The sequence below is a fragment of the Vibrio diabolicus genome, from assembly GCF_011801455.1.
GTDB classification, from domain to species: domain Bacteria; phylum Pseudomonadota; class Gammaproteobacteria; order Enterobacterales; family Vibrionaceae; genus Vibrio; species Vibrio diabolicus.
The window spans coordinates 1,268,766-1,326,436 of the sequence record NZ_CP042451.1 but is presented as its reverse complement, the minus strand read 5'-3'; the positions used below and the strand labels follow the sequence as shown (position 1 = coordinate 1,326,436).

The window sequence follows — 57,671 nt, the reverse complement described above, 5'->3', positions numbered from 1 at the left end:
CCCTTTTACTATGCAAAACAACCATCAGAATGGCATCGACCATCAACACAAGATCAATCAGTACACAACAAACAGCCTTGGCAAAGCCCTTCGTATTTGTCTGCGTAATAAAAAGATCTATTCAGATACGCTGTGGGTCGTCTTGATCACAGCGATCATTTTCTTTGCCATCTGTTATTACGCGATAAACAGCATTGTGAAACATAATTATCTTGATAACGCCTTCGAAATTGCAGAAAACCTTTCCCAAAAGAGCTGCTTTGCTGATGAAAGAGAATTGAAGTCGCTCTTTGATAATGTAAAGCTGGTCGAATCGAGCATGATGCTAGACCGTTTCAATATCCGGTGTTTAGTCACCCCAGAAACCGTTGTCCCTGTCAGCAAAAAAGCATTTGAAGAGTGGAGTAATAATAGCAATTATACGACCCAATCATTTGACTTGAATAACGCGACCGTTTTGGTTCGTGTCAAAAACATTAACTTATCCGACAACGTTGAAAATCATATTTCGCGTTTTTTTCTTTCCGGCATGAAGCTATCAACCAATACAGGGACCTCTTTAGAAATTGGTAACACCAATGAACGCTTTTTCAACTATCACGTTAAGAACAGCGGCTATAAAGAGGTGTATTACATCTCTGGACCGTTTCAAAGCATCATTTTATTAAGCTTGCTGTTTCTCATAATACTGCGTCATCGCTCTCTACAAGCCTTTATGGCTTATTTGTGTGCAATTCGACAATTTAAAATCAAACTGGAGCCGATTTATGACACTTCAGCGCAAAAGATTGTGCATTACGAAGCGCTCTCGCGGTTTAAGGTAAAAAATACGCAACGGTTTATTGAGACACTGATCCGCAATGGGCTGCTCCTAACTCATACCTTACTGGTGATAGAGTCCATCTATACTAAGCACAAAGCCTTGCCTATTCCTATCAGCATTAATGTTTGTCCTTCTTTGCTGCGAGGACGCAACTTTTCAATCCTACACAGAGAACTATCTAACCGAGATTGTCGTTTGCTGACGATTGAAATCACGGAAAATGCATCGATGTACTATACCTCCGAGATTTATGGCAATGTCGCGAAACTAAAAGCACTGGATTGTAAAATCAGTATCGATGACTTTGGCACTGGCAACAACAACGTGTCGCTCATCAGTAAAATCAATCCAGATTATTTGAAAATAGATCGGGAGTTTGTGATTGGTTTAAAGTCGGACGATAAGAAAGTGGAAACGTTGCGTCAGTTAATCGCCATGGGAAATACGTATCGGTGTACCGTCATTGTTGAAGGCGTAGAAACGGCAGACAGTGCTCACTTACTCACAACATTAGGCGCCTATATTCACCAAGGTTATTATTATCCTCTGCATTTCTAGCTTTTCTTAACCTCGTGAGTTACTTAAACTAGAGGGAATACTCTATTAAAGTTCGTGGCGGCATGAGGATATGCCGCCAATTTGTGGTTGAACGATGATTGCTATTAAACCCACCAAACTGAAAGATTTTTCGAGTTTGATGCAATTGGATGTGCAGGAAGAGCAGAAAGGATTTTCTACGCCGTTTGAAGTGGCTTATCAAAAACGCAATAAGTCTGAAGCGTTCTTTACGATTTATTCTGACGATCTATTAGTTGGCTATCTTGTTATCGATAAAGGCTTCTCCCAACATGCGCCCTTTGCCAAAAGGCACGAACTGGGGCTCAAGTACTTGATGGTTGATCGACGCTTCCAACGCCAAGGGGTTGGGAGTGAAGCGTTACGTAAACTGTTCGTTTATGCGTATACCATTGACCCTGAAAGCACCTCTCTTTGCGTCACTGTGCCACAGAGTCAGCAATACGCTATCAGTTTTCTTGATGCGTGTGGATTCATCAATACAGAGAAAACAACGTTTGGTGAGAACGAAAAAGAGTGGATTTTACGTCATCCACTGAGCTAGCAAGAAAATTATAAAAAATAGGGAATATCCAGATACAACAAAGGCAAGCTCATGGCTTGCCTTTGTCTTCAATGCTCAATAAAAAGTGACTTATTCACCTTTGTAAATACAACCGGCTGTGCACGTTTCTTTGATTTCTACTTTGCTTAGCAACGGTAAACTTGGCTTAAGCTGTTGCCAAATCCATTTTGCTAGCACTTCGCTCGTCGGATTCTCCAAACCTTCAATGTCGTTCAGGTAATAATGGTCTAAACGATTGTAAATTGGTTTGAATGCCGCTTTGATTTCAGCGAAATCCACTACCCAACCAGTATGCGGGTCTACCTCACCTTCTACATAAAGACGAACTAAGAAAGAGTGTCCATGCAAACGACCACACTTATGGCCTTCAGGTACATGTGGCAAGTGATGTGCCGCTTCGAACATAAACTCTTTGTACAATTCTGTTTTCATCTTGATTCTCAGGCTTTAAAAAGACACGCAATACTAAGGAATTCACTGCCAACAGACAAGTGCTACTCAATACAAGCGTAGCAAAACGCCGTTTGTTCTCAGCGAAAATAATTAAACCTTTGTCCTGATCGTCGTATTTCTGTCATGCGCCAAACATTTGATTACACAGCACTCACATCACAATTACATATCCCCAACATGAGTGGGGTCACAATCATTCATTTCGTTGATCGCAGTGTGCATTTGTGCACATTAAGATTGTGCAGTTCGTTCCAATTACACTTATAAATTTATGCGCTCAACTATCACTTTTAAGCTCTTGCTCGCGTTAATTGCCGTCTTCAGCTGTGTTCTGGCTACCTCTACGGCTTATCAATACCATCAACAAAAAACCTTAATCAATGATGTTCTCAGTGAACAGCTTCATGATAAGGCCAGTAATTACTTCGATAGCCTAAACATGATGATGCTAACAGGCACCATGTCGCAAAAAGAAACTTTGCGAAAAAAAGCACTCGCTCAAGAAGGGATTGAAGAAGTTCGCGTGTTGCGAGCTGATACCGTCACCAAGCTTTACGGACCAGGACAAGTAAACCAACAACCGGTCGATGATATTGACCAACGAGCTTTAAATGGCGAACTGGTCATTGAGCCAATTTCAGCCGATTGGGGGAACGGACTGGTTGTCGCGCTACCAATGAAATCAAGCGAAAATTATCGTGGCACCAACTGCGTTTCTTGCCATGTAGCACCAGAAGGCGAAGTATTGGGCGCGATTCGTTTGGAATACAACATGAACCACGTCAATTCAATGATCAATAAACAGGCAATGTTTGCGATGGGAATAATGGCCGTTATCGCGTTTGTTGGTTTTATTATAACGATGAGTTTGATTCGTAAAATCATTGTTCGCCCAATACAAAAAACGTCGCAATTCATGGCGAATGTGAGCCATAGTAAAGATCTATCTCAACGACTTGTTCATCACCAAAAAGATGAGGTAGGCCAACTTTCTACCGCGATTAATTCGTTTATGGATACGGTATCCGAGAGTTTAGAGCGTGTACAAGACACCTCCCACTCTCTTGCCAATTCAGCCAGTCAGTTAACGGATGTTGCACAATCAACAGACAAAGCGGCCAATAATCAACAATTGGAAACCAGTGACGTACAAAGCAACATCACCGACATGTTGCAACAACAAACCGCCGTTGAAGACTCGACCAATAACGCCACAGCTCTAGTCAACCACACCGTTGATGTTGCCACTCACAGCGCAAGCCAAGCACACAGCGTGAGCGAAGACATCAAACACTTGGTGAGCAATATTGACGGCGTACGGGAAAAAATCAGTTCGTTAAACCAAAGAACCGAAGAAGTATCATCCATTCTTGGGGTCATTAAAGGCATTGCAGAACAAACGAACCTACTCGCGTTGAATGCTGCAATTGAAGCCGCCCGAGCCGGAGAGCAAGGACGCGGTTTTGCCGTCGTCGCGGAGGAAGTGCGTAACCTAGCTTCTCGGACCGCCGAAGCCACAGGCAACATTGAGCATATCATTTCTCAATTCCAGCAAGGGAGTGAAGAGTCCTTAGCCTCTGTGGATACTGTCTGCCAGTTTGCTCACCAACGTTCAGTCGATGTCGAGACACTTTCAGTCACGATGCATAACGTTGTCGATGAAATGCATCAAGTTCTGAAACATGCGGAAAACATTCAAAGCCAGACGCAAACCACATCCGACGTCAGTCAGCGTATTCAATCCAAAATTGATGTGATCACACTGCATGCTGACGACACATCGCAATCAGCATCGCACACGCGTGATATTAGTGTTGATTTAGAGCATCTATCCGAACGTTTAGAGCAATTACTTAACCAATTCACACTTTCAGAGCATCAAAGAGTGAATAAATAGAGAGATTCTCCCCATCAAAATGAATATAAAGGTTGATGCGAGCGAATTGACAGGTAATATGTCTCGTTGAATCTGTAAAATGCTACCCAACTCAGCACTTAGCTTGTTTTTTGAACAAAAATGTTATTAGACAAGCACTTTAATAAGTGTTGGGTTGAATTTTTACCTCAATGGAGAATATTGAAAACATGACTTACGCGCCTGTATCAGACGTATTGAAAGGTCAGCTAGCAGTAGACAGCGAAGTGACTGTTCGTGGCTGGATCCGTTCACGTCGTGATTCCAAAGCTGGAATCTCTTTCCTTGCCATATATGACGGCTCTTGTTTCGACCCGATTCAGGCCGTGGTCCCAAATAATCTTAATAATTACGAAGACGAAGTACTAAAGCTAACGACTGGCTGCTCTGTTGAAGTAACTGGTAAGATTGTTGAATCTCCTGCAAAGGGCCAAGACTTCGAACTTGCTGCCACTGGCGTTAAAGTGGTTGGCTGGGTTGAAGACGCTGAAACTTACCCGATGGCAAAAACTCGTCACTCTATCGAGTACCTACGTGAAGTTGCGCACCTACGTCCGCGCACAAACGTAATCGGTGCGGTAGCTCGTGTACGTAACTGCCTATCTCAAGCGATCCACCGCTTCTACCACGAGCAAGGTTACTTCTGGGTATCTGCGCCGTTGATCACTGCCTCAGATGCTGAAGGTGCTGGTGAAATGTTCCGCGTTTCTACGCTAGACATGGAAAACCTGCCTCGCACAGACGCAGGCAAAGTAGACTACAACGAAGACTTCTTCGGTAAAGAAACTTTTCTTACGGTATCTGGTCAGCTAAACGCGGAAGCTTACGCTTGTGCACTAAGCAAGGTTTACACTTTCGGCCCTACTTTCCGTGCTGAAAACTCAAACACAAGCCGCCACCTAGCAGAGTTCTGGATGGTTGAGCCTGAAGTTGCGTTTGCAGAACTAGACGACGTTGCGAAACTGGCTGAAGACATGCTTAAGTACGTATTCAAAGCAGTACTTGAAGAGCGTCGCGATGACCTTGAGTTCTTTGCTCAGCGCATCGACAAAGAAGCCGTTAGCCGTCTAGAGAACTTTGTTTCTTCTGACTTCGCACAAGTTGACTACACAGACGCGATCCAAATCCTGCTGGATTCTGGCCGTGAGTTCGAATTCCCAGTTGAGTGGGGTATCGATATGTCATCTGAGCACGAGCGTTTCCTAGCGGAAGAGCACTTCAAAGCGCCGGTAATCGTTAAGAACTACCCGAAAGACATCAAAGCATTCTACATGCGTATGAACGATGATGGTAAGACGGTAGCGGCAATGGACGTTCTAGCACCTGGCATCGGTGAAATCATCGGTGGTTCTCAGCGTGAAGAGCGTCTAGACGTACTGGATGCACGTATGCGCGAAATGGGTATCGACCCTGAGCACATGAGCTGGTATCGCGACTTACGTCGTTACGGCACAGTGCCACACGCAGGCTTTGGTCTAGGCTTTGAGCGTCTAGTATCTTATGTAACAGGCATGGGTAACGTTCGTGACGTGATCCCATTCCCACGTACGCCTCGCTCTGCGAACTTCTAATCACTTTTTAGTGAGACAGAATTAGAAAAGGCCTCCCTAGTGGAGGTCTTTTATTTTGTGCTCAACCGTCAATACTATCTGCCAAGCAACTCAAGCTTGAGTTAGTCTTCTTCCTTATCTCTGTCCGCTTTTTCAGCGTACTTTACGCCCACAATACATAAGCCAAACATTACGAAAGGGATCACGGCCGCGGTGTACTCTGTCCATGCCATATTAGAGAAAGACTTCGCCAAAATGAGATGCGCAAATACCAGTAAAAACGCACTAAAAATAGCAACGGCGATTAACCTTAACTCATGTTTAACCAACTGCTTTTTCATCTTAAATCCTGCTTAATCGTCCAAGGTCTGCCGACCTGAATAATGATTGAAGCACAATTTGCAAAAATGGCGCTGATACAGTTGGAGCAAAAAAACACTAAGCAGTTTAATAAGTTTCAATTCTGAGTAATTCGCGAAGCAAATCACCTAGCCTTTTGATAGCACGTTCCAAACTCGTTTCTAAAGGAAGCGATGTATTCAGTCTTAAATAGTTTTCGTATTGATCACTTATCGAAAAGAGTTTGCCATAAGCGACGGTAACCTGCTCAGATAATAGTGCTTGATATACCGCTTTACTTGATATTCCATCTGGCAATTTCAGCCAAAGAAAGTAACCACCATCAGGACGTTGATAGGTAACCTCTTTAGGTAGGTGCTTTGCAAGTAAATCCACGAAGTCAGCTTGACGTTGTTGCAGTGCCTTACGAAGCTTTCTCAGGTGGTTGTCGTAACTGTCGTTTTGTAAGTAATGTGCAACCCCCTGCTGAATAGGAGCACTCCCAGACAATGTCGATATTAACTGGAGCTTTTGAATAGTCTCGTTAAAACGCTTATTCACCACCCAACCCAAGCGATATCCAGGGCATAAACTCTTAGAAAAAGAACCACAATGAAGGACACGCTCTTGCTCATCAAAGGTCTTCAATGAGTTCGGCCTTTTGTCAGAAAAATACAGCTCAGAGTACACATCGTCTTCGATGACATACACATCATATCGATTGGCTAACTCAACAATGTATCGTTTGTGTTCATCAGACAAAGAAGCTCCGGTTGGATTATGAAAGTTCGTCATTAACCAACAAGCCCGAACGTCTTCATTGGCAAAGGCTGCTTCGATTTGCTCAAGCGAATGCCCACTCTCATCATCGACACTGATTTCTATAGCCTTGAGCCCCAACCGTTCTACTGCTTGAAGTGCGCCATAAAACGTTGGGGATTCGACAACGACGGTATCACCTGGTCGGGTGACCGCTTGCAAACTCAAGTTCAATGCTTCTAGCGCACCGGAAGTAATAACCACATCATCATGGGTTAGTGATATCCCATGATGAATATACCTCTGAGCGACGAGTCGCCTTAACGACTCAGCACCAGGAGGTAGGTTGTCTAGCAACTTATCCGGCCCCATTTTTCGTCCCGAGCTGGCCAAATTACGGTTAAGCGACTCTAAAGGAAACAAACACGGATCCGGAAACGCCGAGCCTAAATGAATAACATCCGATGTTGCTTGGTGCTTCAAAAACGAATACAACTCATCATTCAACTTAGTGCATGGCGTATTGTTGCGTTTAATTCCATTCGTATTGGTGAGACGTTCAAGATCGGCAGTCACATAGTAACCAGATTGAGGCTTTGCTATCACCCAACCTTGCGCCTCTAGCAATTGATAGGCTTGTAATACCGTACCTGCACTTACGGAATGATTGCGGCTGGTGATGCGTATTGAAGGCAGCTTCTCCCCTGCTCTCCAAGTATCTTGCTGAATTTGTGCCTTAAACAATTCGGCCAATTGACGGTATCGATTCATGTATCCCTCATTTCACTTGCAGCCGCACCATAGCATACTTCGCGCCAGCATTCTGATATGGCAGTAGTCAATTTAGCAACGTAATTTATCAAGCTTGTTAATAGCAATTTCGACGACGAAGTGAGAATTTATGTTCCATACTTTTACTGATACGTCCGAGTGGTCTTAAATCTTTGCCTTGTCCGAAAAGCAAGGCATTCCAAGGAGCTGAGAGTGTTAAATCCACTTAGACATCTATCTTTTAAGCCGGGAGGAAGCGATGAAAGTATTTACAATGGACGATCTCTCTTATCGCGGGAAACATAAAGGTGTACATAGCTGGGACCATCCTGGCGGCACAACCCCTTATTACTGGCATCCTGATTGGTTGCATATCGCTGAAGATGCTTTGGGTGAACACAAAAAGGCTGACCTTGAAGTCCCTGACGGAGAAGCAGCGACAGAAGAGCATGCAAAAGCGGCGATTCTCAAACACTTGAATGACGAGTAGTTTAGGCTCTATCACCGTTCAAGAATAGCGTTAGGCAGGCGAATCCATCGTCGTATGCTTTAAACGCAGATAAAGCCAAAACCTGCCAAATAGTAAATTCTTCTGAATGAGAAGTACGCATCGTCTGTAGCTATCGAATGACAAAATAAGTCGATAGTTATCACATTAATTTTCATTACATCTGTTACATTTAGATAGTAATGGTGATGCACACCTCAACTCATGGATTATGAGAGAAAACAATAATGGCGAAATACAACGAAGAAGACATTAAATACAAAGGTGAATCCAACGGCGTACATTCTTGGAGTTCACCTTCCGGCCAACCTTATTATTGGCACCCAGATTGGCTACACGTAGCGGAAGATGCGACGGGCACACACCCGAAACAAAAGCTTGAAGTCGAAAAAGCGGAAGTCCCAACAGAGAAGCACGCGTTAAAAGCAATCTTAAAGCATATGAACGACTGGGCGACTGAGAAGCTTTCTTCTAATCCAGACATCGAAACCAATGCGGTTGAGTCTGAAATCGATCTGAAGAAATAACATCAATCGGCCTCTATACTTCTTACAAGCAAACGCTCCACCTTTAGTGGGGCGTTTTTGTCTCAACTAGTAACCGCCACTCCACGTAAATCACTAACGCAAAGCACTGAAGTCAAACGATTGGTACGTGAACAAAACTTCATCAACCATGGTATAAATCCCCTTCAAACTCTGTGCCTACCAAACGTTTTCATGGCAAAAACTTTAGTTATGTTAGAATTCTGTTTCAAATCGCAACTTTTTTAGGTTTTCTTTTCAGTAACGGTTGTAACCAATATTGCTGAAAGGTATAAATGTTAGCACACCCCTTCGATTAACATGGATGAAGATTATGTTTGAAAAAGTAGTTGCCGCTCCGGCTGACCCTATTCTTGGCCTTACTGAAGAGTTTAAAAAAGATGCTCGCGCAGACAAAATTAACCTTGGCGTAGGTATTTACAAAAACGAGCAAGGCGAAACTCCCGTTCTTGCAACAGTAAAGAAAGCTGAAGCAGCACTTGTTGAAACTGAAAAAACCAAATCTTACCTAACTATCGAAGGCACAGCTGAGTACGGCATTGCAGTACAAAAACTGCTTTTCGGCTCTGATGCAGAAATTGTAAACGAAAAACGCGCTAAAACAGCTCAAGCTCCAGGTGGTACTGGTGCATTACGTGTTGCTGGTGAGTTCATTAAACGCCAACTTGGCGATGTAAAAATCTGGATCAGCAACCCTACTTGGGCAAACCACAACGGCGTATTTACTGCCGCTGGTATCGAAACGGCACAATACAGCTACTACAACGCTGAAACAAAAGACAAAGACTTCGATGCAATGCTAAACGATCTGCAATCTGCGTCTGAAGGTGACATCGTGCTTCTACACGGCTGCTGCCACAACCCTACAGGTATCGACCCAACTGCTGAAGAATGGGAAACATTGGCGAAACTAGTCGCAGAGAAGAAATTGCTTCCTCTATTTGACTTCGCATACCAAGGCTTTGCTAAAGGCGTGGAAGAGGATGCGGCGGGTCTTCGTACTTTTGCTAAGTACAACAAAGAAATCCTAGTCGCGAGCTCGTTCTCGAAAAACTTTGGCCTTTACAACGAACGCGTTGGTGCCTTCACGTTAGTAGCGGAATCAGAAGAAGTCGCAACAACCGCATTTTCGCAAGTTAAAGCCATTATTCGCTCTATCTACTCTAACCCACCAGCGCACGGCAGTGCTGTCGTGACTCACATTCTTGGCAACGCCGAAATGCGTGCGGAATGGGAAGCTGAAGTAGCAGAAATGCGTGATCGTATCCAAGAGATGCGTGAACTATTTGTAACGACACTAAAATCAGAAGGTGTGGACGCAGACTTTAGCTTCATCGAACGTCAAAATGGTATGTTCTCTTTCTCCGGCCTATCTAAAGAGCAAGTAAACCGTCTGAAAGAAGAGTTCGGTATTTACATCGTCGGTTCAGGCCGAATCAGTGTTGCTGGTATGACGAAGTCAAATATGGGTCCTCTATGTAAAGGCATTGCAGCGGTTTTATAATCGATAGTCGCATACTTTATTAAAAGGAAAGGTCAGCATAAGCTGACCTTTTTTATTTATTGCCAATAAATGAACCTGTCCGCTAGTAGACAAACTTCAAACTCAGCCCCACTTCATTGACATAATCAGAGCTCTCACCGCTGTAATCGGTATCTCTAAACTGATAAAAAAGACCAGTACCAATAACATCATGCCATTGGTAGTTAAAACCTATCTTAAAATTGTTCTCATCGACGATATCACTGCGGTTAACTTCCACCTCGGCCGTCGCAATAAGTTTTTCACTGAATAAGTAATTCACCCCAATGGTGACGGCTTGAAGCAGTTCACTATCTGAAGATAACGTATTATCCGTTTTGTCGTCCGTCGCTTTCGCTTTGATTGCACCTATTCCATATTTACCGTAGATATCGAATTGATCCGTAATCCCATAACGATAACCACCACCAAACAACAAACGGTCAATGCGAAGAGTAAAGTCGTCCGGATGGAAAAACTGCGCCGAGTAATCGACATTAAACAACCAGTTCTCAGTAAATAAGTAATTACCACCGAGTCCAATTGTGGTCGCGTTCGAATTATCTAACCACTCTTCATTTGTGGTTCCGGCACCCACATCCAGGTGAATGTGTTCATACCCAAATTTTTCTGCTTGGTCCATGACCGCTGCGCTAGTTACTGCTGGCAAAGCAGCTAAAGACACAAGCAATAAACTTCTCACCATTCGACTTCCTTTCATGAGAATTATTTAAACACTGCCCCCAAATCACCTTGAGTGGCTTAGTTCAACAAAAATAACTTAGTTTACAGACGCGGTAACGATTTGAAATCTGCTATGCCTCTAAATCAAGCATTGGCCCAAAATATATCGACCACCTCCGCTCACCTTTTAAGTGACTATATAGTAGTAGAAATGCCGATTCCTTATCGTGCGATATGTCAGAATCTTATGACTGAGCACGAAAATCAAGGTTCAGATAAGACTCTGTTTTAAAACTAAGTTAAGATTACTTTATTATTTGCGAACTAAAAGGCACCTTCGATGGATGCAGAACTTCTCGAGATTTATAACTTTCTCGCCAAGTACCCCCCGTTCAATGAACTCCCTGAAGAAACACTAAACAAGGTGACAGAGAGTGTCGAGATCTCGTACTACCGAGAAGATACCCCAATTATCCATTTTGGAGACTATATCCAAGATCTCTACGTGGTGCGAAGCGGGGTCGTAGAAGTTTATCGACGCAAAGGAGAGCTTTATAACCGTCTTGATGAAGGTGACCTATTTGGCCAGATGGGAATGCTAACCAACAACAAAGTACGCTTTCCGGTAAAAGCCATTGAAGATACTCTGCTCTACTGTATTCCTGGTGACGTTTTCCAAGAGATATACGACAACTTTGATTCCTTTGCAGACTTTGTCGAAGTGGAAAATAGTGCTCGTTTACGCCAAGCCATTTCAGAAAACAAAGATGCCAATGACCTGACGACATCGAAAGTGAAAACCTTGCTGACTGGCGATGCTCATACGATTGATCGTGGACAGACAATCCAGCAAGCCGCGCAGCAGATGGCGAATGACAACGTATCTGCTCTACTTATCGTCGATCCAGATTTCGTTCGTGACGAAGATGACCCACAGTCTCCGGTACTTGGTATTATTACTGACCGTGACTTGTGTACCCGTGTGTTAGCCGAAGGCTTGTCTCCACAGGACGATGTATCAAGTGTGATGACCACTGAAGTCATGTCTCTTGATCACAATGCCTACATCTATGAAGCAATGTTAACCATGCTGCGTTACAACGTGCACCATCTGCCTGTGGTTAAAAACCAATTACCTATTGGTATTATCGAGACAACCGACATTGTTCGCTATGAATCACAAAACTCGCTCTTATTGGTGAGTAGCATTTTCCAACAACAGACTATCGAAGATTTGGCAGTTGTTGCTGAAGAAGTAAAAAGCAGCTTTGTACGCCTGGTCAACGAAGATGCCAACTCACACATGGTGGGCAGTGCGATGTCCGTGATTGGTCGAAGCTTCAAACAGCGTCTGTTAGAAATGGCTGAAGAAGAGCTTGGCCCACCACCAATTCCTTATTGTTTCCTTGCACTTGGCTCAATGGGACGTGATGAGCAACTGTTGGTGACTGACCAAGATAACGCCATCATTCTAGATGAGACCTACCAAGAAGAGAAACATGGTAAGTACTTCGAAGCTTTAGCGAAATATGTCAGTGATGGATTAGATGCCTGTGGCTACAAGTATTGTACGGGCGATATTATGGCAACCAACCCATTATGGCGCATGACTCGTTCAGAGTGGGAAGAGTGCTTCGCTGACTGGATTGATAACCCGAACCCGAAAGCGCTACTCAACGCGTCCATCTTTTTCGATTTGGATGGCGTTTACGGTCGCTTAAAATGGGCAGAACAATTAACCAGCTTTATTGTTCGTCGTGCGCGTAAAAACAATCGCTTCTTAGCCTGTCTGGCTCGCAACGCACTTAACCGAACGCCGCCACTTGGCTTCTTTAAAGACTTTGTGATGGAGAAAGATGGCAGACACAACAACTCCATCAACCTCAAACGTCGTGGTACGGCTCCTCTGGTCGACTTAATTCGCGTTCACTCTCTGGCGGTTGGCTCACGCGCACAGAATTCGTTTGAGCGTCTCGACGACATCATTGATGCTGGCATTTTGCCAAAAGGTCGTGCACAAGACTTAAAAGACGCACTAGAGTTTATTTCCATGGTGCGTATTCGTCACCAAGCGACGGACGTGGAATTAGGCATTGACCCAGATAACAATATCGAACCAGAAAATCTCTCTGAATTTGAACGTCGCAACCTAAAAGATGCTTTCCAAATCCTAAGCAATGGTCAGAACTTCCTTAAGTTCCGCTACCAAGCGAATAAGAGCTTTAAGTGAGGTTGAACATGATCAAAAAGCTCTTTCAGAAGCCAACCATTCAGTGGCCAACGAAATTTGAACAAAAGTTGGAGATGGCTAAAGATGAGAATTTAATTGCGTTTTATAGCAATAAACCACCTGCACCAGAGACCCCCCTGTCTGAGGTGGAGTTCGTCGCGCTAGATTTCGAAACGACGGGGTTGAATCCCGAGAAACATGACATCATTACCATTGGTTTAGTGCCGTTTAACTTGAAGCGGATTTTTTTGCGCAATTCACGTCATTGGAAAGTTCGCCCGGAGCGAGCACTCGATGAAGACTCGGTAATCATACATGGTATTACTCACAGTGAATTGATCGATGCACCTGACTTGGGTGACATCCTAAGCGAGCTACTACCATGCTTAAGCGGAAAAATCATTGTTGTGCATTATCGTCGTATCGAGAGAGAATTTCTGGATAAAGCACTCAAAAGCCGTTTAGGGGAAGGAATTGAGTTTCCAGTGATAGATACGCTGCATCTTGAAGAAACAATTCAACAGAAACGCTCTGGCTCACTCTGGGAGCGTTTAAAAGGTAAAAAGCCAGAATCGGTTCGGCTAGCGCAATCTCGACGCCGTTATGGTCTGCCAGACTATACCCCTCACCATGCATTAACCGATGCAATTGCTACGGCAGAACTGCTACAAGCGCAAATCGCCCATCATTATAGCGAAGAGCAACCGATCAGTGAGTTCTGGCTATAACGTCTTTCTAGCTTAATAAGCGATCAAAAAAGGAGCCAAATGGCTCCTTTTTATTTAGGTCGGTATCCGATTACAGCTTAAAGCGTTGAATCTCTTGCTCTAATTCGTGTGAAAGCTCAGATAGGTGGGCAGCTTGTTCTGCTGCTTGATGAGCTTCTACCGACAGCTCGTTAGAAACGTCACGAATGCCTTCAGTATTACGCGTGATCTCGGTTGTTACCGATGCTTGCTCTTCTGCCGCCGATGCAATCTGCGTTGCCATGTCACTGATGCGCTCAACAGCAGTATGGATTTGCGTCAAGCTCGCTGCAGCCGCGTTTGCATCATCAACACTGGTGTCAGCCAGACGACGGCTATCACCCATGATGCCAACCGCTTTCGCTGTTGTGCCCTGTAGCATCTCGATAGTTTCTTGAATCTCTTGCGTTGAAGCATGAGTGCGTTGGCTCAATACGCGAACTTCATCCGCAACCACAGCAAAGCCACGGCCTTGTTCACCTGCACGTGCTGCTTCAATTGCCGCGTTAAGTGCAAGTAGGTTAGTTTGCTCAGCAATACCTTGAATCGTTGATAGAATCGTATTGATGCTATTTCCGTGTGCTTCTAGCTCTTGAATCACATCAGTGGCAACTTGAACTTCTTGCGCCAAGTTCTGGATAGAACCTTGCGTCTGAGTCACTTGGCTAGAACCGTGTGAACAAGCTTGAACCGCTTCCTCTGAGTTACTTGCCGTGCTATCTGCATTACCTGCAATTTCTTGTGTCGCTGCAGCCATTTCGTTCACAGCCGTCGCCACCATGTTGATTTCATCTTGCTGGTAAGAGATACGCTGACTACGCTCTTCAGCTTGCTGTGCCGTCGTGCGTGCTTGCTCTGAAAGCGCAGATGATACGTGGCTAAGCTTGGTCACCATCGTGTGCATGTTGCCAACAAAGCGGTTGAAGTTTTCAGCCAATTTACCGACTTCATCATCACTGCGTGGTTCTAGTCGTTGCGTTAAGTCACCTTCACCAGATGCAATTTCCTCAAGTGCATTTGATACGCGGCTCAAGTCACGGAACAAGAAACCAACCAACCAAGATACCGCAAGAATAACCACAATGGTGATCATCACTGCAGTGATCAATAGGTCACGTAGCAATACCGCATGCCCTGCTTCTTCCGTTGCGCGATCCATTTCAATAGCGAACATCCAATGCGTGCCAGGTACTTTATTAAAGTAGTAAAGCTTCTCTTTGCCTTTGATTACCGTATCTTCGATACGACCTTCATCTGCAGCACGCTCGATTGCCTCTTCTGAAAAGTCTTTTAGAACACTGGTGATAGGCTTAAGCGTTAAGCTTTTATCAGGATGCGCTAGGAACGTACCTTCGTTCATATCGATTAACATCGCATGCGCATTTTCACCTGCATCTAGGTTAATCACGTCGCTGATGAGCTGATCGATCAGTACATCTGCACCAACAACACCAACAAACTGACCATTTTTCATTACTGGCTCAGCAATGGTTACAAGCAGCGCGTTAGTGATTGCATCTTGATATGCAGCTGTGATGATCTGCTTACCTGCGGCGTTAGCATCTTTGTACCAAGGACGAGTACGAGGGTCGTAATCAGCACGGTTACGCTCAGGGTGAGAGCGATACATATCACCGTTTGGTGTACCAAGGAAGATGTCATCAAAGCCACCAGCCTTGCGAGCTTGTTGTAGGAAAGGGACAACGTCTTGCTCTGTCGAGTAGTCGTTGAATGCGGTAGCAATATCTTTACGGATATTGACCCAATCAGAAATTCCTTCTGACGCAGTAGTACTTAGACTTTGCGCACGTGAATAGACACCTGAACGAGTCTGATCAAATAATTGACCAGCCGACAACCAAGTAAGTGCTGTTGCCATCACAACAACAGCAGAAAGGCTTGCGCCAATAAGCTTTTGTTTTAATGATAATTTCATATTTATAGTTTTTGAGTTGGGAGAACAGTTAAGGTGTGTGAATATTACACACTTTTTCACGACTATTCACTAATTTTTAAAAAACAAAATAGCACATTAACTCTTTGTAAAATATGAACTTTCATGTGTCATTTTTTTGTCTCACCGTCATAAAAACCGCACAAAAAAAGCCAGCAAAATGCTGGCCTTTTGATTACTTGTTACTCAGACAGATTTATAAAATGCCTGAATTATTGACGTTCTGTTCTCATACCCATCAATAAGCTCACACACATTGCAAGCAGAATGAAGGTAAACGGTAGTGCTGTAGAAATTGCACCTGCCTGAAGCGCTTGAACTGCTTCTGAGCCACCAATCCACAGTAGAGCAACCGCAATTGCACCTTCCATAAATGCCCAGAAAACACGTTGAAGTACAGGAGCGTCGACTTTACCGCCCGCTGTGATGCTGTCGATAACAAGTGAACCAGAGTCAGAAGACGTGATGAAGAACACAAGTACCAACACAACAGCAATGATTGAAAGCATGCTACCAAATGGAAGAACATCGAACATTTGGAACATAGCAAGTGAAACGTCAGTCAAACCATTCGTGCCCAACTCACCTACTTTATCAACAACTTGCTCGATCGCTAGACCACCAAATACTGACATCCAAACAACAGTAACAGCGGTTGGAACCAATAGAACGGCTGTAATGAATTCGCGAACGGTACGACCGCGAGAAACACGCGCAATGAACATACCGACGAATGGTGACCATGAAATCCACCAAGCCCAGTAGAATACTGTCCAGCCTTGGAACCATGCTTCATCTGTACGACCAAACGGGTTACTTAGCGGAATAATATTCTCTACGTATGCCATAAGTGTGGTTGGAATCGAGCCTAAACTCGCAGCCCAACCGATAAGACCAACAAGAATCAGCAGCAAGAACGCCACAACCATGTTGATGTTACTAATGACTTTAACGCCACCATCAATACCACGTACGACTGAAACAACAGCAAGCAAAGTTACAACGGTAATGACGACGATTTGTAGGCCCAGTCCTGGCTCAACACCAAATACGTGATGAATACCACTTGCCGCTTGTTGTGCACCTAAGCCCAGTGACGTTGCAAGACCAAACAAGGTCGCAAGAACGGCCAAGATATCCACGATATGACCAGCCCAGCCCCACGCGCGATCACCCAGAAGCGGGTAGAAGATCGAGCGCATAGAAAGCGGTAAACCTTTGTTGTAGGCAAAGAATGCTAAAGAAAGTGCTACAACACCGTAAATTGCCCATGGGTGAAGACCCCAGTGGAACATCGTCGCACCCAGTGCCAATCTCGCTGCTTCTGGTGTGTTTGCTTCAACACCGAGTGGCGTTTCATACCAACCAGTGAAGTAAGCGACAGGTTCTGCGACACTCCAGAACATTAAACCGATACCCATACCAGCCGCAAATAGCATTGCAAGCCATGACATGAACGAGTAATCGGCAACAGCGTCTTTACCACCTAGGCGGATTTTACCCATTGGCGAAACGATAAGTGCCAAACAGAAAATAACGAAAATATTACCTGCAATAATGAACAACCAATCGAATGAACCAATGATCTTCCATTTCAGCCCATCAAGTGCCGTCTTTGCGGTATGTGCATCTAGAACTAATGCAGCGACAAGAAACAGCGCAATTAAACCTGCACTAATACCAAAAACTGGGTTATGAACATCAAAACCCCATTTTTGAACGTTGTCTTGACCTACCGTATAGTCGGTACTATCGATACTGTACTTATCTATACCCTTTGTCATCGTTCCTCTCTATTTTTGTACTGTTTTTACGTACCAAACAAAAAAATCTTTCGAACACGATACGTTTTACATTCCGTGAAGGCGCAAGATCCTATCATTTGACACGTTTTTGTCTATCTTTTTGCTATGAAAAAATCCAATAACTTACTTTTCACTCAGCAATTTCCGCCTTTAAAAGGATAAACCACTAGCGCAATAGTTAGACCACAAACATTTATTGCTATAATAATTTTAGGTCTTCTTATTTTGTCTACACGACGCGACAAAATGAAATTGGAGACACTACTTAAAATTGTAGTGGTAATTTTTGATTCCACCCCTTTAAATAAGGGCGCATTTAAGTTAGTGTCGCCTCGATAAATGTTCCCTACAGACTGGATGAATAAATTGGAAAAGTACGAAGAAGTATTGGTCTCGATTCGTCAGATCATCCGCGCTATTGATTTACATTCTAAAAAGCTGAGCAAAGAGTCTGGATTGACCGCTCCACAGTTGATTTTGATGCGTGCTATCAATGAGTTAGATAACGTAACGATTAAACAGTTGTCTAGCCACACTAACATGAGCCAAGCGACCGCAACGACCATTCTAGATAGACTAGAACGAGGCCAGTTTGTTGAGCGTCAACGCAGTGTTCAAGACAAGCGTAAAGTGCATGCTGTACTTACGAGCAAAGGCCAAGAAGCCCTAAAGCAAGCACCAACGCCATTGCAGGAACACTTCATTAATCGATTCCAAAAATTGGAAGAATGGGAGCAGTCTCTGCTGCTATCTTCCGTTCAACGCATCTCAACAATGATGAATGCAGAGGATATCGATGTCGCTCCAATGCTAGAGCTTGGCAGCATTACAAAAGTCGATTAATTTCGCTCTCACGTGCTCGCTTTTTGCGGGCACTACTCTCCTACTCTGTTAACCCTGTTTCAAACGCATATTTCGCTAGCTCCGCCGTCGAATGTAAATCCAACTTGTGCTTAATGTTGTGGCGATGCGTCTCTACCGTTCGGTAGCTAATGTTAAGTAGTGTGGCTATTTTCTTACTGCTGTTTCCTTGAGCGACTAATTTAAGCACCGCCTCTTCCCTTCGGCTGAGTGGATTCGTTTTTTGAGTGGCTGGCACCACCTCTTGGGTAAAAAGCGTTTGTGTGACAGACTCGCAGAAATACGTTGAACCTTGATTTACCGTTTTTATTGCTTGCACCATTTTCTCGGCCGAGATTTCCTTGAGCATGTACCCTACTGCGCCAGCTTGCATGACCTTCATGATGTATTCACGGTTATCGTGCATGGTCAGCATAAGTATTTTGCTCTCTGGACGCTCTTCTTTAATTACCCCAGTCGCTTCAATACCGTTCATTATCGGCATGCTAATGTCCATCAAGATGACATCAGGCTGAAGGTGCTTTGCGACTTCTATCGCTTCCAGCCCATTGCTTGCCGTACCGACCACTTCAATGTCAGGCTCTAACTCCAAGCGAGCCATGAAGCCATCTAAGACCACTTGATGATCATCAACAATCACCACACTAATCGGTTTATCCATAAACTAATTCATCCAAATTAAGCAGCACGGTAATCTCTGTTCCTAAACCAAGCTCACTCATCAGTTCAAACTCACCACCAATGAACTCTACACGCTCTTGCATGTTCCTTAACCCAATCCCTTGTTGGTGCACTGCTTGGTTAACCACAAAGCCAACACCGTCGTCACGTATGAGTAATTGCAGCATATTGCCCATTTTTTGCAAAGTAACCGTCACTTTTTTCGCTCTTGCGTGTTTTTCGATGTTGTTCAAAGACTCTTGAGCAACACGATACAAGGTTGTCGCGACCTCCGACGTCAGTTTGTACTGCTGAGTATCAAAATTACTCTCGATATCAATCCCAGAGTGAGAGTGAAAGTCTTGCAGTAAAGTGGTCAGTGCCGCCTCTAAGCCGATATCATCAAGGGCGCTAGGGCGAAGTTGATGAGAAATATGCCTTACTTCATTTATCGCGGTGACCAATGAGCGTTGCGATTTATCTAAGTGGGATTTGAGTTTTTCATCTTCCAGTCTATGACTCATTAAATCCAAATGACATTTACTAGAAACTAACAGCTGGTTGATTCCATCATGCAACTCTCTCGCTAGATGCTTTTTCTCATCCTCTTGAAACATGACGGTTTTATGTGCCAACTCTTTAAGGTTTTTATCGGCAAGACGGTGTTCATGCAGATTGATCGCTAAAGTGAGAACGATAATTACAGCAACGGTCACCGCTAAGATCACGACGACCGAGAAAAAAGTCGTTTCGATATTTTTGTTCACCGCAGCACGCATATTGGCAACTTCTTGGCTGACGTCCTCAATATAGAGCCCTGTCCCTATCATCCATTCCCACTTATCGAGCCATGCGGCGTAGCTAAGCTTTGGGACGACCTCACCCGTAGATGGCTTTTGCCACAGGTATTGATGAAACCCACCACCTGATTGAGCTTGATACAACAAAGCTTCTATTAGACGATCGCCATTCTCGTCTTCAAGATAGAGTAAGTTCTCCCCGACTAGCTCTGGAAGAACAGGATGTACAAGGTTGGTGCCGTATTTATCGTAAGCAAAAAAGTAGCCGTCTGCTCCGTAGCTTAAACGGTTTAGAATCGCTTTCACGCGTGTTTTAGCAACGCTCTCTTCTAAGGTTGGATCGTTGTAGATATAAGAAATGGAGTCAAAGGCGACGTCGACCGTATCTTTCAACGCCGCCTCTTTTGATTGGATCAGGTTTTGATGAAAGATCTCTACCTCTCTTTTGCCAAGAGTCTTGGTTTGATAGATAGAAATCCAACTGATACTCGCTGACACCAATACCACGGGTATCAATGTCAGCAGAATTAACTTTGCTTTGAGAGGCATCCCTTTCCTCCATGAAACGCTGCTTTACAGCTCACTATCTTAGCAGCACAAATAACTCGACTTCGTCCGCCTAGACATAAATAGCAGCTTAACAACTTGCCTCAAAAGGTAAAAACTCTCAGTTCACAAAATCTCTTTTATTATCGAGTGTTCAACTCATGCCATAAAAGCCAGGGAAGAACAGCAAAGAAGCCAACACGACAATTTGAATCGCGATAAACGGCATCACACCTTTGTAAATATCTCGCGTAGTGACACCTGCAGGTGCGACGCCTTTTAGATAGAACAAACTAAAACCAAATGGCGGTGTTAGGAATGATGTCTGTAAGTTCATTGCGATAAGAATCGCAAACCACGTCATGTTGATACCCATCAACTCAGCGACCGGCGCAATAATTGGCACGATGATAAAGCAGATTTCAACGAAATCGATAAAGAAGCCTAAAATCAGAATCACCACCATGGTAATGATGAGGAAGCCCCACTTTTCACCCGGCAGTTCTAACATCCACTCTTCGACTAGATAATCACCGCCGGTGTAGGTAAATGCCATTGAGAAGGCGGTTGCCCCTAGCAAAATAGCAAAGACCATTGCGGTTACTTTAACGGTTTCTTTCGATGCATCATAAATCATCGACCAACTAAACTGCTTATACAGTAACGACAGAACTATCGCACCAGCGCCGCCCAGAGCCGCTGACTCTGTTGGCGTTGCAATCCCAGCAAAGATGGAGCCCAATACCACAATGATCAGTGCTAGTGGCGGTAAAACGGCTTTCAGCGCGGTGAACACTTCTTGCTTTCGACTAATCGACTCATCGCGCTCTATCGCCTGTGCGGCTTGAGGATTCAACTTCGCGTAAATAAGAATGTAGATAACATAGGCGCCGACGAGCGTGATACCGGGCCAGATTGCAGCTTGGAATAAATCCCCGACCGGCACGCCGAGTACATCCCCTAACAAGATCAACACGATAGAAGGCGGGATAATTTGTCCCAAGGTACCAGACGCACAAATAGTCCCGCACGCCAAGCCCTTGTCGTAATTGTATTTAAGCATCACAGGCAGTGAGATCAACCCCATCGCAACAACCGATGCGCCGACTACGCCCGTTGACGCGGCAAGTAATGCGCCAACTAATACTGTCGAAATAGCAATACCACCACGGACGCCGCCAAACAGACGTCCCATTGACTCAAGCAGTTGCTCTGCAAGCTTCGTCTTCTGAAGTACTAGTCCCATGAAGACAAACAATGGTACGGCCATTAGCACCGTATTTTCCATAATGGATTGAATACGATATGGCATGAAAGCAAACATCTCGATGCCTTCAGCCCAAACACCAAAAATCAGTGCAATACCGCCAAAAGTAAAGGCAACTGGGAATCCCAATAAAAGCGCAAAGAGCGCGACAAAAAACATCACTATACCGATCATAATGACTTCCTTTTACGACTTACCGTTATTACCGGCATAGATAAGATGAGGGTTAACAATCTTGTTGATCGAATGCAGCAGCAGTCCAATGCCACTGACTGCCATAAAGAAAAATGACAGCGGAATCATCGCCTTGATGATCCAACGATATGGCAATCCGCCTGGGTCACCAGACGTCTCGCCTAGCGCGTAACTTTCTTTGGCGAAATCGATACCAAACCAAGCCACCAGTAGGCAAAAAGGGAATAAGAAAAATAGCGTGCCTATGATGTCGATGATGGATTGTGCTTTGTAAGATAAGCGTTCATAAAAAATGTCAACGCGAACATGGCCACCAGACTTAATCGCGTAAGGCACACCAAGCAGAAATACGGCGGAGAATAGATGCCATTCCATTTCTTGGAATGCAATGGATACATCGTTGAATACATATCGCATCACAACGTCGTAAACCACATTCACCAACAATAAAATAAACAGGATGCTGGACAACCATCCGAGGAAATCGCTAAAGCGGTTAAATAATCGCTCAATATAAATAAGACTTCTCATTCCGAACTCCGTGGAACGTTTGGATACGCTCCGCTATGGTGCGGAGCATTCATTATGAAGTTTTCTTGGGCTTCGTTCGCAGGCTAAACCTCTCGGCGTCGCCTGCGTCATAACGTTATTGTTGAGCTTGACTGTTTAAGTAAGCTCGGTGTGAAATGTCTGACCAAGGTCGAACTTGATTCATGTAGTTCGCTTGCGACTCTTGAATCTCTTTCGCCAAAGCATCTTTTTCTGCGTGCTCTTTCAACAAACGATCGTTTGCTTCTCGCAACGCAGCCACTACTTCAGGCGGGAAGTCTTTGACTTCAACATTTGGGTATTCAGATTTGATAGATGCCCAGTTTTTGCCACTTTCGTGTTTCGATTGCGTGTACATATCGTAAGCGGCGGTTTTCATTGCTACTTGTAAAATCGCTTTTAGATCATCAGGTAGACGGTTCCAAGTACGCTTATTAACAAGGAACTGAAGCTCAGTTGCTGGCTCATGCCAACCTGTGTAGTAGTATGGCGCGATTTTGTGGAATCCCATGCGCAAATCCAATGATGGACCAACCCACTCCAAGGCATCAATTGTGCGACGCTCTAGAGAGGTATATAGTTCACCAGGGGCGATATTCGTTGGTTTTGCACCTAGCTCTGCCAAGATCTCACCAGCAAAACCTGGGATACGCATTTTCAAACCCTGCAAATCCTCGACGGACTTGATCTCTTTCTGGAACCACCCGCCCATCTGAGTATCGGTATTACCGCCAGGGAAAGACATCAAATTATGTGGAGAGTACACCTTCTCCATCAGCTCCATACCACCGCCGTAGTAAAACCACGCATACTGCTCAGTTGGTAGCATACCGAAAGGCATAGAAGTGAAGTAAAGTGTGTTTGGAACCTTGCCCTTCCAGTAGTAAGACGCCGAGTGGCCCATGTCGTATTGGCCAGACTTAACCATATCAAACACCCCAAAAGGCGCTTTGTGCTTGTTTGCGGAATCAATACGGATTTGCAGACGCCCGTTGGACATCTCCTCTGCCATTTTTGCCATGTTTTTTGTCGCATCACCAAAAATAGGGAAGTTAGGTCCCCAAGTTTCAGCAAGCTTTAAACGATAGACTTTTTCAGCAGCATTTGCAGAAGTCACAACGAATGTCATCGCGGCAACGACAGCGGTTGTTTTGAGCACTCGTTTTAAAGATTTTTGGATTAGACTCATCGTTCACGTCCTTTATCACCAAAGTTATTGTTGTCATCCATTTCATTAGGATTGGCTGTATTCGGTATAAAAGATGTAACAATGTTGTCGAATGCGAAATGGGCATGAACACGGAAGCGAGTAATTCATCAATAAGACATTAGCCTTAGGTATTACGTATAACTACGTAGGACAGCCGTTATGCGACAAGTTTAACTATCATAAAATTAATGAGTTACTTTTCCTGTAACGAGGCAAAAAGAAAAATGATACGTACGTACTTCTCTGCCAAAAAATTTACATAGTATTTAAGAAAATGTGACAAAGCACTTATTGGCAGCGTTAAAATCAATTCCTAATAGATTATTTTCAATACGAAGATAAAAAAATACCCCGGCATTGGCCGAGGTATTCAAGCTAGAACGGTAGCGGTAATTAAACTGCTTTGTAGATAACTTTGTTACCTGCTAACTGCTCTTTTTGAACTAGGTTTTCTTCAAGAAGCTTCTTCAGTGCGCCAGTAGCCCATGATGCCGCTTTAGTATCTTCTTGACCTGCAGCTAGACCAATGCCTTTAGGGTTGATACCTTCAGCATTTGCTACAACGATGTCTAATACTTGTTGTTGCTTAGGAGTAAGGGCAACATCAACTGTTTTCACTGCAGCTACTTTTTTCTCAGCTACTACTTTCTCCGCAACAGCTTTTTCAGCAACAGAAGGTGCTACTGCTTTTTCGGCAACAGGCTTCACTGCTTTAGGTGCTGCAGCTAAGTTTGCTACTGTCGCTTTAATGCGTTTTTGCAGTTTCATCTGCACTTTACGCTTATGAGCAAGTCTCATTGAATATTTCTCCAGTTCACTGCATCTCAGCAGGGATGAAAATTTGAAGCGCGTTTTATACCAAAATTCACAAGCAATTTGTAGGTTTTAGCGGCGAAACGCGATGAAAAATGCGCTCAAAGCATAGAACGTCTACTATTTAATCAGATATTTTATGAACGGATTTATTGAATACTGGGTATAAAAACAGAGGTTTCTTTTATTTCAAATGCAAGTCAATGCACATTTAGTCATCCACGCATTTTTGATCAAGTATTCGATGAGGTTATAAGCATGGAAACGCTGCACCTAACAAATTCACATTTCAAACCCGACTCCCCTATCAACAGAATACTTTTGTTGCTCGTTGCACTGATAACCTTGTTTTTGGTTGTCATTTCTCCGGGATGGAAGCAAGCCATGTTGTCGGTCATTTTGATGTCTGCAATTGTTGGTTTCGCCATCTTGATGATCAAAAAAAGCCAAGTCACTTTTACGCTGACAGCTTCTCACTTCCAACAACATCTTTTTAAAGGCGGATGGGTCGTCCGATGGCGAAATATTGAGTCAATAGGGATTTGTAGCTACCAGCAGGAAGGGTGGCATCAGCCGCTACCTTGGATTGGTATTCGTCTAAAACACTACTCACCTTATTTGGATTCGATCTGCCCTCGTATAGCGACAGAAATTCTCCTTAGCCAACGCGTACTACTTTATTTAGGTGCGAAGCAAAATCAGTGTGAAGATAAGTTTGAAGATATGGTGCTTGATCCTAAGCCATACATAAACAGCAATGGGATTGAGTATAAAGGCTTACTGGCGATGCTCGCCAACCGTATGAAATATCAAAGAGGATTTTACGGCTACGATCTGTTTATATCAGCCAGTGACCTAGATCGTGAAGCAGAGGATTTTGTGGGACTGACTCGGCGATACTTAGCTGCCGCCGAGCCAGAATAATGCTTACTACACGCGCTTTTAGTAAAGCGGCATCTCGTCAGCAACGAACGGGTTAGTTTTACGTTCGTGACCGAAAGTCGATTGAGGGCCGTGACCAGGGACAAACGTGACATCATTGCCTAAAGGCCACAATTTCTCTTTGATAGAGCTAATCAAGGTATTGAAATCACCTTGTGGGAAGTCAGTTCGGCCAATGCTACCGTTAAACAATACGTCGCCCACAAACGCCAATCGCGCTTCTTCACTATAAAGAACAACGTGACCAGGGGTATGACCTGGTGTGTGGAATACCTTTAATACTTGATTACCAAATGTGACAGTGTCACCCTCATTTAACCATTGATGCGGTTCAAAAGCTTCAGTCAATGGGAAACCAAACATTTGGCTTTGCCCTTCTAGACCTTGTAGCCAAAAATTATCCGCTTTATGAGGTCCAATGATCTCAGTACCACCAAGCATTGCAGCCAGCGGCTCTGTTCCGCCAACATGATCTAGGTGCCCATGAGTTAGCACCAAGTTGACGATCTCGATGCCAAGCTCTTTAATGAGCATAGCAAGTTGCTTTTCGTCACCGCCTGGGTCAATAACGATGCCTTTCATCGTTTCATCACACCACACGATAGAACAGTTTTGAGAAAAAGATGTCACTGGGACAACTTGGTATTTCAGAGCCATAGAAAACCTATTACCAAACAAATTTGCGTTAAAACTGGCGCAACTATGACACTAACCCCATGCGACTTCAAGGCTTGCTATTGACTTACCAAGAACGCACAGCACCTGTATCGATATGGACAAAGTTACTACTTGGATAATACCCAACACCACCAGCTTTCAAGCTAATTGCTGCATCGCGTACAGTAGACAATTTCACTCCATCAAGACGGAAGTCTATGGCCTTACCTTCCATATGAAGACTTTTCTTTGCCACTCCGCTAGCCCCTTTGCGCAGGGACGCATTGGTCAAAGGCGAACGGTAACCAGAAATTACAATGACTTCTGCATCTGTACCGATCAGCTTTTGAATCTGGCTGATTTGATCGAACAAGCGTCGATCCATCGGATGAACTTCGTTTCGACGGTGATCACGACAAAACTCATTCAGCTTTTCTAGTTCATCATCAAGATAGCGTTTACCATCGAAATAGCATGTTTCGAGGAGCTCTCCAGTATTAAGGTTATTCATCGCCAACTCACGTGGCTCGTCAGGGAATGAAGCCCATGAAATCGATGGCAAGGCAGATGCCAATACCACGCCACCAGCGGCCATTTTAAGGAAATCTCGGCGGGAAAAATTACGACTTACCATTTCAAAAATAATGCTCAACAACTAAACAAGTCGCGGACATTACCCAAACACCTTTGTCACGTCAAATTCATAAATCGCTCCACCCTAATTTTAAGATGTGGTGATTGACGCTTAATTATTGAGCAAACAGAAGATTCTTAGTTTTGTAAATTTTATTTAAAGATTTCAACTACGGTGATCGTATTTATAGATATCATCTCGGTAGTAAAGTGTTCCCTCTTCTAGCCATGCGGTTTGATAAATAATGTGCACTTGGATGCGTTCTCCTAAAGGAACCGACGTGTTAGAGCGACGCGTACTTTCCCGTTTTTTCGCTAGGCGTTCTTCTAATCCCTGAGTTTTGAATAAGAGCTCCGCCAGTTGGTCGGCATGTTCAACGCGGACACACCCGGAACTGAATGCGCGTCTATCTCGTTCGAACAAGTTTTTACTTGGCGTATCATGCAAATAGATAGCTTGGGGGTTTGGCATATTAAACTTATACAATCCCAATGCATTGTGTAAGCCCGATGCCTGTCGCATACGATAAGGAAATGTTCTCGGATTCACCGTCGCCCAATTGATGGTTGTAGGGTCAATAATTTCGTTTGACGTCCAAGACCGGATGATTTGAATGTTATGGTTAATCAAATACATCGGATTACGTTTCACTTTAGGAATGATGTCTTTCACCATTATGGTCCATGGCACATTCCATGTGGGGTTGAGAATGACGGAGTCAAGAGTCCCCGACATGATTGGTGTTTTTCTTGAGGCTCTGCCAACCACAACTTTAGACTCGAACAACGGTTGACCATCGTGCCAATACGTTACTTCGTATCCAGGTACATTTACAAAGACAACATTATCTCTGTCTTTGGACCAAATCCTTGAACGTTCTGAGTTCAGCGCCAATAGATGCAATCGTTCTTGAGGAGAAAAGTTGATCCATCGAATGGTATTCGGGCCAATCACCCCATCTTCTTTCAAGCCATGAATACGCTGAAACTCTTTCACAGCTAACTCTAATTCTTCATCATACTGTTGGGTCGTGATATCTAAATACGATACATCCACACCAACCACTTCCATACGCTCAATCAGAAGCGGTTTATTTTCTAATTGGTCACCGACACGGGCAAGGCCCGTTTGTTCATAGATTGGATATTGATACTGAGCGTGCTCGGATAAAGAGGAGTAAGCGGAATAAAAAGCTTCGTCCGTTTGTAAAGGAGAACGAAGACTTGCTAAGAATTGACCAAGTTTGCCAACCGTAATTTCGTTACTCAGTACGGACAAAGTATCGATGCTAGGAGCAGGTAAAATCACGTGGGCTTTGTTAGCAAATAACCAATTAATACCTTCTTCAGGGAGCTGCTCGAGATAGCTGAGATACATCAACAGTGAATCTGTCATCACCAAATCAAAGTCGAGGTTATCTCCCTGCCATCGAACTTGGTTTATACGATGGAGTTGATTCTCGAATTCGTCCGTGACGCCAGCAAGAGCAACCAAGTTTACTTGAAAAAGAAACTGCTCAATATCGCTTTCATTTTCCCAGTTCAAACGGTAATTGGTACTTTGATAAAGCTGGTCAATCACCTCTGGATAATGGATCATTTTTTCGACAGACAGCTTTTGTACCGCTCCCTCTTGCTCTGTTTGTGCAGAAGCTTCGAGAGAAACGACGGTAGAAAAGCTGAAAAACGGCACCATAAGTGCCGTCATGATTAAAACCCTAGCAAACACTGAAACGATCCTTGCGCTACTTGCCATAATGAAAAGTATGGCAAATATCTCACAGCTTGCAGGTTTAAAATTAAGAATCTGATGTCGAAATTAACATCAAGTTTCTTTATCTATTTGGGTTCAAACAATCTTTGACCAATGGTTATCCCATTGAACACCACTAAAAGAAGCGCTTTTATGTGTTGTTGGCCTTTGCTCAACCACTTTGCCAGCACCAGAGCTGACCCTGAATTCCTTTCCATACGTCACTACTCCCGATGCATCTGGCAAAGCACTTAACTCAACCAACTTACCTGTAGCTTTGGACCATATCCCATAACAACTGCCCGGAGGAGAAGTCGCAAGGATCCATTCATCCATCGCCGCGATACTCGCGACATAGTGATTAAATCTCGCCCACTCTTCGGGTTCCGCATGCAAAGATTGCATCACGCCTCCACGAGTGTGCATCGCAAGTAAAGCTGGGTATTCATCCGGCTCTCCACGATATTGCTGACCACACAGTACCGTCTCTGCACCATCATGCGCTAAATGACGGATGCTCAACTTATGATCTGGTAAAGAGACTTGATCCAACAGCTCACCTTCTTGTGAAAGGTAACTCAGGCTTGGTCTCATGCTATCAAGATTGAGCGGTTCACGCCCGTTGGTGTGTACGCCACCGACGCCAATCGCTAATGCGCCATCAGGCATCATGATCACTTCATGAGGACCTAGACCAAAACCCGTTAACTCATCGATTTTTTGATATTGCTTCTGCACATCATAAACACCAATGATCCCACGGCTTGTGCCCCTTTCCCCTTCTGTAGCAAATAGCAACGTGCCATCATGGGAGTAAACACCATGACCATAGAAATGGCGATCCGGTTTTGCTAGCTGCAGCTTGATCATCTGCTCAGAGCGATAATCAAACACCATGAAGAAAGTTCCTGGTCGACGACCAAAGACCACAGCGTGACCTTGTGGGTTGGTCGCCACACCATGACCACGCTCAGGAATCGGCAACGAAGATAGCGGCATACCATGCTCATCGGCCACTACCGCTGCGTATTTATCTCGGCCGATGATTGAGCAGCCAATCAACGCTGGTTGACGTGAACGTGTTGAAGCACAACCAAATGGCATCATAGGTGCGGCCGCGCCAAAGAGTGCGGCTTTCAGTAAGGTTCGGCGGGTTTGATCAGTCACCATCGGTTGCATTAAATCCTATAACCACGCCAAGCTCGATCGCCACCTCTTCATGGATCAAGTACTTCAATTGCTCTAGCTTATTGTATTGAGCGAGTACCATGCGGTAGCCTTCTTTACTTTGTAAAGCCGTGAACAAACTCTTATCTTCCGGCCATGTTTCCAACGCCATTTCAAACTGGTGAACAACACGGTCTGCGAGACCTGCATGGCCTTGCTCTCTTAGTAGAGTATCTAGACCATTACCGTTGGCAAGATACAGCGCTTCCATTGCTTCAAGGTTTGCTTTTAAGTTTGAAAGCGACGTCTCTGAACGCCAAGATTCAGAAAAGTAAGGACGAGGCTGACCAATTTTAGCTAACGGTCTGCTCAGCTTTTTCATGCTGTAGTCAAGCTGATTAGAGAGCAGCGAAATGTACTCGGATTTCCATTCCGTCATCTCTAACGACTTCCAAGGATTTTGTGCCCAAGAATCTGCGATGATCTGCGCTTTGTTCTCTAGGTTTTCAGCAATTGCAACACCTGTCGCACAGGTATTGCTGTTGCTAGATAAGGTCGACGCTTTATCGTAAAGCAGCCATTCTAGTGCACCTAGGCCTTGTACAGTAACACTTTGCGTGGAGATCTTTTCCGCACTCCAAACTTGGTCAGATTTCGTCAGCACAGACATTTTTCGGCCAGTGGTGTTCTTTTTATCTGGCCAAAACTGGACATTCCAACTTTGCTCCAACGCCGTAGCAGGGCCACGCTCTTGACCTTGTAATGCCATCCACGTCAGCATAGTTTGGTACCATTGCTGTTTTACTTGCGCATCATCTTTCGTCTCTGATGAGCAGTAATCCGCGAAGCTTTGTTCAAGTTCTGTGGTTTGCGCTAAAAACGTCTGCGCAGATTGAAACTCAACTTCGTAGACCGCTTGAGAAATATGACTTGTACTCTCAGGCTTGGCAGAGCTTGAACCGACTGTCGATTGGCAACCAACCAAACTTAACGTTGCGGCAATCGCACTCACTAACAGTGTTTTTTTCATGGTTGCTTCCTTATAGAGAATTCAGAAACGCAATCAATGCATCACGTTCTTTTTTGTTCAGTGCTAGCACGTTTTGTTTGGCCGTTTCCGCTTCACCGCCGTGCCACAATACCGCTTCCATCAGATTACGGGCGCGGCCATCATGTAAGAAGTAACTATGCCCGTTTACTTCTTCGGTATAACCAATGCCCCATAGGGGTGCCGTTCGCCATTCACGGCCGTTTGCTAAGTACTCAGGACGGTTATCGGCTAAACCTTCACCCATGTCATGCAGAAGCATGTCTGTATATGGATGGATAAGCTGCTCAGAAAGCGCTGGTAACTCTGGTCGCTTCGCCGTTTTGACACTGGTCTTATGGCAGCTTTCACAGCCAGAAGCCGCAAAGATTTTCTGACCGAGTTTCACGCTAGGATCGTTCATATTTCGGCGAATAGGTACGGCTAAGTGCTGGCTGTAAAACTCAACGAAGTCGAGAATATTTTCACTCACTTCGGGTTTGCCGCCATTTGGCATGTCGTCACAAATACTTTGTTTCGAGGTACAGTTTTCATTGGGGAATAAATGGCTCGTCAGACCCACATCACCATTGAATGCTGCTGCATTTTGCTGCATTAACGTCGGTTGTCCGGCTTTCCAGCCAAAACGACCAATCGAGAAGTCGTCCTTCTCAATATCCCAAACCTTGTTTACTTTACCTGAGATACCGTCTTTATTTGCATCTTGTGCATCAGCCCATGCAAGTAGCGTTTCGTCAGGAATACTCTCTAACAAACCAAGGCCGATCATTGGCGGTGCAACACGCGCTGAAAATTCCGTATCAGGGTGCATATCGCCGTAACCTAGATCGGTAATATTCAAATGAGGTTTTCTTAGTGTCACCGTCGCGCCGTCTTTAAACTTCACTGGCACATCGGTGTACGTGATTTCGATTTTTCCTTCTGGCGTTTGATCTTGCAGGGCAAAGTCTTGGAGCTGGCCGCCATAAGTCGGCTCAGGTATAACGCCGTCTCTGATGTACGCTGTTTTTTGTTCTGACGTCATCGCAGGGATGCTCAAACGCACTAACATGGACACCGCATGCAAATCATTTTGCTCTGGAGGATGACCACGACCATCTTTGATGTGGCAGTTTTGACAACCATTTGTATTGAAAAGAGGTCCCAAACCATCTCTGGCATCGGTAGACGCTGGCGCTTGTACCCAAGGGTTGCGGAAAAAACTATTGCCCACGCTAAAATCAAGACGTTTACTCATAGGAAGGTTCGCGGCAGGAAGAGAATACGCGTTGGCGCCTTCTTTTTTCACGCTCGTTTGTCCACCAGATTTCACATCATACGCGATAGCAGTAGAAGAAAAGATCACGGCCAAGGCCGAAATTAAGTAAGGCTTCATATCATTGCTCTAAAACACAACAAGAGGGGTGGGATAACAGCGAGTTAAAACGGTAAAGGGCTCAAACGAGCCCTTTCAATTATTTTTTGTACTTTGATTAAAACTCGTGGTCTGCAGTATCAGGGCTTAGGCTATCAATGCCAATGATACCCGCAGCACGTTCAATTGAACCGGTTTGAGCAACCAATGACATGATGGTGTCATTCACTAACGTGTTGCCTTGTGCATTACCCGCTGCAATTAACTGGTCGAAGTGTTGGTTGTTCTTCTCCGCAGACGTAACCAATTTACCAACTTGATTACGCGTAACATCAAACTGCTTCTGGATCTCTTTGGCTGCTTGTTTGTCTTTTTGAGCCACTAGGTCAGCAATACTCGGACCAGAAAGCAATGTGCCGTCTTCACGCTTGTAAAGACCTGTGTAAACGTTATAGATGCCCTGCTCGTTGTAGTAATGAGAGTTGTGCGTATTGTCTGAGAAACAATCGTGCTCATCTTCTGTCGAGTTTGCTTCCAACGCCACCTTCATACGCTCACCAGCAAGCTCACCTAAAGACAATGAACCCATACCGAACAACATTTTACGTAGGCCATTATCCGCAGAATCATTAAGAAGCGTTTCACGGTAGTTGCCTTTCACTTCCGCAGACCACTGTTTTTCCATCCATTCAAGGTCTTGAACCAGTAGATCGGCTGCCGCTTTTAGGTACTCACCACGACGGTCACAGTGACCATTCGTACACTCAGAACCGACAACGAAGTCTGTGTAAGCGCGCTGACCTGCGCCTGCGTTTGTGCCGTTTAGGTCTTGACCCCAAAGTAAGAATTCAATCGCGTGGTAACCTGACGCAACGTTTGCCTCAGAACCACCTACTTCGTTGAGATCCGCTAGCAATTCTGGAGTAATGTTTGAAACGTCTAGTTTAGAAGCACCAATCTGTAAACTGGTGTTTGCGATGATGTTTGCAGCAGCGCCTTCGTTACCGAGTTCATATTGGTAATCTGTCGCTACGTAGTCAATTAGGCCTTCATCAAGTGGCCATGCATTTAACTGCCCTTCCCAGTCATCAACAATCGCGTTACCAAAACGGAATACTTCAGATTGTTGGTACGGAACGCGAGAGTCTAGCCACGCTTGTTTTACTTCTTCAAGCTTATCCGCTGATGGCGATTTTAGGAATTCGTCGATTTTTACGTCGAGCGTTTTCGCCGTTGTCACTGAGTCAGCAAAGACTGCATGTGCAACGTCTGCATAATGTTCAACGACTTGTTGTTTCGTTACTTGGGCAGCAACGGTAGAACCACTGGCAATGAGGAGTGATGCAGCAATAGATTGGACTAAAACTGTTTTTGCATTCATCTGAAGCATCCTTGTTGAGCAATTTATTTGTTTTATTCGTAGTGCTAATTATTCTTATTTGCACTATTAGTCACGAGATAATACAAATTTACAATTTATTTTCAACTCTAGATACAAAAAAAGCCTCATCATTGTGAGGCTTTTAACATGCAAAACTGATGATTTAATAAATAAAATCAGAATTTTAGATTGTGCTTACCATGAGAAACTTTTGCTTTTAGGTAGCTTTCATTACCATCTTTAATATGCGCAGAGGTATTGACAACCTCAACAATCTCGATGCCGTATTCTGCTAATTCACGGATTTTCTTAGGGTTGTTGGTCACAAGGCGAATTTTACTCACACCTAATGCTTCGAGCATTTGCGCTGCTTCAGTGAAATCACGAAGGTCATCGTCAAAACCCAAATGGTTGTTTGCTTCATAGGTGTTCATACCTTGGCTTTGCAAACGGTACGCATCAATCTTATTGTATAGACCAATACCACGACCTTCCTGACGTAGGTATAAAATAATACCGCCAGATTCGCCCATGCGTTGAATGGTTTCTTCTAATTGCTCGCCGCAATCACAGCGGGATGAGTGAAAAACATCACCAGTAAGACATTCTGAATGCATACGCACCAAAGGCGTTTCTTGCGTTTGATCCGCTTGCCTAAAGATAACTGCCACATGCTCTTTATCTGTCTTCAGGCCACGAAAAGACAGGATTTCAGCATCGATATTACTTTTAGCCCCGACTTTAAAATCTACTCTGGCACGTACTTCCGCCATATCTATACTCACTCGATTTATTGCTTGATGCGCTTGATGCGTTTTCGTTATTGCATTCATGGGATTCACTCATTGCTCTTCAACTATGGGGATTGATACCGCATTTTTCAATATAGAGATCACAATTGAGAGCAGTTATCCCCTAAAGACAGCCAAAGAGAACGACTCCCCGCGCTGACGAATTGTTATAGTATAACAATTTTGAAAAACTACAATAAAAAACCCCAGACAAATTTTGTCTGGGGTTGATAATGAGTTGCATGTAGGGGTGATGATTTAATGTGTTTGGCTACGTTTCCAAACCGTAAGCTCTATCCATACCGCTTCGAGTTCTTGAATTTCTTCTTCGGTTAATACGGCAAGAGACGATGTAACTTGAGGCAGTTTCGAGGTTTGCAATGCACGAATCTGCGAATAAAAGTCTTTTTTTAACTGTAATATAACTGAATCCACTGCGTGCACCTACTTAGTTCTTTTATTACTTCTCCAGCTCAAATCGTTGATTTTCTTTATACTGGAATCTTCATAAATTCGGAAAAATGATAACATTCTGTTTGTTATCTGCACGATTTATTTCCCATAGTGGAATAGTGGTCACATTATTGACGCTTTATCATTTTGATCGAAAATAGGATAAAAAAGATCAAAAGTAATAGAGGAAAGATCCACAACGCCGCTGTCGAATAATTAAATGGTGGCTGATACAAAACGATATTCCCATATCTCTGAACCAAATAATCTTTTACCTCTTGATCCGTGCTTCCTTCGTTTACCATCGAGTACACTTTCAATCTTAAATCTTTAGCGGCTTGTGCATTAGATTCAACAAGGTTTTGGTTTTGACATTGCGGGCATCGTAAAGCCTTGGCTAATGCGGTTGCTCTTCGTTGCAGTTCAACGGAATGAAATTCAAACAGATCAACATGCTGCGTAATTTGCTCTGCTTTGACCCAAGAAGAACACAAAGAAAACAAAACAATAATGAAGTAAGCATATTTAAAGTGAGACATTAAAATACCCCGAAAATAACGAGTTCCATTTGTCTATTGTTAACTTACCTCTATATTTGATCAAAACATTGCCACTTTGATCAATTAAGTAAGTTTCAGGCGTTCCTACTACACCAAGTTCAACCGCCAGTTGCCCATTAGGATCGGATATAACTTCGGTATATGGATTGTGTAAAGAGCTCAAATAGCGCTTAGCCGCGCTCTCTTTATCTCGATAGTTAAGGCCAACAATGGGCACACCTCGTCGAGCTAATTTGAGCAAATCATCATGTTCTTGTTTACAAACACCACACCAAGACGCCCAAACATTCAATAGCACATAACCTTGATTTTCTAGTACTGCATCGGTGATTCGATTGCCTGAAATGAGTGAGTAAGCGGTAAAATCCGGGATAGATAACACACGATTTTGTTGTATTTCTACGTTTGGTCTATCGGATAATGCCAATGTCGCGGTGACAACAAAAATCGCAACTAGCAATATGAGAACGATCAGTTTAAGCGTATTTTTCGATCTCATTACCTTTTCCCCTTAGATTCATCATACTCCCCAAAGCACTTATTACGATTAAAGCGCCACCAAACCATATCCACCAGATACCCGCCCGATATTGCACTTTAATTGCGTAGGCGCTGTTGTCGAGCTTGTCACCCAAAGTGATGTAGTAGTCTCCATGCCATAGTGATCGAATAGCGGGCTCGGTCATATTCATCACGCGTACAGGGTAATGCCGTTTCTCGGGTTGAAAGTTCAACGCCTTACCGCTCTCCAAATAAAGATCAACACTTCCCTGTTCTGCGGTGTAGTTCGGCCCAACTAACCATTCAATTCCATGATAATCAACGGTGATACCCGCTTTTTGATACGAGCTACCAGGCTCTGCCCGTAAGTTGTATTCATACGAATAGTCACTATTAAATACTGCTCCGCTTGCAGCCAACGCAAAGCCAATATGAGCAAGAAGCATAGGCATTAATTTGCTCTTGTTTTCTGCACAAAACAGCAAAAGCAAATGAGAAACCACTACCCACGTCGCTAATACCAGAGTAATCAAAGTCGTTATATGAAGCTCTTTTGTAGTAAAAACGAAAATAGTACTAACCGCAATAACATGAATACCGACAAACCCAATGGTTTTAACGGCATGAGGACTGGCTCCTTTCGTCCACTTCAACACGGGCATAAAGGCGAGAAAGGTCAGAGTAAGTAATGTAAGGGGAAAAACGAGGCTGTTAAAGTAAGGTGCCCCAACGGATATATTACCCAAGCCAAGCAGTTGATAGAGCATTGGGTAAAAGGTACCGAGGAAAACAATCGCCATACAAACAACGAGAAGTCCAATAGCGATGTATACCATGTAGGCACGACTTATTAACGAATCGAGCGTAAAACGAGGAATATGTAGCCCTCGCACAATGAGCACACCAAAAGTGACAACCACCAAAACGCTGAGAACAGCAAGAAGTACTACACCTTTGGTTGGATCAACCGCAAACGCGTGTACTGAGGTTAATACACCTGATCTCACCACAAATGTGCCGAGAATACTCAAACTGAACGTCGCAAAAGCCAATGCGTAGGTGCTCCAAATTGCTCCTTTATTACGCTTCGACAACACACCACTATGCAGTAATGCAGTACCCATTAACCAAGGCAGCAAAGACGCGTTTTCTACCGGGTCCCAAAACCACCACCCGCCCCAACCTAATTCATTGTATGCCCACCAAGCACCGATCAAAATTCCAATTGTTAGCGTACCCCAAGCAAAGAAAGCGGCACTACGGGCAACACCATACCATTCATTTATAGGTCGTTTCGCTAATAACGCAGCTAAAGCGAACGCCAGTATCGCGGCATAACCAACGTAACCCAAATACAACAGCGGCGGATGAATAATAAGCCCGATATCTTGCAACATCGGATTGAGATCTCGTCCCTCCAACGCTAGCGTCTGAGCATACTCAAAAGGATTAGACGTGGTGAGGGTAAACCAAGCGAAAATAGCAATAAGTAAGTTCATGATACCCAAGCAATCGCCTGTATATTGAGTGCAAACTGGCGACTTGATAGCAATAAAAGAGGCCCATAAGCTCAACGTAACCACCCAAAACAACATAGACCCTTGATGGCCGCCCCAAGCAGCTGCAATCTTAAACGCGATAGGTAACTGGCTGTTCGAGTGTGTAACCACATACTCAAGCGCAAAATTATCCTGAATAAAACAGACTATCAAAAGCGCCAAACAAACTAAGGAGGCTAAGCTGATAATATGAGACGTTGCGGTTTGGTGTGGCAACACTCCCTTCTTCCTCAGCGTAAAGCAAACCCAATGCAGCAGCGTCGCACATGTCGATGCGACAGCCACCAATATCAACAAAAAGAAACCGAGCTCAGCCTCCATTTTGCCTCCTTACACGATGGTCATTTGACCAGCATAGAGAATGAAAGTACGCAGCATGAGTACGCCAACCAAGCTCAACGTTGTGACCGCAAAAACGTAACTTCCCCTATGACGAACTTCTGAAGGCGTTAGCCAGTTTAGTGTCAACGGTGTGATCATTCCGATGAGCACCACCCCAACCCAGAACCACTGAGCCCAGAACCCACTCGAAATGGCATTCCAAGCCGCGGCTTCATTTTGCCCGCCACTAAAGATAAGCCCAGTAAAGAATGTCACTAAGACAAACAGCTCAAACAATACTACTGGGCGTTCAAATCCGTGTACCCAAGACACACTTGGGCTGCTGGTCGACTCTTTAAATACCAAGACGCCGAACATCAAGCATGCTGCTGCGCCAGATGACAGACTAGAGAACAGGAACAAGATTGGCAGTACTGGATTGTTTAGCATTGGGTAAGTCTTCAATGCAGACAATAAAAAGCCGGTGTATGCCGCAAGCACGATGGCTAAGAAGCCCAAGAATAATTCAATTGCGTTGTTGGCTTTCCCTGCTTTAATCAAGATGCCATCGGCAAAATCCAATAATTTACTCGGCAACTTTCCTTCGCAGAAGCTGATGATTTGATGACGGAAGATAACGCCGATCCAAACAAACAGCACTAGCATGTACACTTGGAACAAGACAACGCCCATCGACATCACGGAAGTCGGGTTGTAGTAAATCATGATCTTCCAAAACTCAAGCGGTTTAGTTAAGTGGAAAATCAAAATCACTAAGCCAGAAATAATGCCAAATGGCGCTAGCCAAGCCATTGCTTTTATAATGCCATTGTTTGCGGGATCACCTTCAATCACTTTGCGTTTTAAATAGATAGAAATCATCACCGCACCTGCTGACATCCCAGCGAGGAATAAGTAAATCGCAATAATCCAATCCCAGACTAACGAGTCAAAGTGGAATGCACTTTCGAAGCCGTTCATGATGACACCTCCCCTTTACTATGCGGAATTTTGTACAGTTTAGGCTGCGTACCTAAATGCGATTTATCGCGATAGACAACATGGCTTTCGATAGCTTTGCTCACCTCGCTAGCTGGGTCATTTAAATCACCAAAGATGAGTGCTTTTGTTGGGCAAGATTCCACGCAAGCTGGCTGCTTACCTTGCGCCAGGTTGGTATCGCGGCAGAAGTTACATTTATCCGCAGAGTGATCGACTGGATTAAAGAAGCGCACTTGATAAGGACAAGCAGCAAGGCAATAACCACATCCGACACATTTCTCTTTGTGTACATCCACAATGCCCGTCGCTTCATCTTTGTATGCTGCGCCTGTTGGGCACACATAGACACATGGTGGATTATCACAGTGCTGACAGGATTCGCGAGTAAACTGGTATTCCACATCTGGGAATTCGCCAATCGGTTCACTGCGATGAATTTTAAGTCGCGTCACGCCTTCAGGGACTTTATTTACTTCGCGACAAGCATCGGTACAAGCGGTACAGCCAATGCAGGCATTTTCATCATGAACCATACCCATGCGCTTCGCTTGTTCACTGTTGCTGGCATAAAGAGAGGAGCTAACAACGGAAGTGCCCGCAACGCCTGTAGTTAAAATCAACGCGCCGCTGCCGGCTAAAAAGTTTCTTCTCGAACATTTCATGCTATCTCTCCTCTTCTTTGGCAAGTTCAGGTTCGACGGCAAATTCAGAGTGACAATCCACACACTGCTTGATCAGTTGTTTTCTGTCGTACGACAACGCTTTGGTTTTCGCTGCGTGTACATCGTGGCAATTTGAACAAGTGAGATTCTTGGCGTGCACATCGTGCGTCCAATGCTTTTCTCTTAACTTAAGTGGCGCGTGACAATCCACACACTGGCTATTAGCTTTGAGAATCAAGCTTGGGTCAAGGGACACTTTGTCGTGCACCGCTTTCGATTGCGCAGCAGAAAACTTAATCACATCGGGTGCACCTTCACGGTGATCAGGGCCGATGTTGCTGTGACAGTTAGTGCAATTGAGCTGCTTACCTTGACTCAATAACGCTTGCGAATCATGCGATAGATTCAGAGTATCTTTAGCATCCTTATGACATTGAAGACATTTATAGTCTCGGTCACGAATCAACTCGACTTGATGACGCTCAGCTTGAGCACCTTCAACTGGCTCTGAAGAAGTCGCATGGGCGGCGGTGAAAAAACCATAGATGGCAAAGATGAAGAGAAATTTCAGCATTGTCTCTATGGTCAATTTTATATTGCCCATATTTTTCTTTCCTTAGCTCGATAATAATTGATAACTCTTATCAACTATTATTTGAGCAACAATTAATTTCCTCTGAAGATATTTTTACACCTTCAAATGACATCAATTCTTATTTTGGAAAGCCACAACGCTAAACCTGCATTTATAATACCTCTATAATTCCTAAGAGGTAGAATCACATGTTCAAAAAGCGACCTTAATCACCTTATTTTTAGAATGGTTATACCCATAACACGCTGTGATTAAAGGGGATTACAACATACCACTTTAGGGGTATATGAACTTAAACATGATTAAGATCACTAGCATAAATTGATCTAAAACAAGGCCAATTTCGGTCACTATTTCATCTATTCAATTCACTATTAATATTAACGATAGATCTCCGATTCTTATTTGGAATAGCTCCTCACAACGCTGCTAATAAAAACGAATATGGAGATAACACCGTGAGCATAAAACACTGGATGAGCGCACCTATCGCGGTTGCGACCTTATTCGCCAGCCAATTATTTTTGGTTGGTGCTCCTTTGGCGGCAGAAGATACTGGTCTCATAGAGCCTCGCAATGATACCTTTGAACAAAACCATCCTGACCAATATTACTCTTGGAAAGCCACATCGGAAAGCGAGCATATTGAAGATGCCTTAAGTGAAGACCCAAACATGGTGATCTTGTGGGCTGGTTATGGTTTTGCTAAAGACTACAACAAAGCGCGCGGTCACTTTTACGCGCTTGATGATGTGAGGCAAACCCTCAGAACTGGCGCACCAGCAGACGAAAACTCCGGGCCAATGCCGATGGCTTGTTGGAGTTGTAAAAGCCCAGATGTCGCCCGCGTAATTGAAGAGCGCGGTGAAGACGGCTATTTTGAAGGTAAATGGGCGCGCTTGGGCTCAGAAATCGTCAACCCTATCGGTTGTTCCGACTGTCACAATACGGGTTCTGAAGCCTTCAAGAAGGGCGAACCCGCACTGGCACTGACTCGCCCATACGTCGAGCGTGCTTTTGACACCATCGGCAAAAATTTTGACCAACAATCTCGCTTAGATAAACAAGCGTCAGTCTGCGCTCAATGTCATGTCGAGTACTACTTCACAGGTCCGACTAAAGCAGTCAAATTCCCGTGGGACATGGGGACCAACGTCGCTGATATGGAGAAATACTACGACGCGTTGAACTTTAAAGATTGGACGCACGCCGTTTCAAAAGCACCAATGCTCAAGGCACAACACCCAGGTTTCGAAACTTGGAGAGCGGGTATTCATGGCAAAAACAAAGTGGTGTGTGTGGACTGTCACATGCCTAAAGTAACCAAAGAAGACGGTACGGTATACACTGACCACAAAGTGGGTAACCCGTTTGATCGTTTTGAAGACACCTGTGCGCAATGCCATACTCAAACCAAAGAGCAGCTACAAGGCATCGTTTCGACTCGCAAAGCGCAAGTACTAAACATGAAGCTAACCGCCGAGAAGCAAATTGTGGCGGCGCACTTTGAAGCTGGTGCAGCATGGGAAGCAGGGGCAACAGAAGAAGAGATGCAACCTATCCTACAAGATATTCGCCATGCACAATGGCGTTGGGACTACGCGATTGCTTCTCACGGTGTTCACATGCATGCTCCTGAGGTAGCACTTGAAGTACTCGGTACCGCAGTTGATCGCGCTGCTGACGCTCGTACTAAGTTAGTTCGTTTACTGGCAACAAAAGGTATTACTGACCCAGTTCAAATTCCAGATATCTCGACCAAAGCAAAAGCGCAACAAGCACTAGGTATGGATATGGAAAAGATGAACGCAGACAAGAAACACTTCCTAGAAACGGTGGCACCAGAATGGGATAAAGCAGCTGCTGAGCGCGAAGCAACGTACTGATCAGTATCGATTACACTAGGTTAAATGGATAAAACGAAGGGCGCACGTTGCGCCCTTTTTGTTTGATAGAAGGCAGAGGAAAACAGATTAGCGACGAGGAAGTCTCGGCCTAGGCTGAATATGTGGACGTGTTTTAGGCATCTGCACATTTGGGCGTGTAACTGGGCGCTGGATCTTCGTTTCCGGCAATGCTTTTCTTTGTTGAAGCTTTTCTGCCACGGCTTTGTCTTGTAAAGCCGTAGGCTCGATGCGCTCGGGGCGGTTCTCCCACTTGGTTTGAATCTCCTGCTTTTGCTCGTCAGGCAGCGATTGCCAATGATCGTCAAGCTGTCGCTTCATGTTATCGATATTGGCGGACATATCATCGTCTTTCCAATCTTCGACTTTGTCTTTGATGGATTGCTGTTGCTCTTCATCCAAGCCATTCCACCACTCTTCTAGTTTCTCTTTGTATTCATCGTCGTTGTCGCAACAACCCGGATAGTAATAAATCCAGTAGTCGTCATGATCGTACCACCAAGGGTCGTAATAACCGGAAGAGTAATAAACCGTAGATGAGGTGCCAGAATGTTCGGAAGAGCTACAACCCACTAACACGGAGCCGCACAGCACCACAAATATTCCGAACGCTTTATTCTTCATTCGTCCCCCACCTTTCTTCTATTACTTATTAGAGTCTACGCCTACAACAGCTCTTTCGCTTTATTGATCGAGTTAATAATTTGTACTCGATCTAAGCTTGGGTCGTTCGAGTCGAGTAATAGCACCCAAGTATCAATGGCTTCCTGAAAGCGGAATGACAGAAAATGATCATTGGCAATCAACGACAAAGCCGCTTCATTATGCGGTTCTATCTGCAAAGCTTGTTCTAGAAGCAAACTGACTTCTTGCGTCATTGATTGCTGGTGAATGTAGTATAAGGTCGTTGCTTTCGCAGCAAGTTGCGTGGCACCGACTGGCTCAGTTAGTTGGATGGCGTAATCAAAACAAATCAGTGCGCCATCCAGTTCTCCCTCTAGCAGGTAGCCCTGCCCTAACTGAAACCACAATTCGGCATTGTTTGGGTCTTCACGTAATTGGTCTTGAATTTCCTGCATGATATCGCGAGCAGTCATCATTCGAGAGACTTCAGCTTGAATAGGTTGTGGAGGAGATTGACGCAACAATAAGAAGCTAGCGCTGGTTAACACTAGTACCAAAGCACAAAAACCGAACCATTGTGCCGCTCTTACTCTTGAAGCGCTGAGCGATAATACGACGACGAATAATCCCATCAAAGTGATGGCAATGAAAAACCAAACAGACATAACGCGCTCCCTAGACAAACTGAGTATTAGTGTACTGGTTTAATGCTTGTATTGCGTTGATACAGGTACAAAAAAGCCGAGCAACTGAGGCTCGGCTTTTTACATTAGAATAGTGACGAAAGATTACTCTTCGTTACCTTCCTCTGCATCATCAGCGGCTGGCGCTTCTGGAGTATCTTGCTGCGTATTTTCGTCTGTTGACTCTAACGCTTCTGCTTCTTCACCAGCAGGCAGCTCTTCGTCATCAACTTCTTCGATACGTTGCAAACCAACAACAGATTCGTCTTCCGCAGTACGGATAAGCGTTACACCTTGCGTGTTACGACCAACCTGGCTAACTTCACCAACACGAGTACGTACTAGCGTACCAGCGTCGGTGATCATCATCATTTCATCACCTTCAACAACCTGGATAGCACCAACTACCGGGCCGTTTCGCTCAGAAACTTTGATAGAAACGACACCTTGAGTGCCACGACCTTTTGTCGGGTACTCGCTCAGCGCTGTACGTTTACCATAACCGTTTTCTGTAACCGTTAGGATGTCGCCTTCGTGTGAAGGAACGATAAGTGATACAACTTGGTCATTTTCAGCCAGTTTCATACCACGAACACCAGAGGCGGTACGACCCATAGGACGAACACCTTTAAACTTGATCTCTGGCTGACCGTTCTCATCAAGAACTGGCTTACCATTTTCGTCAAGTACTGGAATTTCTTCTGCTTCTTTAAAGCGAACCACTTTACCCGCTTTAGAGAACAGCATGATTTCGTTTTCGCCGTTAGTGATATCCACACCGATTAACGAATCGTCTTCACGTAGGTTTACCGCAATCAGGCCATTTGAACGAACATTTGCAAATTGGTTCAACGGCGTTTTCTTAACCGTACCGTCACCTGTTGCCATGAAGATGAATTTGTCTTCAGAGAATTCATCAACACGCAGAATCGCGGTAATGCGCTCACCTTCTTCTAGTGGAAGGATGTTCACAATTGGCTTACCACGAGCAGTGCGGCTCGCTAGAGGCAATTGGTAAACTTTCAGACGGTATGTTTTACCGCGAGTAGAGAAACACAAGATGTTATCGTGGGTATTCGCCACTAGAAGACGCTCGATATGGTCTTCATCTTTCATCTTGGTCGCACTCTTACCTTTACCACCACGGCGCTGTGACTCGTAGTCGCTCAGTACTTGGTACTTAACGTAACCACCGTGCGATAGAGTAACCACAACGTCTTCACGTGCGATCAGCTCTTCCATGTCGATATCATGGCTCGCAGCTGTGATTTCTGTACGACGAGCATCACCAAAGCCGTCACGAACCGCTTCAAGTTCTTCGCGGATCACTTCCATCAAACGCTCAGTGCTTGCAAGGATATGCATGAGTTCAGCGATTTCTTCTAGAAGTGTTTTGTATTCGCCAAGAATCTTCTCGTGTTCTAGACCTGTTAGTTTATGTAAACGTAGATCTAGAATTGCTTGTGCTTGTTGCTCAGTCAGGAAGTACTGACCATCGCGGATACCATATTGAGGCTCTAGCCACTCAGGGCGTGCTGCATCAGTACCTGCACGCTCTAGCATTGCTGAAACGTTGCCTAAATCCCAACCACGAGCAATAAGACCCGCTTTTGCTTCAGCAGGAGTCGGCGCTTTACGAATTAGGTCGATGATTTCATCGATGTTCGCTAGTGCAAGTGCCAGACCTTCAAGGATGTGGGCACGTTCACGCGCTTTACGTAGTTCGAAAATAGTACGACGAGTCACAACTTCACGACGGTGATCAACGAAGCACTTCAACATATCTTTCAGGTTGAATAGCTGTGGTTGGCCATTGTTTAGGGCCACCATGTTGATACCGAAAGTGGTTTGCAACTGAGTCTGAGCGTATAGGTTGTTTAGAACCACTTCGCCCACAGCGTCGCGCTTACATTCAATAACAATACGCATACCGTCTTTATCTGACTCGTCGCGTAGTGCACTGATGCCTTCAACTTTCTTATCTTTAACTAGCTCAGCGATCTTTTCGATCAAGCGAGCTTTGTTTACCTGATATGGGATCTCAGTGACGATGATGGTTTCTTTACCATTCTTCTCCACTTCGATGTCCGCTTTCGAACGCATGTAGATTTTGCCGCGACCTGTTTTGTACGCGTCTACAATGCCTTTACGACCGCTGATCAGCGCCGCCGTTGGGAAATCAGGACCAGGAATGTAATCCATTAGTTCATCAATAGTGATTTCTTCATTATTGATGTATGCAAGACAGCCATCGATCACTTCGCCAAGGTTATGAGGCGGGATGTTGGTTGCCATACCTACTGCGATACCAGAAGCACCGTTAACCAATAGGTTTGGAATTTTAGTTGGAAGAACCGCTGGGATCTGCTCAGTACCGTCGTAGTTTGGTACGTAGTCTACGGTCTCTTTGTCTAGGTCAGCCAATAGTTCATGGGCAATTTTTGCCATTCGAACTTCGGTGTAACGCATTGCCGCAGCAGAGTCGCCATCGATCGAGCCAAAGTTACCTTGACCATCGACCAGCATGTAACGAAGCGAGAACGGCTGAGCCATACGTACGATTGTGTCGTACACAGCACTATCACCGTGTGGGTGATATTTACCGATTACGTCGCCGACAACACGGGCTGATTTTTTATATGGTTTGTTCCAATCGTTGCCTAGTACGTTCATCGCGAATAAAACGCGGCGGTGTACTGGTTTTAGGCCATCACGCACATCTGGAAGAGCACGACCCACGATGACTGACATCGCATAGTCTAGATATGAACCTCTAAGCTCATCTTCAATGTTTACGGGCGTGATCTCTTTAGCTAAATCGCTCATAGAGCCATTATCCCTCTATTATCTGATCGTAATTACGATACGTGTAAGGTGCAAAAATATAACACACAATTCATCACTTCGGCATCACTTTCCCTCTCCTTTTATCAGGTTGTGAGCTTGGTTATGAATCAAATGTCGAGAATTTGCACACTCATCCCATATCTTTCTGATTAGTGGTTATATTTCGGTCAATATTGAGCAAAATCGGACTCTTTACGCGGAAAAGCGAGGTAAATTCCTTTAACCACACAACGCGAAAATGCAGGTTTTAGAGTATTGTCACTGGCACTAGTTCAAGGATGAACCAAAAACAATAGCTAGCGCTTTCAAAATTACAGGAACCTGTCGCGTTTGCCGCGCCAGTGAACTCTGTCATTGTCCCTTCACTAAGCACATCGAGGTTGTTTGGGGATAAAACGTTGGAGTATACTGGCGCCCTCTAAAGGACTCAGATTGAATGCAATAAAACCAATTATGACTAAAGCACAAAACGTCGACCCAAGTGAAATTAAGAAATTCGAGGACATGGCTTCTCGATGGTGGGATTTAGAAGGCGAGTTTAAGCCACTTCATCAAATTAACCCCCTTCGTTTGAACTATGTACTTGAAAAAGCAAATGGCTTGTTTGGCAAGCGTGCACTTGATGTCGGCTGTGGTGGTGGCATTCTTGCTGAAAGCATGGCGAAAGAAGGCGCTATTGTTACTGGACTTGATATGGGCAAAGAACCTTTAGAAGTCGCACGACTACATGCATTAGAAACAGGTACTCAACTGACCTACATTCAGAGCACAATAGAAGACCACGCTATAGAAAACGCAGGGACTTACGATGTCGTGACTTGTATGGAGATGCTTGAACACGTTCCAGATCCTCTCTCCGTTATCCGCTCTTGTGCTGCCCTAGTAAAACCTGGTGGTCACGTGTTTTTCTCAACCTTGAACCGAAACATCAAGTCATACTTGTTTGCTATTGTCGGTGCAGAGAAGCTTCTTAAGATTGTTCCTGAGGGGACTCACGAGCACGAGAAGTTTATCAAGCCTGCCGAAATGATGAAGATGATAGACCAAACAGACCTAACGGAAATGGGCATTACGGGCCTGCATTACAACCCTCTTAATGACAGTTACAAACTCGGCCGTAATGTAGATGTAAACTACATCGTTCATACTAAAAAATACTGAACGCCGTTATGTTAAAAAATGCGTTTTGTGATTGACATTTTTTGTAGAAAATGAATCGAAAGCGGTAGCACAAAGTTGCCGCTTTTTTTGTCTTTTTATGCCTAAAATTCGTGCTCTAGATTCCATTTTAACCAACCTATTTTTCGTAGATAAAAACGGCCAAAGATCAAGGAAAATATTTTTGCATGCGGTTATTTCTAAACCGATCTCAAAACCGTGCTTTTAACCATTCAAGTCTGCCCTTTTCTCATCGGTTAGTGTTCACTTACTGATTTTTTTCATTTTGTCAGTTATCCACAAGTCATCCCCGATCTGTACCTTGATAAATCAGTGTAATAGCACTATCTTGTAACCCGCAAACAAATGAACCCCTATATGTTGTGTTTAAGCGACAATATATAGATAGACTTTGATCACAAAGCCGCCGCAAGCTTTACTCATATTGCACATAAACAAACAAAAATACGGCTTTTATCAGTTTTCTTAGGGAAATAAAGCAGAATGAACCAACAACTTACCGTCACCAAGCGTGATGGCCGTAAAGAAAGTATCGATCTGGATAAAATCCACCGCGTTATCACTTGGGCTGCAGAAGGTCTAGATAATGTTTCGGTTTCTCAAGTAGAACTTCGCGCTCACATCCAGTTTTACGACGGCATCACAACGACAGATATTCACGAGACAATCATCAAGTCTGCGGCAGACCTGATCTCTGAAGAGACTCCGGATTACCAATACCTAGCTGCTCGCCTAGCGGTATTCCATCTGCGTAAAAAAGCGTATGGCCAATACGAGCCACCAACGCTTTATGATCACGTGTCTCGACTCGTCGATATGGGTAAGTACGATCAACATATTCTAGAAGACTACACAAAAGCAGAACTCGACGAACTTGATGCGTACATCGACCATAAACGCGACCTAAACTTCTCATACGCGGCAGTTAAGCAGCTAGAGGGCAAGTACTTCGTACAAAACCGTGTAACGGGCCAAATTTACGAAAGTGCTCAGTTCTTATATATCCTTGTAGCAGCGTGCCTATTTGCGAAATATCCAAAAGCAACGCGTCTTGATTACATCAAGCGTTTCTACGATGCGACATCGACATTTAAGATTTCTCTACCTACGCCAATTATGTCTGGCGTACGTACCCCTACTCGCCAGTTCAGCTCATGTGTTCTGATCGAGTGTGGCGACAGTCTTGATTCTATCAACGCAACAGCAAGCTCGATTGTTCGTTACGTATCTCAGCGCGCTGGTATTGGTATCAACGCTGGTCGTATCCGTGCATTAGGCTCAGAGATTCGCGGTGGTGAAGCGTTCCACACTGGCTGTATCCCGTTCTACAAATACTTCCAAACCGCAGTAAAATGTTGTTCGCAAGGTGGTGTTCGTGGTGGCGCAGCGACTGTATTCTACCCAATGTGGCACGGCGAAGCTCGCTCTCTAATGGTGCTTAAAAACAACCGTGGTGTTGAAGAGAACCGTGTTCGTCACATGGACTACGGTGTTCAGTTAAACAAACTGATGTACCAACGTTTAGTTGAGGGTGGCAACATCACACTATTCTCACCTTCAGACGTACCGGGTCTATACGACGCATTCTTCGAAAACCAAGAAGAGTTTGAGCGTCTATACGTGAAGTACGAGAACGATCCTTCAATCAAGAAAGAAACGGTTAAAGCGATTGAAATGTTCACACTGCTAATGCAAGAGCGTGCATCAACAGGTCGTATCTACATTCAGAACGTGGACCACTGTAATACTCACAGCCCATTTGATTCTGAAGTAGCGCCAGTTCGTCAATCGAACCTATGTCTAGAAATCGCACTGCCAACGAAGCCATTAACTAACGTTGAAGATGACTCGGGCGAGATCGCACTATGTACGCTTTCTGCCTTCAACCTTGGTGCTATCAAGTCTCTAGATGATTTCGAAGAGCTATCTGATCTTGTTGTTCGTGCGCTAGATGCACTGCTTGATTATCAAGATTACCCTCTACCAGCGGCATACAAATCGACGATGAACCGTCGTACGCTAGGTGTTGGTGTGATCAACTTCGCTTACTACTTAGCGAAGCATGGCGTGAAATACTCTGACGGTAGCGCAAATGGCCTGACTCACCGTACGTTCGAAGCAATGCAGTACTACCTACTAAAAGCATCGGTAGAACTGGCGAAAGAGCAAGGCAAGTGCCCTTCATTCGACGAAACGAACTACGCGAAAGGCTTACTGCCGATTGATACGTACAAGAAAGATATCGACCTAATTTGTGACGAAGCGCTGCACTACGACTGGGACAGCCTACGTAAAGAAATTATGGAGCACGGCCTACGTAACTCAACACTGACTGCGCTAATGCCTTCTGAGACCTCTTCTCAGATTTCAAACGCAACTAACGGTATTGAGCCACCACGTGGTTATGTTTCAGTAAAAGCTTCGAAAGACGGTATTCTGAAGCAAGTTGTACCTGAGTTCACTGAACTTAAAGACAACTATGAACTGCTTTGGAACATCGGTTCGAACGACGGTTACCTACATCTTGTGGGTATTATGCAGAAGTTTGTTGACCAAGCTATCTCTGCTAATACTAACTACGACCCGTCACGTTACGAGACTGGCAAGGTACCAATGAAGAAACTACTTCAAGACCTGCTAACAGCGTACAAGTTTGGTGTGAAAACGCTTTACTACCATAACACTCGTGATGGCGCAAAAGATGAACAGAAAGACGCTGTTCAACCACAAGATGACGATTGTGCTGGCGGCGGTTGTAAGATTTAATCTACCCGCACCTAACACTCCGTAAAGACAGACTATCGATAACCTCCCCTTATGGGGAGGTTTAAAAGGAATTGAGGCATTATGGCTTACAGTACTTTTAACCAAAAAAAGAATGACCAATTGAAGGAACCAATGTTCCTAGGTCAATCAGTAAACGTTGCACGCTACGACCAACAAAAGTTTGAGATTTTCGAAAAGCTTATCGAGAAACAACTTTCTTTCTTCTGGCGTCCAGAAGAAGTAGACGTATCTAGCGACCGTATCGATTACAACAAACTGCCAGATCACGAGAAGCACATCTTCATCTCTAACTTGAAGTACCAAACACTTCTAGACTCTATCCAAGGTCGTAGCCCTAACGTGGCACTGCTGCCGCTTGTGTCTCTGCCGGAACTAGAGACTTGGATTGAGACTTGGTCTTTCTCTGAAACGATTCACTCTCGTTCTTACACGCACATTATTCGTAACATCGTGAACGACCCTGCTGTGGTATTTGATGATATCGTTGAGAACGAGCACATCCTGAAGCGTGCAAAAGACATCGCGCACTACTACGACGATTTGATTCAAGCGACGAATGATTACCATCGCTACGGTGAAGGTGAGCATGTCCTTAACGGTGAAACAGTTAAGGTTAGTCTGTACGACCTTAAGAAGAAACTGTACATCTGTCTGATGTCTGTGAACGCTCTAGAAGCGATTCGTTTTTACGTAAGTTTCGCATGTTCTTTCGCTTTCGCAGAACGCGAACTAATGGAAGGTAACGCGAAAATCATCAAACTGATTGCACGTGATGAAGCGCTTCACCTGAACGGTACGCAACACATGATCAACCTGCTACGTAACGGTCAGGATGATTTCACTTTCATGCAAATCGCAGAAGAAGCAAAACAAGACTGTTTTGACCTATTCAAAGAAGCGGCTGAGCAAGAAAAAGAGTGGGCAGAGTATCTATTCAAAGATGGCTCTATGATCGGTCTAAACAAAGACATCCTAAGCCAATATGTTGAATACATCACCAACATCCGTATGCAAGCAGTAGGTCTACCTGCAGCTTATCCAGAAGCAACAACCAACCCAATCCCGTGGATTAACGCTTGGTTGTCTTCAGATAACGTTCAAGTTGCACCTCAAGAAGCGGAAATTTCTTCTTACCTTGTGGGTCAAATTGACAATGAAGTTCGCGCAGACGACTTCGAAGGATTCGAGCTGTAATGGCAACACTCAAAATCAACAAACTCATCAGTATTGAATCCAACCCTTCCAATACAATTTTGGAAACAATGGAGCAAGCTGGCTTATTACCAGAATACAACTGTCGTGATGGGCACTGTGGCGCTTGTCGCTGCAAGTTGGAATCTGGTGAAGTGGAGTATGTTGGTTTTGCCATGGCTTACACGCAAAGTGATGAGATATTACCTTGTATCTGTAAAGCAAAATCGGATTTGTCACTCAGTGGCGTTAACTATGCGATGAAAGAAAAGCAGCGCGCATAACGTGACTCGACGGTATAAAACGCAAAAGCCAAGGTGATTACCTTGGCTTTTTTGTATCTACGTGTTTTATCTCTCAGGCTGTTATAGGTCTCTGGTTATAAAGCACTACCTGGGAGATGCATCTCTTTAACTTTCTCTAAAAATGCATAATGTGCAAACATCGGTTTACGTTCTAGGTAACGACGCAACAAGTCTAGTGCTGCCGTGCTGATCACTTTAACTTGATCATTGCGCTGATACTTTTTCGAGAGTTTATATAACGCTCCCCACTCGCCTGACGGTGTCGATAAAGCGACGGAAAAAACACCCTCTTCAATATCGCCAGTGACGAGTGATAAATCCGTCCCACACTTCTCTCGCGTCGCTCCTGCCAGAGCAAACGTTTCTGCTAATGGGTCTCCGCTGTTGCTCATCGCTTGAGTCTGGCTTGGTAGTACCCAACCATGTCCAAGTTGCCTTTCAGCGTTTTCATCACTATTTAACCAATAAGTTAAGTATCCACCACTGCTTTTTTCGGAAACCGACACGGTTAACTCTTTATCCACCAACAGCTGGCCGACATTTTCAACCATAGGTAAATCAATACTAACGGTATTGCTTTCAAGATGCTTATTGATCATCTGTACCAACTTCAAACGCTGTTCAAGCTGGTCAGAAGGGCCAAAGAGTTTCACTTCAATAAAAGGTAAGTAAGAGCGATAACCAAGCTCATACCCTTGAGGAAGTTTTAGCTGATCAAGCTTGTCCGAGATGCCGGATTCGGAAAGGCCAAACGTATAGATTCGACTACAACATGAACCTTGCACCTCTGGAAAAGCTCTTCTCAGATCAGGCAAAATTTGCGTCTCTGCCATAAGCTTAAATTCACTTGGCACACCCGGCGTAAAATAAAAAATGGCATCATTAATCAGCATCTTGAAACCACAGGCCGTGCCTATCGGGTTATCCAGAATCTCAGCCGTTTCTGGTAGCATGGCTTGTTTTAAATTACTGTCTGGCATTGGGATGCCACGTCGAGCATACAAACTTTCTAGATGCTGCAACCACTCTTTGAAAAGCACGAGTTTACACTCAGCAGCTCTCGCTGCGGCGGCCGCACTCATATCATCGGTCGTTGGCCCTAAACCACCATTCACGATCACCACGTCATTGTTGAAGCTCAACATTAAAAACTCTTCAACCAAGCTCGACAGGCTATCACCAACCGTTGAACGCTTTGTTAAGCCAAATCCATGTTGATAAAACAGGCTAGACAACCATGCCGCATTCGTATCAACAATATCACCGTGGAGCACTTCCTCACCGGTACTAAGCATTGCTATTTTCACAACTGACTCCTGAACATAAGCACAATCCTATTATTCGTTATAGTGCTTATTTTTCTTTTTATTTGGACGAATCTCGACGAGATATATTGGGACTAAATAAGGATCAAGTATTTAAATGGTTGATGTTTTGAGGGATAATTGCGAGCCCGATCATCACACCATCAACTCGGAGACCTTTGTGTCAAAATCATCCATGTTCAAGAAAACTCTAACTGGCCTTTGCTTGACTTCGTCAGCGCTTGCGCACGCAAGTCAGTACGATATGACCAGTCATACGGAGTTTTCTTACACACCTGATTGCTTGTCAGGTTACTGCGAAACGACGACTCTGTACACCTTCGAGTCTCAAAATCGCGGTCTTATGTTTGAACAGAATAATGATGATTCATTAAATCTTGATGCAGGGCTTCAGCCTAAACATCTCATTATCCCTCAAGATAAAGACTGGGATTACCTCATGGGTCAAACCTACACCATTCTTGGCCTGAGTATCGCAACCGTTGGTATGATGACTTTCCTTCCAGAAAGCATCACTAAGTGGGACGAAGAAGACCGAGACATGAGTAAGCTGGGTCAAAAATGGAAAGATAATGTCTCTGACGGGCCTGTTTGGGATCGTGATGAACATGTCCTCAACTACATTATGCACCCTTATTTTGGCGGCGTTTACTACACAGCCGCGCGCCACGCTGGCTATAACGAGTTTCAGTCGTTCTTGTACTCCGCAACCATGTCAACGTTCTTTTGGGAGTACGGAGTAGAGGCATTTGCAGAAGTGCCATCTTGGCAGGATATTTTTATCACGCCGTTCTTTGGTGCTGTGGTTGGCGAAATGATGCTCACTGCTGAGCAAGATATTGTAGCAAACGGCGGCGAAGTCATGGGCTCTGAAACCGTCGGTGATGTATCACTCTTCTTCCTAAACCCTGTTGGGCATATCCATTATTGGGTAACCGATGCGTGGGGCGGTAGTGCAGAACTACAATTTAATTCATCACCTTGGTTTGGTAATCAAGACGTCGCAAAATTCGCAATGGACGCAGGCGCCAACTACGACAGCCAATTTTACGGTGTCGAACTAAAAGTAACATTTTAGCCTTGACTTGAGTTGAGTTGAGTTGATACTCAGTAGAAAAGCAGCCTTATGATGGCTGCTTTTTTGTGCCCTAAACATCGTTTTAATTATTTGCTTCACGAATTAGTGTCAAAAATTGACTTTCATCAAACATAACCCTCCCCTAGCACCTACACTAAATAAAAGGATTTATTCCAATAACTTAAGTAGCACGTTTATTCGTACTGCGTCCAAACCTTATTCCAGGAGGGGACATTATGAACACCGTATTTATTGTTAATTTTGTCGGACAAGCGTCACCCGCAACCATCAAAGAACTCGCAGCAATCACTCATGAAAATGGCGGTAAATGGCTGATAAGCAAAGTAAACTTTATCGAAGATCAAGTTGCAGGTGTCATCAAAGTAGAGCTTCCAAGAGAAAATGCCGACATCGTTAAAGAGGCGTTCTCTTCATGTCAAACTCTTGTGGTTAGGTTCGTTGACTCGGATCCTCACTCGCATCGTGAAGACACTATCTTTCAGCTTCGCTTAGATGCCAACGATAGAGCAGGTATTGTGAATGAAATTACTCACGTTCTCGATAATCAAGGCATTTCAATTCTAGATATGGATTGCCAACGCGTATTCATTGCAGGCGGCGGTGGGGTAAGCTCCAGCTTATTCAGCGCAAAAATGGCGATTAAATTGCCTAGCGAGCTAGAGATAGAGGACGTGGCTAATGAGTTAGAATCTCTGAGTGAAGACACTCGTGTAATTGTAGAAAGCTAACTGCACACCTTTAACGCTTCCCCAATAAAAAAGAGCAGCAATTCAGCTGCTCTTTGTCGTTCTAATACTCAATACGTTTTATTTCACCGACCACTGAGATAGTGAACGTTTGAAATCAGAGTAGTCAAATTCATTCAGTTTTTGAATGTCACCATTCGAGCGTTCACAGTAAACCGAAGGCATACGTAGACCGTTAAACCAGTTCAGTTTCACCATGGTGTAACCTGCACTATCTAGAATGTGAAGACGCTGTCCGATCTCGAGAGGCTGTTCGAAGTTCGCCACGCAAAACTGGTCACCAGCTAAACAAGAGCACGATCCAATCACGTATTCATGTTCACCGTTTTCAGATGCTTCAAGAATTGACGCTGGCTCGTTGTAGATAAGCGTATCCAAACGGTGAGCTTCTGTTGCTGAATCGACAATCGCCGTCTTCTTCACGTTCTCCACAATATCAACCACTGTTACAACAAGATCGGTTGTCTTAGTGATGATCGCTTCACCCGGCTCTAGATACATTTGTACGCCGTGTTTCTCTGAGAATGCTTTAAGCGCTAAACCCAACTTCTCGATGTCGTATCCCGGCCATGTGAAGAAAACGCCGCCACCCATGCTTACCCAGTCCAGCTTATCTAGGTACTCACCAAACTGCTCTGAAATAGCATCGAGTAAGCCGATAAACGCATCCACGTCTTTGTTCTCACAGTTCATGTGGAACATTACGCCATCAATACCATCAAAAATTTCCGGTTTGATGTGATCAGCCTGAACACCAAGACGAGAGAATTGACGAGCTGGGTTTGCTAAGTCTTGCCCTGCGTAGCTCACACCTGGGTTTAGTCGTAAGCCAATCGATGCTTTGCCTTCGACAATATGACGATAAGCCGCTAGCTGTGACTGAGAGTTAAAGATCATCTTGTCACAGATGTCCGCCACGTCGCGAACGTCATCTTCGCTGTAACCCACACTGTATGCGTGTGTCTCACCACCGAACGTTTCGTAGCCAAGCTTCACTTCAAACGGGCCAGAACTTGTTGTTCCGTCTAGGTAAGGCTTGATGATGTCGAATACACCCCATGTTGAGAAGCACTTCAGTGCTAATACAAGCTTCACACCAGAGATGTCTTTTAGCTGTTTTGCTTTTTCTAGGTTCTCAATCAGCTTGTCTTCATTAATCATGAAGTATGGCGTTTTTAGTTCGTTTTGTTGCATTTTGATACCTTACGTCCCTTCGCCTTAGCAAAGGCACTATAAAATCGAACAAAGCCGACGCAAGTGCATCGGCTTAAACGTACAAATAAGAGTCGCTAAATTCTTACTTCAATTTATGGATAACAGGTTGTCCTGGCTCCAGTTCTTGAACATGCCAATCTAGACCAATCGATGGCATGGTTTCTAGGAATGGGTCTGGATCTAGCTGCTCCATGTTGAACACGCCTTTGTCTGCCCACTTACCACGGAAAAACTGCAAAGCCGCGGTGATCGCAGGTACGCCAGTGGTGTATGAGATAGCTTGGTGTTCAACATCTTCGTATGCAACTTCGTGATCTGCGTTGTTGTAGATAAATACGCTGCGATCTTTACCGTCTTTCTTACCTTGTACCCAAGTACCGATACACGTTAAGCCTGTGTAACCTGGTGCGAGAGATGTTGGGTCCGGCAGTAGCGCTTTCAATACGTGTAGAGGTTGGACTACCGTGCCGTCGTGCAGCGTTAGTGGATCTGGGCTGAGTAGACCGATGTCACGCATTACATTGAAGTAATTTAGGTAACGGTCACCAAAGCCCATCCAGAATTCGATACGTTTCGCCGGGATGAACTCTTGCATAGATCGAACTTCGTCGTGCGCCATTGAGTACACTTTATGTGAACCACAGTTCGGGAATTCAAACTCAAGCATACGTGAGTGACAAGGTACTTGTTTCCACTCGCCGTTTTCCCAGTAGAAGGAATCACCTTGAATCTCAAGCATGTTCGTTTCTGGATCAAAGTTAGTTGCGAACTTCTTGCCGTGGTCGCCTGCGTTGACATCCATTACGTCGATAGTATCGATTTCATCGAACAGATGCTTCACTGCGTATGCGGCAAACACCGATACTACGCCCGGATCGAAACCGGCACCAAGAATACCTGTGATACCCGCCTCTTCAAACTTCTCACGGTAGCCCCACTGCCAATCGTAAGCTTGAGGTACTTGTTGGCCTTCAGAACACAAATCAACCGCAACAGATGTATCAAGGTATGACACTTTAGCTTGGTAACATGCTTCCATAATAGACATGTTCACCCAAGGAGGACCCGCGTTGATCACTAAGTCAGGCTGCACTTCTTTAATTAAAGCAACTAAAGAATCTACGTCGTCCGCGTTTACCGCACGAGCTTCTAGTTTCTTAGTTGAATCTTTCAGATTGTTTTTCTTCTGAATCGATTCGATGATTTTCTCACACTTACCTACGGTACGTGATGCGATTGTGATATCACCCAGAACGTCGTTGTTTTGTGCTGCTTTATGTGCAACTACCCAGCCAACGCCGCCTGCACCAATCTGTAGAATTGCCATAGTTTTCCGTTACCTTTGTTAAACTAGCTCTGCCGCTAGCGTATTGATTTTTGAGAGCAAAGATTCAAAGTCCGCCGTCGTCAGACACGGGTTCAAAATCGTAAATTTCAATGCAGTTTTACCGTCGACAATGGTTTCACCCAATATCGCGATACCGCGTGTTAACGCTTCTAAGCGCAACGTTTTATTCAGTTCATTAAGATCCGCTGATTCATGTGTCGCGCGGAACAGAACCGTAGATAGCGATGGTTCAGCCAACAACTCAAAGTGTTTGTTATCTCGAATCATGTCCGCAACTTCAAGCGTCTGATCAAGCAAATGATCGTACATATCGCCTAGGGCTTTTGGCCCCACGCTTTGCATCGTCATAAACACTTTTAGCGCATCAAAACGCTTAGTTGTAGCAATAGACTT

At 44.4% G+C, this 57,671-nt stretch carries 52 protein-coding genes (2 of these 52 cut by a window edge); 18 read left to right on the top strand and 34 right to left on the bottom strand.

All coding sequences use genetic code 11. The features are described from left to right. Positions 1 to 1,381: the 3' portion of a cyclic di-GMP phosphodiesterase TpdA gene (gene tpdA / locus FR741_RS06180; protein ID WP_167426437.1), read on the top strand. The gene continues 335 nt to the left of window position 1, outside the view; 1,381 of the gene's 1,716 nt are visible here — the last part of the coding sequence; the start codon falls outside the window, past its left edge; the stop codon is at positions 1,379 to 1,381. Between the two features lie 94 nt (positions 1,382 to 1,475). Then, complete coding sequence (locus FR741_RS06175; protein ID WP_046876185.1) at positions 1,476 to 1,943, top strand: GNAT family N-acetyltransferase; 468 nt, start codon at positions 1,476 to 1,478, stop codon at positions 1,941 to 1,943. A gap of 90 nt (positions 1,944 to 2,033) precedes the next feature. On the opposite strand, the gene queD is transcribed toward FR741_RS06175, so the two are convergent. Continuing rightward, positions 2,034 to 2,396, bottom strand: coding sequence for a 6-carboxytetrahydropterin synthase QueD (gene queD / locus FR741_RS06170; protein WP_005376896.1), 363 nt, complete (start codon positions 2,394 to 2,396; stop codon positions 2,034 to 2,036). Between the two features lie 292 nt (positions 2,397 to 2,688). Here queD and FR741_RS06165 point away from each other — a divergent pair, with 292 nt between their 5' ends. Next, positions 2,689 to 4,314 carry a methyl-accepting chemotaxis protein gene (locus FR741_RS06165; RefSeq protein ID WP_167426436.1) on the top strand — a complete coding sequence of 542 codons (1,626 nt, stop codon included), beginning with the start codon at positions 2,689 to 2,691 and terminating at the stop codon, positions 4,312 to 4,314. A gap of 188 nt (positions 4,315 to 4,502) precedes the next feature. Next, on the top strand, positions 4,503 to 5,903 hold the full coding sequence (gene asnS, locus FR741_RS06160; RefSeq protein ID WP_046876186.1) for an asparagine--tRNA ligase: 1,401 nt from the start codon (positions 4,503 to 4,505) through the stop codon (positions 5,901 to 5,903). A 101-nt stretch (positions 5,904 to 6,004) separates the two neighbouring features. On the opposite strand, the gene FR741_RS06155 is transcribed toward asnS, so the two are convergent. Next, the gene (locus FR741_RS06155; protein WP_047009963.1) at positions 6,005 to 6,223 is read right to left on the bottom strand and encodes a hypothetical protein; all 219 of its coding nucleotides are present in this window, start codon (positions 6,221 to 6,223) and stop codon (positions 6,005 to 6,007) included. Positions 6,224 to 6,329: 106 nt separating this feature from the next. Continuing rightward, on the bottom strand, positions 6,330 to 7,751 hold the full coding sequence (locus tag FR741_RS06150; protein ID WP_167426435.1) for an aminotransferase-like domain-containing protein: 1,422 nt from the start codon (positions 7,749 to 7,751) through the stop codon (positions 6,330 to 6,332). A 259-nt stretch (positions 7,752 to 8,010) separates the two neighbouring features. On the opposite strand from FR741_RS06150, the gene FR741_RS06145 reads away from it, so the two are divergent. The 3 genes from FR741_RS06145 to FR741_RS06135 all read left to right on the top strand — a co-directional run bounded on the left by FR741_RS06145 (position 8,011) and on the right by FR741_RS06135 (position 10,308). After that, a complete protein-coding gene (locus FR741_RS06145; protein WP_005396877.1) occupies positions 8,011 to 8,241 on the top strand; it encodes a hypothetical protein in 231 nt (76 codons plus the stop codon). A gap of 245 nt (positions 8,242 to 8,486) precedes the next feature. Next, on the top strand, positions 8,487 to 8,786 hold the full coding sequence (locus tag FR741_RS06140) for a hypothetical protein (RefSeq protein ID WP_005396873.1): 300 nt from the start codon (positions 8,487 to 8,489) through the stop codon (positions 8,784 to 8,786). Positions 8,787 to 9,117: 331 nt separating this feature from the next. Continuing rightward, complete coding sequence (locus FR741_RS06135) at positions 9,118 to 10,308, top strand: amino acid aminotransferase (RefSeq protein WP_167426434.1); 1,191 nt, start codon at positions 9,118 to 9,120, stop codon at positions 10,306 to 10,308. Between the two features lie 82 nt (positions 10,309 to 10,390). Here the strand turns inward: FR741_RS06135 and FR741_RS06130 are convergent, their stop codons facing one another. Continuing rightward, entirely contained in the window at positions 10,391 to 11,032 is a 642-nt protein-coding gene (locus tag FR741_RS06130; RefSeq protein ID WP_167426433.1) for an outer membrane beta-barrel protein, read from the bottom strand. Positions 11,033 to 11,350: 318 nt separating this feature from the next. On the opposite strand from FR741_RS06130, the gene FR741_RS06125 reads away from it, so the two are divergent. Next, positions 11,351 to 13,240: a DUF294 nucleotidyltransferase-like domain-containing protein gene (locus FR741_RS06125; RefSeq protein WP_005396868.1), complete on the top strand. Its 1,890-nt coding sequence runs from the start codon at positions 11,351 to 11,353 to the stop codon at positions 13,238 to 13,240. Between the two features lie 8 nt (positions 13,241 to 13,248). Further along, entirely contained in the window at positions 13,249 to 13,968 is a 720-nt protein-coding gene (locus tag FR741_RS06120; protein WP_167426432.1) for a 3'-5' exonuclease, read from the top strand. A gap of 70 nt (positions 13,969 to 14,038) precedes the next feature. On the opposite strand, the gene FR741_RS06115 is transcribed toward FR741_RS06120, so the two are convergent. Then, complete coding sequence (locus tag FR741_RS06115) at positions 14,039 to 15,922, bottom strand: methyl-accepting chemotaxis protein (RefSeq protein WP_012841645.1); 1,884 nt, start codon at positions 15,920 to 15,922, stop codon at positions 14,039 to 14,041. Positions 15,923 to 16,152: 230 nt separating this feature from the next. Next, on the bottom strand, positions 16,153 to 17,724 hold the full coding sequence (locus FR741_RS06110) for a BCCT family transporter (protein ID WP_005394723.1): 1,572 nt from the start codon (positions 17,722 to 17,724) through the stop codon (positions 16,153 to 16,155). Positions 17,725 to 18,111: 387 nt separating this feature from the next. On the opposite strand from FR741_RS06110, the gene FR741_RS06105 reads away from it, so the two are divergent. Beyond that, positions 18,112 to 18,588, top strand: a complete 477-nt coding sequence (locus tag FR741_RS06105) for a MarR family winged helix-turn-helix transcriptional regulator (RefSeq protein ID WP_031780419.1) — start codon at positions 18,112 to 18,114, stop codon at positions 18,586 to 18,588. A 40-nt stretch (positions 18,589 to 18,628) separates the two neighbouring features. Here the strand turns inward: FR741_RS06105 and FR741_RS06100 are convergent, their stop codons facing one another. The 6 genes from FR741_RS06100 to FR741_RS06075 form a co-directional block, all read right to left on the bottom strand. Then, positions 18,629 to 19,267 (bottom strand): response regulator, encoded by a 639-nt coding sequence (locus tag FR741_RS06100; RefSeq protein ID WP_005394727.1) that lies wholly within the window; start codon positions 19,265 to 19,267, stop codon positions 18,629 to 18,631. Next, entirely contained in the window at positions 19,260 to 20,615 is a 1,356-nt protein-coding gene (locus FR741_RS06095) for a cache domain-containing protein (RefSeq protein ID WP_005394729.1), read from the bottom strand. The genes FR741_RS06100 and FR741_RS06095 overlap by 8 nt, the downstream gene beginning before the upstream one ends. Before the next feature lie 151 nt (positions 20,616 to 20,766). Next, the gene (locus FR741_RS06090; RefSeq protein WP_005394731.1) at positions 20,767 to 22,053 is read right to left on the bottom strand and encodes a TRAP transporter large permease; all 1,287 of its coding nucleotides are present in this window, start codon (positions 22,051 to 22,053) and stop codon (positions 20,767 to 20,769) included. A 12-nt stretch (positions 22,054 to 22,065) separates the two neighbouring features. Continuing rightward, the gene (locus FR741_RS06085; RefSeq protein ID WP_012841642.1) at positions 22,066 to 22,605 is read right to left on the bottom strand and encodes a TRAP transporter small permease subunit; all 540 of its coding nucleotides are present in this window, start codon (positions 22,603 to 22,605) and stop codon (positions 22,066 to 22,068) included. Between the two features lie 115 nt (positions 22,606 to 22,720). Next, positions 22,721 to 23,812, bottom strand: coding sequence for a TRAP transporter substrate-binding protein (locus FR741_RS06080; protein ID WP_005394734.1), 1,092 nt, complete (start codon positions 23,810 to 23,812; stop codon positions 22,721 to 22,723). Positions 23,813 to 24,226: 414 nt separating this feature from the next. Further along, positions 24,227 to 24,631 carry a hypothetical protein gene (locus FR741_RS06075; protein ID WP_005394736.1) on the bottom strand — a complete coding sequence of 135 codons (405 nt, stop codon included), beginning with the start codon at positions 24,629 to 24,631 and terminating at the stop codon, positions 24,227 to 24,229. A 273-nt stretch (positions 24,632 to 24,904) separates the two neighbouring features. Here FR741_RS06075 and FR741_RS06070 point away from each other — a divergent pair, with 273 nt between their 5' ends. Further along, the gene (locus FR741_RS06070; protein WP_167426431.1) at positions 24,905 to 25,570 is read left to right on the top strand and encodes a DUF2982 domain-containing protein; all 666 of its coding nucleotides are present in this window, start codon (positions 24,905 to 24,907) and stop codon (positions 25,568 to 25,570) included. Positions 25,571 to 25,588: 18 nt separating this feature from the next. On the opposite strand, the gene FR741_RS06065 is transcribed toward FR741_RS06070, so the two are convergent. The 15 genes from FR741_RS06065 to nrfB all read right to left on the bottom strand — a co-directional run bounded on the left by FR741_RS06065 (position 25,589) and on the right by nrfB (position 40,034). Next, positions 25,589 to 26,245, bottom strand: coding sequence for an MBL fold metallo-hydrolase (locus FR741_RS06065; protein WP_048625699.1), 657 nt, complete (start codon positions 26,243 to 26,245; stop codon positions 25,589 to 25,591). Between the two features lie 85 nt (positions 26,246 to 26,330). After that, positions 26,331 to 26,879, bottom strand: a complete 549-nt coding sequence (locus tag FR741_RS06060) for a DUF882 domain-containing protein (protein ID WP_167426430.1) — start codon at positions 26,877 to 26,879, stop codon at positions 26,331 to 26,333. A gap of 165 nt (positions 26,880 to 27,044) precedes the next feature. Further along, positions 27,045 to 28,607 carry a L,D-transpeptidase family protein gene (locus FR741_RS06055; RefSeq protein ID WP_456300799.1) on the bottom strand — a complete coding sequence of 521 codons (1,563 nt, stop codon included), beginning with the start codon at positions 28,605 to 28,607 and terminating at the stop codon, positions 27,045 to 27,047. A 120-nt stretch (positions 28,608 to 28,727) separates the two neighbouring features. Then, positions 28,728 to 29,810: a DUF1513 domain-containing protein gene (locus FR741_RS06050; RefSeq protein ID WP_167426428.1), complete on the bottom strand. Its 1,083-nt coding sequence runs from the start codon at positions 29,808 to 29,810 to the stop codon at positions 28,728 to 28,730. Next, a complete protein-coding gene (locus tag FR741_RS06045) occupies positions 29,791 to 30,828 on the bottom strand; it encodes an imelysin family protein (RefSeq protein WP_167426427.1) in 1,038 nt (345 codons plus the stop codon). The genes FR741_RS06050 and FR741_RS06045 overlap by 20 nt, the downstream gene beginning before the upstream one ends. Before the next feature lie 10 nt (positions 30,829 to 30,838). Then, entirely contained in the window at positions 30,839 to 32,221 is a 1,383-nt protein-coding gene (locus FR741_RS06040; RefSeq protein WP_167426426.1) for a di-heme oxidoreductase family protein, read from the bottom strand. 97 nt (positions 32,222 to 32,318) lie between these two features. Next, positions 32,319 to 33,581, bottom strand: coding sequence for an imelysin family protein (locus FR741_RS06035; protein ID WP_046876199.1), 1,263 nt, complete (start codon positions 33,579 to 33,581; stop codon positions 32,319 to 32,321). Between the two features lie 176 nt (positions 33,582 to 33,757). Then, positions 33,758 to 34,414: a GTP cyclohydrolase II gene (locus FR741_RS06030; protein ID WP_005394759.1), complete on the bottom strand. Its 657-nt coding sequence runs from the start codon at positions 34,412 to 34,414 to the stop codon at positions 33,758 to 33,760. Positions 34,415 to 34,630: 216 nt separating this feature from the next. Continuing rightward, positions 34,631 to 34,807 (bottom strand): hypothetical protein, encoded by a 177-nt coding sequence (locus FR741_RS06025; RefSeq protein ID WP_005394761.1) that lies wholly within the window; start codon positions 34,805 to 34,807, stop codon positions 34,631 to 34,633. 146 nt (positions 34,808 to 34,953) lie between these two features. Next, positions 34,954 to 35,364, bottom strand: coding sequence for a heme lyase NrfEFG subunit NrfF (nrfF, locus tag FR741_RS06020; protein ID WP_167426425.1), 411 nt, complete (start codon positions 35,362 to 35,364; stop codon positions 34,954 to 34,956). Next, entirely contained in the window at positions 35,351 to 35,884 is a 534-nt protein-coding gene (locus FR741_RS06015; protein WP_167426424.1) for a DsbE family thiol:disulfide interchange protein, read from the bottom strand. The genes nrfF and FR741_RS06015 overlap by 14 nt, the downstream gene beginning before the upstream one ends. Beyond that, complete coding sequence (locus FR741_RS06010) at positions 35,862 to 37,766, bottom strand: heme lyase CcmF/NrfE family subunit (protein ID WP_167426423.1); 1,905 nt, start codon at positions 37,764 to 37,766, stop codon at positions 35,862 to 35,864. The genes FR741_RS06015 and FR741_RS06010 overlap by 23 nt, the downstream gene beginning before the upstream one ends. A gap of 9 nt (positions 37,767 to 37,775) precedes the next feature. Beyond that, complete coding sequence (gene nrfD, locus FR741_RS06005; protein ID WP_167426422.1) at positions 37,776 to 38,747, bottom strand: cytochrome c nitrite reductase subunit NrfD; 972 nt, start codon at positions 38,745 to 38,747, stop codon at positions 37,776 to 37,778. Next, the gene (nrfC, locus tag FR741_RS06000; protein WP_167426421.1) at positions 38,744 to 39,430 is read right to left on the bottom strand and encodes a cytochrome c nitrite reductase Fe-S protein; all 687 of its coding nucleotides are present in this window, start codon (positions 39,428 to 39,430) and stop codon (positions 38,744 to 38,746) included. The genes nrfD and nrfC overlap by 4 nt, the downstream gene beginning before the upstream one ends. Before the next feature lies 1 nt (position 39,431). Beyond that, positions 39,432 to 40,034: a cytochrome c nitrite reductase pentaheme subunit gene (nrfB, locus tag FR741_RS05995; protein WP_012841633.1), complete on the bottom strand. Its 603-nt coding sequence runs from the start codon at positions 40,032 to 40,034 to the stop codon at positions 39,432 to 39,434. A 467-nt stretch (positions 40,035 to 40,501) separates the two neighbouring features. On the opposite strand from nrfB, the gene nrfA reads away from it, so the two are divergent. Further along, on the top strand, positions 40,502 to 41,911 hold the full coding sequence (nrfA, locus tag FR741_RS05990; RefSeq protein ID WP_408646618.1) for an ammonia-forming nitrite reductase cytochrome c552 subunit: 1,410 nt from the start codon (positions 40,502 to 40,504) through the stop codon (positions 41,909 to 41,911). An 87-nt stretch (positions 41,912 to 41,998) separates the two neighbouring features. On the opposite strand, the gene FR741_RS05985 is transcribed toward nrfA, so the two are convergent. The 3 genes from FR741_RS05985 to gyrA form a co-directional block, all read right to left on the bottom strand. Continuing rightward, positions 41,999 to 42,553 carry a hypothetical protein gene (locus FR741_RS05985; protein WP_104971905.1) on the bottom strand — a complete coding sequence of 185 codons (555 nt, stop codon included), beginning with the start codon at positions 42,551 to 42,553 and terminating at the stop codon, positions 41,999 to 42,001. 41 nt (positions 42,554 to 42,594) lie between these two features. Next, entirely contained in the window at positions 42,595 to 43,218 is a 624-nt protein-coding gene (locus FR741_RS05980) for a TPR domain-containing protein (RefSeq protein WP_006743142.1), read from the bottom strand. A 123-nt stretch (positions 43,219 to 43,341) separates the two neighbouring features. Next, positions 43,342 to 46,062: a DNA topoisomerase (ATP-hydrolyzing) subunit A gene (gene gyrA / locus FR741_RS05975; protein ID WP_167426419.1), complete on the bottom strand. Its 2,721-nt coding sequence runs from the start codon at positions 46,060 to 46,062 to the stop codon at positions 43,342 to 43,344. Between the two features lie 474 nt (positions 46,063 to 46,536). Between gyrA and ubiG the strand changes: the two genes are divergently transcribed. The 4 genes from ubiG to yfaE all read left to right on the top strand — a co-directional run bounded on the left by ubiG (position 46,537) and on the right by yfaE (position 51,524). Continuing rightward, positions 46,537 to 47,244 carry a bifunctional 2-polyprenyl-6-hydroxyphenol methylase/3-demethylubiquinol 3-O-methyltransferase UbiG gene (gene ubiG, locus FR741_RS05970; RefSeq protein WP_031780424.1) on the top strand — a complete coding sequence of 236 codons (708 nt, stop codon included), beginning with the start codon at positions 46,537 to 46,539 and terminating at the stop codon, positions 47,242 to 47,244. Between the two features lie 501 nt (positions 47,245 to 47,745). Beyond that, positions 47,746 to 50,028, top strand: a complete 2,283-nt coding sequence (nrdA, locus tag FR741_RS05965; RefSeq protein ID WP_005394788.1) for a class 1a ribonucleoside-diphosphate reductase subunit alpha — start codon at positions 47,746 to 47,748, stop codon at positions 50,026 to 50,028. Positions 50,029 to 50,109: 81 nt separating this feature from the next. Beyond that, positions 50,110 to 51,243 (top strand): class Ia ribonucleoside-diphosphate reductase subunit beta, encoded by a 1,134-nt coding sequence (nrdB, locus tag FR741_RS05960; protein WP_005376818.1) that lies wholly within the window; start codon positions 50,110 to 50,112, stop codon positions 51,241 to 51,243. Then, positions 51,243 to 51,524 (top strand): class I ribonucleotide reductase maintenance protein YfaE, encoded by a 282-nt coding sequence (gene yfaE / locus FR741_RS05955; protein WP_005376817.1) that lies wholly within the window; start codon positions 51,243 to 51,245, stop codon positions 51,522 to 51,524. The genes nrdB and yfaE overlap by 1 nt, the downstream gene beginning before the upstream one ends. Positions 51,525 to 51,619: 95 nt before the next feature. Here yfaE and FR741_RS05950 read toward each other — a convergent pair whose 3' ends face one another. Beyond that, complete coding sequence (locus FR741_RS05950) at positions 51,620 to 52,852, bottom strand: CinA family nicotinamide mononucleotide deamidase-related protein (RefSeq protein WP_005394791.1); 1,233 nt, start codon at positions 52,850 to 52,852, stop codon at positions 51,620 to 51,622. Between the two features lie 193 nt (positions 52,853 to 53,045). Here FR741_RS05950 and FR741_RS05945 point away from each other — a divergent pair, with 193 nt between their 5' ends. Beyond that, the gene (locus FR741_RS05945) at positions 53,046 to 53,948 is read left to right on the top strand and encodes a DUF3943 domain-containing protein (protein ID WP_031780425.1); all 903 of its coding nucleotides are present in this window, start codon (positions 53,046 to 53,048) and stop codon (positions 53,946 to 53,948) included. A gap of 236 nt (positions 53,949 to 54,184) precedes the next feature. Then, positions 54,185 to 54,697: a glycine cleavage system protein R gene (locus tag FR741_RS05940; protein WP_005394795.1), complete on the top strand. Its 513-nt coding sequence runs from the start codon at positions 54,185 to 54,187 to the stop codon at positions 54,695 to 54,697. A 78-nt stretch (positions 54,698 to 54,775) separates the two neighbouring features. Here the strand turns inward: FR741_RS05940 and nspC are convergent, their stop codons facing one another. From nspC to FR741_RS05925, 3 genes are all read right to left on the bottom strand, one after another. Continuing rightward, a complete protein-coding gene (gene nspC, locus FR741_RS05935; protein WP_005394797.1) occupies positions 54,776 to 55,909 on the bottom strand; it encodes a carboxynorspermidine decarboxylase in 1,134 nt (377 codons plus the stop codon). 103 nt (positions 55,910 to 56,012) lie between these two features. Beyond that, positions 56,013 to 57,257 carry a carboxynorspermidine synthase gene (locus tag FR741_RS05930; RefSeq protein WP_005394799.1) on the bottom strand — a complete coding sequence of 415 codons (1,245 nt, stop codon included), beginning with the start codon at positions 57,255 to 57,257 and terminating at the stop codon, positions 56,013 to 56,015. An 18-nt stretch (positions 57,258 to 57,275) separates the two neighbouring features. Further along, a protein-coding gene (locus FR741_RS05925) for a pyridoxal phosphate-dependent class III aminotransferase (protein ID WP_167426418.1) crosses the window boundary here: on the bottom strand, positions 57,276 to 57,671 show its end. Its footprint extends 2,481 nt past the window's final position; only the last 396 of its 2,877 coding nucleotides appear in the window; its start codon lies off the right edge, out of view; it ends in the stop codon at positions 57,276 to 57,278.

Bases quoted from the DNA above. Each gene is read 5' to 3' on its own strand.
- FR741_RS06175 (WP_046876185.1), top strand. From the start codon at position 1,476: ATGATTGCTATTAAACCCACCAAACTGAAAGATTTTTCGAGTTTGATG.
- queD (WP_005376896.1), bottom strand. From the start codon at position 2,396: ATGAAAACAGAATTGTACAAAGAGTTTATGTTCGAAGCGGCACATCAC.
- FR741_RS06165 (WP_167426436.1), top strand. From the start codon at position 2,689: ATGCGCTCAACTATCACTTTTAAGCTCTTGCTCGCGTTAATTGCCGTC.
- asnS (WP_046876186.1), top strand. From the start codon at position 4,503: ATGACTTACGCGCCTGTATCAGACGTATTGAAAGGTCAGCTAGCAGTA.
- FR741_RS06155 (WP_047009963.1), bottom strand. From the start codon at position 6,223: ATGAAAAAGCAGTTGGTTAAACATGAGTTAAGGTTAATCGCCGTTGCT.
- FR741_RS06150 (WP_167426435.1), bottom strand. From the start codon at position 7,751: ATGAATCGATACCGTCAATTGGCCGAATTGTTTAAGGCACAAATTCAG.
- FR741_RS06145 (WP_005396877.1), top strand. From the start codon at position 8,011: ATGAAAGTATTTACAATGGACGATCTCTCTTATCGCGGGAAACATAAA.
- FR741_RS06140 (WP_005396873.1), top strand. From the start codon at position 8,487: ATGGCGAAATACAACGAAGAAGACATTAAATACAAAGGTGAATCCAAC.
- FR741_RS06135 (WP_167426434.1), top strand. From the start codon at position 9,118: ATGTTTGAAAAAGTAGTTGCCGCTCCGGCTGACCCTATTCTTGGCCTT.
- FR741_RS06130 (WP_167426433.1), bottom strand. From the start codon at position 11,032: ATGGTGAGAAGTTTATTGCTTGTGTCTTTAGCTGCTTTGCCAGCAGTA.
- FR741_RS06125 (WP_005396868.1), top strand. From the start codon at position 11,351: ATGGATGCAGAACTTCTCGAGATTTATAACTTTCTCGCCAAGTACCCC.
- FR741_RS06120 (WP_167426432.1), top strand. From the start codon at position 13,249: ATGATCAAAAAGCTCTTTCAGAAGCCAACCATTCAGTGGCCAACGAAA.
- FR741_RS06115 (WP_012841645.1), bottom strand. From the start codon at position 15,922: ATGAAATTATCATTAAAACAAAAGCTTATTGGCGCAAGCCTTTCTGCT.
- FR741_RS06110 (WP_005394723.1), bottom strand. From the start codon at position 17,724: ATGACAAAGGGTATAGATAAGTACAGTATCGATAGTACCGACTATACG.
- FR741_RS06100 (WP_005394727.1), bottom strand. From the start codon at position 19,267: ATGGATAAACCGATTAGTGTGGTGATTGTTGATGATCATCAAGTGGTC.
- FR741_RS06095 (WP_005394729.1), bottom strand. From the start codon at position 20,615: ATGCCTCTCAAAGCAAAGTTAATTCTGCTGACATTGATACCCGTGGTA.
- FR741_RS06090 (WP_005394731.1), bottom strand. From the start codon at position 22,053: ATGATCGGTATAGTGATGTTTTTTGTCGCGCTCTTTGCGCTTTTATTG.
- FR741_RS06085 (WP_012841642.1), bottom strand. From the start codon at position 22,605: ATGAGAAGTCTTATTTATATTGAGCGATTATTTAACCGCTTTAGCGAT.
- FR741_RS06080 (WP_005394734.1), bottom strand. From the start codon at position 23,812: ATGAGTCTAATCCAAAAATCTTTAAAACGAGTGCTCAAAACAACCGCT.
- FR741_RS06075 (WP_005394736.1), bottom strand. From the start codon at position 24,631: ATGAGACTTGCTCATAAGCGTAAAGTGCAGATGAAACTGCAAAAACGC.
- FR741_RS06070 (WP_167426431.1), top strand. From the start codon at position 24,905: ATGGAAACGCTGCACCTAACAAATTCACATTTCAAACCCGACTCCCCT.
- FR741_RS06065 (WP_048625699.1), bottom strand. From the start codon at position 26,245: ATGGCTCTGAAATACCAAGTTGTCCCAGTGACATCTTTTTCTCAAAAC.
- FR741_RS06060 (WP_167426430.1), bottom strand. From the start codon at position 26,879: ATGGTAAGTCGTAATTTTTCCCGCCGAGATTTCCTTAAAATGGCCGCT.
- FR741_RS06050 (WP_167426428.1), bottom strand. From the start codon at position 29,810: ATGCAACCGATGGTGACTGATCAAACCCGCCGAACCTTACTGAAAGCC.
- FR741_RS06045 (WP_167426427.1), bottom strand. From the start codon at position 30,828: ATGAAAAAAACACTGTTAGTGAGTGCGATTGCCGCAACGTTAAGTTTG.
- FR741_RS06040 (WP_167426426.1), bottom strand. From the start codon at position 32,221: ATGAAGCCTTACTTAATTTCGGCCTTGGCCGTGATCTTTTCTTCTACT.
- FR741_RS06035 (WP_046876199.1), bottom strand. From the start codon at position 33,581: ATGAATGCAAAAACAGTTTTAGTCCAATCTATTGCTGCATCACTCCTC.
- FR741_RS06030 (WP_005394759.1), bottom strand. From the start codon at position 34,414: ATGAATGCAATAACGAAAACGCATCAAGCGCATCAAGCAATAAATCGA.
- nrfF (WP_167426425.1), bottom strand. From the start codon at position 35,364: ATGTCTCACTTTAAATATGCTTACTTCATTATTGTTTTGTTTTCTTTG.
- FR741_RS06015 (WP_167426424.1), bottom strand. From the start codon at position 35,884: ATGAGATCGAAAAATACGCTTAAACTGATCGTTCTCATATTGCTAGTT.
- FR741_RS06010 (WP_167426423.1), bottom strand. From the start codon at position 37,766: ATGGAGGCTGAGCTCGGTTTCTTTTTGTTGATATTGGTGGCTGTCGCA.
- nrfD (WP_167426422.1), bottom strand. From the start codon at position 38,747: ATGAACGGCTTCGAAAGTGCATTCCACTTTGACTCGTTAGTCTGGGAT.
- nrfC (WP_167426421.1), bottom strand. From the start codon at position 39,430: ATGAAATGTTCGAGAAGAAACTTTTTAGCCGGCAGCGGCGCGTTGATT.
- nrfB (WP_012841633.1), bottom strand. From the start codon at position 40,034: ATGGGCAATATAAAATTGACCATAGAGACAATGCTGAAATTTCTCTTC.
- nrfA (WP_408646618.1), top strand. From the start codon at position 40,502: ATGAGCGCACCTATCGCGGTTGCGACCTTATTCGCCAGCCAATTATTT.
- FR741_RS05985 (WP_104971905.1), bottom strand. From the start codon at position 42,553: ATGAAGAATAAAGCGTTCGGAATATTTGTGGTGCTGTGCGGCTCCGTG.
- FR741_RS05980 (WP_006743142.1), bottom strand. From the start codon at position 43,218: ATGTCTGTTTGGTTTTTCATTGCCATCACTTTGATGGGATTATTCGTC.
- gyrA (WP_167426419.1), bottom strand. From the start codon at position 46,062: ATGAGCGATTTAGCTAAAGAGATCACGCCCGTAAACATTGAAGATGAG.
- ubiG (WP_031780424.1), top strand. From the start codon at position 46,537: ATGACTAAAGCACAAAACGTCGACCCAAGTGAAATTAAGAAATTCGAG.
- nrdA (WP_005394788.1), top strand. From the start codon at position 47,746: ATGAACCAACAACTTACCGTCACCAAGCGTGATGGCCGTAAAGAAAGT.
- nrdB (WP_005376818.1), top strand. From the start codon at position 50,110: ATGGCTTACAGTACTTTTAACCAAAAAAAGAATGACCAATTGAAGGAA.
- yfaE (WP_005376817.1), top strand. From the start codon at position 51,243: ATGGCAACACTCAAAATCAACAAACTCATCAGTATTGAATCCAACCCT.
- FR741_RS05945 (WP_031780425.1), top strand. From the start codon at position 53,046: ATGTTCAAGAAAACTCTAACTGGCCTTTGCTTGACTTCGTCAGCGCTT.
- FR741_RS05940 (WP_005394795.1), top strand. From the start codon at position 54,185: ATGAACACCGTATTTATTGTTAATTTTGTCGGACAAGCGTCACCCGCA.
- nspC (WP_005394797.1), bottom strand. From the start codon at position 55,909: ATGCAACAAAACGAACTAAAAACGCCATACTTCATGATTAATGAAGAC.
- FR741_RS05930 (WP_005394799.1), bottom strand. From the start codon at position 57,257: ATGGCAATTCTACAGATTGGTGCAGGCGGCGTTGGCTGGGTAGTTGCA.